The sequence below is a fragment of the Paenibacillus pabuli NBRC 13638 genome, assembly GCF_001514495.1.
GTDB lineage: Bacteria > Bacillota > Bacilli > Paenibacillales > Paenibacillaceae > Paenibacillus > Paenibacillus pabuli.
On the sequence record NZ_BCNM01000007.1, the window covers coordinates 1 to 57,671 of the forward strand.

The following is a 57,671-nucleotide window of genomic DNA, read 5'->3' on the forward strand; positions in this document are numbered from 1 at the left end:
CTTCGAATCTAATGGTGGTTCAGTCGTTCCTGATCAGACAGTCCAGTATGGTGAGTTAGCGGCAGTTCCTGACGTTCCAACCAAAGCAGGACACACTTTCACTGGCTGGTATACTGAGCCTGAATGGAGTACGCCATTTGACCTGAATACTACATCGATTGTCCAGGACACCACATTGTATGCAAAATGGGCACCAAACACGTATAAGGTAACGTTCCATACACTTGGAGGTTCAGCAGTATCCGATGCAGCTGTTGAATACGGAAGGAAACTTTCAGCACCTGCTTCGCCAAGCCGTTCCGGCTATACGTTTGCAGGCTGGTATGCAGACCCCGAGTTGAAGACTCTATTCAACTTTGCTCAAACAGAGATTACAGCCGATCTGACCTTATATGCCAAATGGAGTGTTTCTTCCACGCCACCATCAGGTGGTAATGATGGTAACAGCAGCGGCGGCGGCTCTGGTAACCAGAATAACAACGGGTCGAGCAGTACCCCTTCGCCACCTAATACCACACCCCATTCGTCCACGAATGGACATTTAACACTTGCAGCAGGGCAGGCCGGGCAATTAAGTTTGGGTAATGACATTTTGGTATCCATTCCTGCCGGCGCCATGAACCAGGAACTCAAGGTTACCATTGAACAGATTGCAGATCCCTCTGCCTCGCTGACCCACCAGGTCCAACTGCTAAGCCCGGTATATGAACTGCTTAAGAACGCTCCTCAAAACTTCACTGTGCCCGTAACCATATCCCTGACATTTGATCCATCAAAGTTGCAGAGCAATCAGCGGGCTGAACTCTTTTACTTTGATGAACAAGATAAGGTTTGGCTATCCGCTGGTGAACCTACTGTGGAAGGCAAGCACATTCGGGTGGACGTTAATCATTTTACCAAGTTCGCCGTGTTGGCGGTTGATCCGCCCAAAGAGCCAGCAGACATTTCGTTTCATGATGTCGAAGGTCACTGGGCGAAAGAAGTCATCCAGCAAGCTGCTCTTCAAGGCATCGTGAAAGGGTATAGCGATGGAACCTTCAAACCGGATGCATCCATTACACGTGCAGAGTTTACGGTGATGCTGATGAATACGCTGCACACAGAGTACACGGAAGCGACATTATCTTTTACCGATCGTTCGAAAATAGGAGACTGGGCACAGTCTGCTGTGGCACACGCTGTACATGCGGGATTCATTCAAGGGGATAACAATGGGGCTTTTCGCCCGAATGAAGCTATAACCCGTGCAGAGATGGCTGTTATGATCGCCAACGCTATGCAATTAAAGGCAGACTCCGGCACGGGATCATCCTTTGTAGATGATGAACAGATTCCGTCGTGGGCCAAAACAGCTGTTGCTGGCTTGCAAAAGTCCGGGCTATTGAACGGCAAAGGTCTGAACACCTTTGCTCCTAGAGACAACACTACACGTGCAGAAGCGGTTAAATTATTGCTGAGCATGCCAAAATAAAATAACAAGCAAAGATAAAAGCCTGCGTTCTGGCAGTACCCTCTCGAAGTTTAAGAGGGGCTACCACAGAACACAGGCTCTTTGTTTTTTTAAGAATACTGAATGGCATTGGCAATAAGCATAAATACAATACCCATAGCGATCCACATGACCATCAGCGGCCAGAAAAATCTAACCCACTTCTGATACGGAATGCCGGACACCGCGAGACTGCCCATCAAGGCAGAGGACGTTGGCAGAATCATGTTGGTGAAGCCGTCTCCGAACTGGAAGGCCAGAACAGCGGTCTGACGGGTAACCCCAAGCAGATCCGATAATGGAACCATGATTGGCATGGTTGTCACGGCCATACCTGTACCGGAGGTAATGAACACGTTCATGATATTTTGGAAGAAATACATACCTAATACCTGCACAGAGGACGGCAATTCACCAACCAGTGTAGACATCCCGTAAACGACGGAATCAATCACGTTACCCTGATCGAGGACAACCATGATGCCTCTTGCCAGACCGATGATAAAGGCACCATAGGCAATACTGCTTGCGCCTTTGACGAATTCACTGGCAATTCGGCTAGGACCGAACCCGGACACGAGACCAGAGATCACGCCCATGCTCAGGAAGAGAGCCGCCAGTTCCTCCATCCACCAGCCTTCTTTGGATACACCCCAGATTAACAGGGCAAAGCCAGCTACAATCGTAATGATGGTCAGAATATGTGTGATGCGAATCGTTGGCAGTTTGTTCAGGTCCACCGCAGGTGTATCTGCTGCCTGCTCCTGTTCCAGCTCATGCACCAAACCACGAGTTGGATCAGACTTCACTCTGGACGCGTACCGCATAATATAGATACTTGTCACGGAGATGAGACACACCAGGATAATCGCGCGCAGCCACATACCTGAGAAGATCGGTACTTCTGCAATGGCCTGAGCCAGTCCCACATTGAACGGATTGAGCAGTCCCGCGGTAAAACCACACGAGGCCCCCAGTGAGATCATCGCCGTACCCGTTAGAGCGTCATACCCCAGCGCACGCGCGATGGCAATTCCGATCGGTACAAAGACCATAACCTCCGTGGACATGCCCATCGTAAACCCACCAACTGAGAACAAGGTGATGAATACCGGGATGACCCATAATCCTTTATTAGCGAAAGAACGGGCTACCCTACCTGTAAGAGCTTCAATCGTTCCCGTGCTCGTAATGATCTGAAATGCTCCACCGATGATGAAAATAAAGAATACAACGTCCGCGGAATCAACCAGTCCGCGAACGATGGACTTGGGAATATCCCACAATCCCGTTGGATCGGCCTCTACATGATGGTATGAACCCGGAACGAGCAAGGATTTGCCTGTTGCTTCATCCTTGACCCGATCAAATTCCCCTGCGGGAATAATATAGGTTAGGACAGTAGCTACCAGCACCAAAATGAACAAGATGACGAAGGTGTGAGGCATTTTGAACCATTTACGCCGTTGTTGTGGTTGTTTAGTTATGTTCTCCAATTCATCATCCCTCGTCCTTCTGATGTTTCCATGCTTCAAATTCATCACGTACCTGCTGCAATGCTGCCTTGTCTGCGTACAAATCGAATGCCGTAAGTGCAAGTGCCTTCGCTGCACGATTCAGTTCGACCATACCTTCCTCTGCTCCGGCAAGCCGGGCAAATTCAGGTGTATGTGTTGTCGCGTCGCCTAACCGAATATACGGATGGATCGCGGCAGTGATTTGGCTTACGTTACCAATATCCGATGATCCGACGCCGCCTGTTTGCGGTGGATCATGCACCTCAATGCCCATATCCTCCAGGTTCTGCCGGAACAGACCCGCCAGAGTCTTGTTGTTATTCCGCTCGGCATAGATCAGGCCTTCCGTAATATCTACCGTAGCCCCAACGCCTTCCGCAGCATGGCGCACAACGCGATACACTTTATCCATGACGATCTTCAGCTCTTCGACTGTCTTGGCCCGAATGATATATACGGCTTCAGCCAGTTCAGGCACCACGTTGGGCGCATCTCCACCTTTGGTGATGATTCCGTTCACCCGAACGTCATCCTTCAAATAGGGACGCAGCGAGTTAATCCCCGCGTACGCGTTAACCAAGGCATCCAGTGCACTAATGCCTTTCTCAGGAGACGAGGCTGCATGTGCCTGTTTGCCGTGGAACGTAAAGGTTGCGTCCACACAGGCCAGCGCACCTCTCAGTACCATCGTTTTTTGCTGCGGGTGGCACATCATGACAGCATCAATCTCATTGAATACGCCATCGTTCACCATAATAATTTTGCCGCCGCCCTCTTCTTCAGCCGGAGTCCCAAGAACGATGATCCGTCCTGGAAGATCAGGGCAAGCTTCCTTGAGCGCCAGTGCTGCACCAACAGCAGCGGTTCCGATCAGATTGTGTCCGCAGGCGTGTCCGATGCGGGGCAGCGCATCATATTCAGCGAGCAGTGCAATCGTGGGTCCACCTGGCTGGCCTTCCCATACAGCACGGAACGAGGTGTCGAGGCCTGAAATGCCTTTTTCCACCTGAAATCCGGCTGCTTCCAGCGGTTCGGTTAACCATTGTTGTGCTTGAACTTCCTGAAAGCTAAGTTCAGGGTTAGCGTGAATGCGCAGGGATAATTTCCGCAAGTCGGGGTCCAGCCGATCTACGGTTTCTTTGATTTTTTGCTTCATATGAGCAGGGTCAGGATACATATTATTTTGCCGCCTTTCTCCAAATACAGCATTTCTATATTCAATTTAATCGAATAAATATACAATCAGATTGGATATATTGTATGTGTGACCAAGCCATAAGTAAATTCAAAAAAATTAAGGAATAGCCCATAAAAAATTTTATGGACTCGCTTGATAATAACATAGGGATATCACTAGATGTCAGTACAGTACGGGTACATTTACATATAAGCCAAGACGGATTCGGTAAACATTTTAATCTTGTGTACATCCTTTGAATGGATACTCCCAATGAAAATGACACTGCTGAATCCTTTTTTTGATAATAAAACACCGGATAATTATGCATCTACTCCACTACGTCTGTATCTAGCTTCCATCCACAACATGCTGTGTTCCTGCCGTTCTCATCAAGTCAACAAAGCGACCTACCGTTGCCTGCTGCAGCACACTTTCCTTATACACCAACCACGTATTACGCCGCACTCCCTGCCCATTCTGCCGAATCAGTTCCTGCTGATGGAGACCATCCGAAGCAGATACGAAAATCCCTGGAATAATGGCATAACCGAGCCCATAACGCACCATTTCCTTGCATGTCTCATAACTGTCCACACGCATCGCGACCGTTGGTGAACATTCATAGCGCTCATACCACCATGCCGCTACACCCTCTCGAAATGGGCTCGCGGGAGAGCCACCCGCCTTCGTTAGAGGCTCCTGAAATGCAATTTGTGGAAGCTCCGGCAGTTGATCCAGTTCAATGGGTTTACGGGATACAACGCAGACCGGTTCATCGTGCAGCAGATGTTTCCCCTCATACCACGGATGCTCTCCCCGTATGACACCTACCTGAATTTCATCCCGCATCAACAGCTCCATAACCTCCACGCTCAGAGCACAGGTCACTGCAAACTGCACCTCAGGGTACAGCTCCTTGAACTGCTTTAACAACGGAGGAAGCTTGTACAACGAATAATGATTGGCAATCCCGAGACGCAACGTTCCCTTAACCTCATTACGAATGTTTGACAGCTGTTCCTTGACCTGATTAAGCTCATTGAGCATTTTACGGGCATACATTGCAAGATGCTCTCCCTCAGGAGTGAATCTGGCACCCTTTAACGTTTTATCGATCAGCGGTACGCCAAATTCCTTCTCCAATTGCTGCAAACGATATGTCAAAGCCGGCTGGGTCATAAACATGCGCTCCGCAGCCTTGGTGAGACTGCTTTCTTCGGAAACGCTCAGCAGCAAACGGCAGTCCTTTTCATCCATGACCATGTCCCCTTTCACTTCTCGTCTCTTCAGTATAACCTCTGTAGTCCTGCAGAAGTGCCTCTCCTTGACACAAACGGATACGAGATTTAAAATATGGAAAATCAGAAAAATAAAATGATTTATTTATTTTCCCATGAACTTCGGGATAGGAGGACATTTTAATATGGTTAAAGAACGAATCCTTGATGCTGTCCGTACAGAAGTGATACGCAGCGGCTTTCGATTCAGTATGAATGACTTGTCCACACAGCTTGGAATGAGCACCAAAACCATATATGAACTCTTCTCCTCCAAAGAAGACTTGCTCACTGCCCTGCTTGACACTTCACTCGCTGAGATCGTGGAGAAGGAGCAGCAGCTACTGAGGGATCCTTCGCTCTCCAATCGGTCCAAGTTAAGACAATCCCTTGTCATGCTGCCAACTGATCTGGTTATGTTCGATCTCAGGCGTTTGTCAGAATTGCAACGATATTATCCAGTCGTCTGGAGCAAGTTGGATCTCTTTATAACGGGGCACTGGGATGAGATTAGACAACTGATTCAGACAGGGAAAGCATCCGGCGAACTGCGTGCATTCGATACCGAAATTTTTGTACAGGTATACATTGGTGGGTTGTACAGGTTGATGGAACAATCAGCAAGCGGATCATTCAACGGAGGCACATTGACTGCAGCACTGCGGGAGATGGTAGACATGCTGCTGGAAGGTGTGCTACCAAAGGAGGAGCAATAATAATGGCATGGGTTTGGCTCTCTATAGCCGTTTTATTCGAAGTTGCCGGGACAATCTCCATGAAATTGTCGGAAGGACTCAGCAAACCAGGGCTTGCTGTACTTATGGGGGCTTTTTATCTTATCAGTTTTGGTGTCATGAGTCTGGCACTGAAAGAAATCCCTGTTAGTATCGCTTATGCCATATGGTCCGGAGCTGGCATCACCATCCTGGCCGTAGTTGGACTGTTCGCGTTTCAGGAACCGATGACCTGGTTGAAAGCAGGATCGCTGCTACTCATTATTCTCGGTGTGGCTGGATTGCGGATAAGCAGCCCGGAAGCGAAGGTATCCAACGACTCTACCCACTCGATAATCGTGTACTCGTCTTCTGCAGCACCAATGGAAGTTCCGTTCCATACATTTGCTGAATCGGCTTCTATCAAGGAGGAATCACGTTGAGCCGCTCGTTAAAAACTCTGTTTCTCCTCACGGATATTGGTTTTCTTTTATACTGGATTGTGACTTGGGGAGCGTGGATTCCAAAAGAATACTTGTATCAGGATTATAACAATCCCCTGCTGGTATCGTGGAACCTGTCTTTTCTGCCGCTTGATCTACTCATCTCAGCGACAGGGCTTTACAGTCTGTTCCTGCTGCGCCGTTCCGATCAACGCTGGCGGTTAGTCGCCTTGATCTCCCTCGTTCTGACCTTTTGTTCCGGGCTTCAGGCCATTGCCTTCTGGTCGTTCCGTGCAGACTTCGACTGGAGCTGGTGGGTTCCGAACCTTTACTTGATGATCTATCCGTTATTCTATATACGGGCGATTTTCAGCAGTAACGACCCTGCTACCTTACAACAGACTTCCACTACGCCAAAGTCTGGTTCCAGTACTTCTGTTACCTGATACAATGAATCACAATTGTTATGGTTTTATTTATAAAAAAGGCCTGTGCCCTCGTGGGTACAGGCTCATCATGATTACTGCGAAATCGTAATGACCGAGGTGACGAAGTGGTACGATTCATTTTCCTGCACTGCCTGTGACAGCAAAATCCGGTTGCCCTCCGGGCTCCAGGCGAGCGGATCGGAGGCGTTATCCATATCGGCAGAGATCTGGAACTGCTCTGCGGATTCCGTATTGGAGACGAACAGCCCTTTTTCATCATCACTTTCCGAATTAATGGTATAGGCGATTTTGGAATCGTCACCCGACCAGCTTGTTCCGAAGATTTGCGTGCCTCTGGCAAGTGTGGCTTTTTCATTCCCTTCCAGATCGGTCAGCACCAGCGCCCGTTTGGTATCGGCTGTTTTTTTCACAATCGCCAGTTTTGAACCATCATTGGACGGAATGACCCACTCTACACTTTTCAGCACCTGCTTCACTTCAGTGGTCTTCGTATCGTAGGCATTCAACTGTCCGTCCGTGCCTGTGATGTAGTAGATCACATCCCCCGAAACGCTGACGCTGCTTATATTAAAGTTCCCCGTCTTCACCAGCACTTTGGTCGTTCCATCCACACTCGCTGATACGATATCTCCATTCATGTTTGGAAAAACGACATGCTCCCTATCCAGCCATGCGCCTTCAAAAACAAATCCATCGTCCTTGCCCGCAGGTACCACTTCCCCGTTGTGCAGGTTCAGAATAAAGCCTTTGCCTGTTGATTCCTCTGGTTCTCTGTAGAAAATATACTGACTATCCGGCGACACGAGTGGAGAGCCCAGACTCACTTCACTTTCCTTCACTGGTGTATCTGTACCCTTCGTTAGATCATACATGTATAAGTTATGCGGATATCGCTTCACACCCTCAACCGTGACAGGCTTCAAGGACATGTTCTCTTTATCCGACAAAATCCAGTCATTGCTCAACCACGCTACCCCGCGCATATTCGGCAGTTTATCGATTTTCTCCAGCTTAAAGCTCTGGTACACCGACGTATTGGTGTTATCCTTTACCGTAATATCCGTACCGGTTTTTCCGTTCTGTGTATCGCCCCCTGGTTCCGTTGTTCCCCCGCATGCTGTTGCCGATAATAGGACGATTGCCCCGAGCGTGCCCAAAGCCGCCTGTTTCCAATTCATCATGGTCCCTCCTGATTGCTTTCTATAGACCAAGCATACCCATCGCATACTTCCAAAGTTATTCAGACTTGTTTCCAACTTGTAAACTCGAAACGGCCAGAGGAAAAATTAACCGGAACGTTGTTCCTTCCTCATCCTTCGAATCGCTCTGCAACAGTGTGATCATACCGCCCTGCTTCTCCACAAATTGCTTGACGAGTGATAGTCCCAGTCCGGTTCCTCCGGTTTTTCTGGCCCTGTCCTTATTGACAGTGTAAAAGGGTTCAAAAATCTTCTCCTGTGCCTCTGCCGGAATCGGAGTACCCGAGTTAAAGATATGGATAACCGCTTGACGCTCCTGCATTCGTAACTCGTTGCTTACCCGGATAACGCCACCCGGCACGTTATATTTAATGGCATTATCCAGCATATTGATGAAAATATGCATCAGACTTTCCCGATCACTGCGGATGACCGCAGGCTGCAGATTCAGTTCCATTTTTAGTGCAAATTTCTCAGCCTTTCCGCGCATCCGGCCACAGGCATCCTCCAGCAAAGCACGTACCTCCACATCCTCCGCCTGATTTTCGAAATCATATTTCTCCAGAGCAGATAAATGCAGCACCTTCTCTACCATCTCGTATAATCGCTCGGTTTCCTTGCCAATATTATTCGTGGCATCATCGAGCAGCTGCGGATCATCCTTATACATGTCCAGCAGCTCCACATATGCCTTAATGGACGTAAGCGGCGTCTTAAACTCATGGCTGATGTTACCGATATACTGTTTCTGCTGCTGCTCCAGTGCTTGAAGTTTCTCGATCGCGAGCTGGAGCTTCTGCTGTTCTTCATGCATGGCTGCAATATTCTGTTGAATGGATGTGCTCATATAATAAATGCCTTGTCCCAACTCGCCTAATTCATCCTTGCGCCGCACTGGCGATTCGGCAATATAATGGCCCTCCCGGATGGAATCGGCAGACTTCTTCAAGCGGGTTATCGCAACGGCAAAACGATTGTAGAAGAGATACCCCAGAATGAAGCTCAGCCCAACAACCGCAATCCCCGCCCACATAAACAACTGCAGGATACGGGCATAGAATTCATGATAGCTCTGAACCGGATACTGCATGCGCACAGCGCCCATCTGTCCATCTGGTCCATCCAGCGGTGCCATATATAACAGCGTATCCCCTTGCTCGTGGTAAGCAATTTTATTTTGCAATGCATAGTTTAGCGTAGCAGTAATATCTGCACTTTCCTCAGACATGATTGAGGAACCAACCTGCTGTCCCTTCATATCATAAAGTGCAATGGGCAGACCTGTGGAGCTCGCAAGCTCCTGAGCCAGCCTGCGGCCATTCTGCTGTAAAAAAACCTCCTGTTCCAGACGCACGGACTCGGTATAATAAGACTGCCGCACATTCAGATTCACCAGACGGGTCTGTTGGGACAAAACAGTCTCGATCTGCGTCTGCTGATTGCGCTCAATACCTCGCAATACCAGAGAGCTCAGTACAACGACGGTCAGGATCAGCAATGCGGCCAGAAAAACGCTGAACTTCAGCTTGATGCTGACTCTCATGCCGAGCCGCCCGGTTCAGGGGCTGCTGCCTTGTAGCCAATGCCGTATACCGTCTGCAATTTTTGCTGATCGGTATCGCCGATTTTTTTGCGCAGCCGCTGAATATGAATATCCACCGTCCGTGTGCCCCCGGCATATTCCATCCCCCACACCCGGTCCAATAGATCATCCCGCGTATATACACGCTCCGGGTTGGACATCAGAATGGTCAGCAAGTCGAACTCTTTTGGCGTCAAATCCAGCTTCTCCTCATTCACCATCACGGTGCGGTGAGCGATATGGATGCGTAATGTTCCATTGACGATAGCCTGATTCTTGGAATCATCAGATGGTGGACTGCTTTTCTCCACGCGACGCATCAGTGCTTTTACCCGGGCGAGCAATTCGCGGATTTCAAACGGTTTGGTCATGTAATCATCCGCGCCCATTTCCAGGCCGACGATCTTGTCCACGATGTCATTTTTGACGGTCAGCAAAATAATACCGATATCCTCCCGGTCCTCCAGCCTGCGGCATACGCCGTATCCATCCAGCTTGGGCATCATGACGTCCAGAATCATGACCTGGGGATGGAATGAGGCCACCTTGACCAATGCTTCTTCACCGTCATTCGCTGTCTCTACTTCATATCCTTCGCGCCGCAGCGCGTAGGCAATGGCACTGACGATACTGGACTCGTCATCCACGACCAGCACTTTTTTATTCATCAAAATCATCCTCTATATGTGTCATGAGTTATATCCATGGATCAATAAAGTTAAACCAACAAAATTTACAATAGACCACTCCAATTGCAGCACCATCTTCCGATCGCTGTTATCCCCTGATTTTTTGATTCCCTTTTCCTAAGGGGAAAATCCGGTGATAAAGGCGAGCGCTCCGCTTCTTCAGATAGGTTCTGCACTCTTCGTTTTCGTGTATATGTTTAGTTCATCTTATCTATGTTATCAAGGTATGACCTGATTAGCCATGGAGGACTTTACGGTTTGCAAGAAAAGCCTGTATTCTCTAAGCTTGGACTGTGCTCCACTTTTTTAATACCCCAAATACAACAAAAAGAGCCAATCCGTATTTGGATCAGCTCTGGATTCGTGTTGATTTAGTTTCAGTTACTGCTTGGGCAGCAGCTTTTTGATTTCCTCTTCAGAGAGTCCAGAGGCCTTCACCACAGCAGACATGTCTACGCCAAGTGCAAGCAGCTCACGCGCCATTTCCAATTTACCCTCTACTCTGCCTTCTACTCTGCCTTCTACTCTACCTTCTACTTTCCCTTTGGCTTCACCCTCAGCACGTGCACCTTCTATCATCGACTTCTCATCGCTTAGTGCTTTCATCCGTGCATCATAAGCCATTCTCGTAGCTGCATCCTGACTCAGGAATTCTAGCGTGTCCATCGCCTTTTTCAGCATCGGTTCATTCATCGCCAGCACCTCCCAGTTTGATGGATCAATCCCTTTTAAGAATAAAAGCCAGTTTACCAGTCCGCCCTTGTCCATAGGGACAGGGTGTTGATCCAGTTTGGTCAATTCCATCACATGAATTTCTATATCATCTGTCAAACCAATACCTGTATGATCTTCGCGTAAATGAAAAACATTGTGATATCGTTCATTATCCAGACATGAGTAATTTAAAATATTGATTGTCACGCATTTTTTCAAAAGATTATAGTTTTCGCCCTTCTTGATCTGGTGAGAGTACATTTCGCTCCAGTAGAACAGCGTCCTTTTTTCCATATTATACGGATTAAACAGCTGCATCTCAATGTTGATTAACTTGCCCTCCACCGTACGTGCTTTGATATCCAAAATAGATTGTTTATCTTCCGGACTATCTTTGTCCGTAAACGTGTTAATAAGTGTAATCTCTGTAAGAGGCGACTCACCGGTTTCAATAAATGTGCTGTTAAGGAAAGCCAACAAAACATCTTTACTTTGCTCACTTCCAAAAATACGTTTGAATACAAAATCCACTCGTGGATCGAGCAAATCCGTCATCCAGCATCAGCTCCATTCTTCACCAGTATTATATCATAATTCCCATACTTCCTCAGCTTAACGTTAAACCTGCATTCACATCTAGTCACTCTTCAAAGGACAGATTCATTGGCTCGTCCGACATCTCGTACTCTGTCTCCATATGTGTCAGCGGTGTGTTCAGATCAACTTCCTCGAAGCGGAAGCTGTCGACCCACACTTTTCCTTTACCGTTCAAAATAACCCCGAACGAAATGACCGCGCTCCCCTCCGGCACATCAAGCACAATACTATACTGATTCCATGGCTGCGTACCCGTAATGGGCCGATCGTGCATGTTATCAAATTGAAGTACATCATGGACGTTATTATCCACACGCATCCATAATCCGCAGAACACATCCACGCGATCTGTCTTCACAAAACCGGATAGTCTCATCCGTTTGCCTACATACCTGTCCGCTTTGAACTGCTGCATCATTGTTGCGAATTCGTTGCTCTCCATCGGTGTAACAGCTTTCAGATAGCCCGATGACTTGCCCTGATGCACTTCGGCAGGATCAATACCCATCTCATAATTTTGCGGATGACTTCCGGTTAACATCCAACCTGTAATCGTTGACGTCTGATTCATCTGTAATTCTCCTCCTCTGGTTCTTCCTTCGAATAATTTCAGATCGAACAATTTGCGAAAATGTCCTGGTGGCATGCCATATAATTTGCGGAATGCGCGGGTGAAGGCTTCCTGACTCTCAAATCCACAAGCCAGGGAGATGTCCAGAATGCCTGCATCCGTCGATCGCAGGGCCGTGGACGCCAGACTCATCCGACGGTTTCGGATATAATCCACCACGGTCATGCCAACCTCATTACGGAAAACCCGGTGGTAGTGATACGGCGACAACAACGCCTCGGACGCCACTTCCTCCAGCCCGATCTCCTCATGCAGATGGGTTTCAATATAGAACAAACTTTGCTGAATCATTGCACGGTAACGGCTCAACTGAGGTAAAGCCCCCTTCCATATCCTTACTATACGTGAATGATGTCATCGCCGTTTTGATCATTTTTGCTATCCTCACTTCTGCTGATCTCTACCGGAAATGCAAAGAGAGCCAATCACGGATTGAATCCTTTCCGTAATTGACTCTCCTGGGAAACTGTTGCTCAGTGGCTCCTGTAGAGGCACTCCATTGATCTACAACAGGTTCATTTATCTATTCACACAACATTCTTCGTCAGACAGCCGGTACCGGCTGTGCACCAACCTCTTCGTCATCATGCTCCACGAGATCATGTTTCTCCCAAGCCCGGCTCTTCCAGCGGAAATACATAATGACAGCTCGGGTCCACTCGTCTGCGGCAATCGCAAGCCAGACGCCGGCGAGCCCCATATGAAGCTTGAACACCAGCAAATAGCCCAGCGGCAGACTCATGCAGACCATTGAGATCAGCCCCATGTATACCGGGAACTTCGCATCACCTGCGGCACGAAGGGAACCAATAATCACAATATTGCAGGTTCGCCCGGTCTCCAGCAGAAGACTGAGCAGGATAACCTGTGCCCCCAGCTTGATAATTTCCGGATTATCCGTAAATATACTCATCAGTGGTACACGGAACAGAATAATAATCACATCGATGACAACCGTGGCGAGCAGTGCCCACTTCACACTGTCGAATACACGTTTGTAAGCATCGTTCTTGCGCCGCGCACCAACCAGCCGGCCAACAATAATGGACGTCCCCATGCCGATCGCCATGCTGAATAGATAGATGTAGCTTGAGATGTTACCCGCATATTGCCGGGTTGCCATCGCTTCAGCACCCAGATAGGTCACGTACAGGGTGAAGACGAGCTGGCAGGACTGATATACAACGGATTCCAGTGCAGAGGGAATACCGATTCGCAAGATTTTGCTAATAAATTTCTTCGAAAGATTGATATAATAGCCAAACTCCACCCTTACATCCATAACCCGATAGAGCAGCCAGAAGAAAATAATCAAACAGATCAGACGGCTTCCAACCGTAGAGATCGCTGCACCTTCCACACCAAGCTTCGGCATGCCGAAATGGCCAAAAATAAGGGCATAGTTACCAATAACGTGAATCACGTTCATCAGAACGGAAACATACATCGTCTCTTTGGTGTAACCATGCGTACGGATCGTCGCAGCCAGAGCGTTAATCAGTGCCTGAAGGAAGATCCCGCCTCCGACAATACTTATATAAGAACGGGCAAAATCATATATTTCACCTTGAATATGAAGCAGTGTAAGCAGATGTCCTCCGAACAGAAGGAAGCTTCCGCTGAGGATCAATCCGACGATCAGATTCAGTGTAATCGCATTACCTGTGACTTGTGCCGCCTCACTCAACTTCTTCGAACCAATATATTGTGCCACAACAATCGCAGCGCCATGTCCAATGACTTCCAGTACAAGAATAGCAATGGAAATAATCTGGTTGGCTGCTCCGACCCCGGATACTGCATTATCGGACACCGAACTGAGCATGAATGTATCCACGCTCCCCATCAACATAAACAAGAAGAGTTCCAGGAAAATAGGCCATGTTAGCCGAATCAGATTCAGATCCTTGGCATCCGAACGCAGGGACTCTTGGGTTGAGGATATTGCTGTCATTTTCTCACCTTTCCCGTGTGGGCTTTAATTCTTAGGGTATGTTAGCACAGGTAGTTTGAAAATGCAGTAGTTTTGCAAAAAAAACTGAAAGTTTTTTGAAATGCCATAAAAAGGAGCTTTCATCTTTTCATTTAGAGGGTTTACATCGTCTCCACATACCCGCTTTTTGCATGGTTTGGTTCAATGCATGGGATAGTCCACACATACTCCCATTGCAATGGAATCAGCTCGTGACAAAGGCCCCATCCACTGCCCCTTTGTATGGGGAGGTGAATGGGGCCAGAATCAACTTTTTCAATAATACCAATGTGCCTGCATGCTTCATATGAATTTTATCTTTTACCCTTTGACCGATCCGGCAGCAATACCCTCTACGATTCGATTGCTCAAAACGAGGAACGCGATCAGGATCGGAAGAATGCTGATCATCAGTGTCGCACCAATGGCTCCCCAATCCGTTGTGTACTGTCCAATAAAGTTCTGCACTCCAACGGTCAGCGTCTTGTAAGCGTCTGTGCTGATGAATGTATTCACGAAGATAAATTCATTCCAATCATAGATCATGTTAATAATTGCCGTCGTAGCGATTACCGAGGAGGTCATCGGCAGCACGATGCGGAAGAAAATCCGATGAACGGAGCAGCCATCCATTACCGCTGCCTCCTCCACTTCCCGCGGAAGGGCGTAGTAGAAACCCAGCAGGATCATAATCGTGATCGGCATATTAAACGCGATGTATGACAGAATCACCGACAATGGATGATCCGTAAGATGAAGCTTCAGGAACAGGCTGAACAGCGGAATCAGCGTAGAATGCACAGGGATCATCATACCCACCATGAACAATCCGAGCACCAGAGAACGCCCTTTCCAGCGCATGCGGGTTATGGCGAAGGTGACCAGACTCGCGAACAGCACGGTGAACACAACAGAAACAACTGTGATCCAGACACTATTGAAGAAGTATAAACTGATGTTGCCTTCCGTCCACACCTTCACATAGTTCTCCCAGCGCGGAGTCGCAGGAAGGGCAAATGGTGCCATATCGAATACTTCCTGATTATTTTTGAGCGAGAACAGCAGCAGCCAGATCAAGGGCAGAATCTGCAGCAGCGCCACCAGAATTAGCAGGATGTAGAGCAGGACATACCCGAGCCTTCTTAGCACGGTCGGTCCCGTGCCTGTTCCCGGATAGGCTGGCAACCGAACCGCAGTATCGGTCTTCACAGGGATGGACCTCCTTTCATTTCACTTACTTCACTTCACTCAAGAATACTGAATGGTGTCCTTGGACGCCGTAGCCTTTCGAAGCAGCCAGGTGACGACCAGACATATCACGAGCAGGAAGAAGCCGACGGCACTCCCGTAACCAAAGTCAAATCCTCGAAAAGCCTGATGATACATATAAGAAGCCATCACTTCACTGGAGCCATTCGGTCCACCGTCTGTCATCACATAAATTAGGTCAAAGTACTTCAGCGAGCCAACGACAGCCAGCACGATAGTCACTTTGATCACTTCCGTGATCAGGGGCAGCTTGATTCGGAAAGCAATCTGCCAAGGGCTCGCTCCATCAATTCGTGCTGCTTCTACCAGCGACTCCGGGATATTCTTGAGCGCTGCGTAGTAGATCAGGATGTAAAATCCGGCGTACTGCCACAGTATAGGTACGAACAGTGCATACAGCACCAGGGATGGCTCCGCCAGCCAGGCTGGCGGATTGGCAATTCCGATTCCTTCCAGAAAGGAGTTAAGCACACCATTGCTGGGATGATAAATCTTTAGCCATAACTGGGCAATGGCTACGGAGGACAACAACATCGGAATCAGATATATTTTCCGAAAGAGGTTGGCTCCCTTAATTTTGCCTGACAGTACAAGTGCAATCATCAGATAACCGATCAGGCTCAGTGCAGAGAACAAGGCTAGCAGAAAGGTATGATATGCACTCTGCCAGAACGTTGCGTCATGAAGCAATCTTGCATAATTTTCGAAACCGATAAAGGTCATTGCGCCGATCCCGTCCCACTGCATCAATCCGTAATATCCGGTCAGCACGATCGGGATATAGATTAGTACCAATAACAGCAGCAGTGCGGGAAGCACGTACAACGCAGCGACTAAACGGTTGGACATGACTTTATCCATCACAATATCCTCCCTATAAGCGTTGTACGGTTAGTTGCCTTTATCAATGGCTGCCTGATGATTCTTCACAAAATCCTCAGGAGTGACCGCTTTTCCGAACAGCGCCTGAATCATGTCCAGATGAACCTGAGCCGCCGTCGGTTTCATCTGCACGTCAGCGAATAAGGTCAGGCTGCTGGCCTGATTCAATTCGTTCAGCAGGTCCGTGTAGAGCTGCGGCAGTTGTACCTCGGCTGTGTCCACTTTGGTTGCCGGAATGACACCTGCTTCGGTTACAGAGCTTTCGCCCCATTTCTCTACAAAATATTGAACGAATTTCTGAGCTTCATCCTTCACTTTGGAGTTCTGTGCAACGAACAGACCTACACCCGGACCGCCGACCCAACTGTTAATATCGCTTTTGCCGCCATCCATCGTCGGGAATTTGAAAAATCCGATTTTATCCTTGAATTCCTGCGGTATATCCGGGTTTGTCGTATAATTCGGCAGTTCCCAGGTGCCCATGAGATACATGGCTGCTTTTACATTCATGAATTCCGATTTGCCTTCATCATTGGACAGGCCATTATAGCCTTTATTGAAGGCGTTCATATCCACCAGCTTCTGTACTTCCGTTGCTGCTTGAATCAGGGCAGGATCGTCAAACTTGCCTGTTCCATTGATGGCCTTCTCCAACGCATCACCGCCCAGACGATTGGCCAAGTACATGTACCAAAGGGATCCGGTCCAGCGGTCCTTATTACCGAGAGCGATGGGAACCACGCCATTGTCTGTCAGCGTTTGTATAACATTCAGAAATTCATCATATGTGGCCGGGGGTTGCAGATTATACTTGGCAAAAATATCTTTGTTGTAATAGATCGGAGATATATTCAACTCAATGGGAAGCGCATAGGTTTTGCCGTCAACCGCATATGCTTCCGTCGTTCCGGCAATGAACTTCCCATCCAGTGAACCACTCAGAAGGTCGTCCACCGGGGCAAACAGATTGCCCTTCACATAAGGCTCCAGGAAACCGGCAGCCCAGGTGACACCAACATCAGGGAGTTCATTGGAAGCGGACAGGATTTTCAGTTTGTTCTTATACTGTTCATTCTCCAGGACTTCCTGTTTGATGGTCACATTCGGATGATCGGTCTGGTACTGCTTGATGATCTCATTAACCAGCTTATTCTGCTGTGCAGAGCTGCCTGCTGGCCAGAGATGCATAAACTTAAGGGTTACTTTTCCGTCAGAGCCACTACCGCTCGTTTCACCCTCTCCGTCCGAACCTGAATTGCTGCATCCGGATAAAAACACGGCGAGGATAAGTGTCAATGTCAGCAGCATTGCTATTGGCTTTTTTCTCATATTCCCAACCCCCTGTTAATGGTTATTCGGTTGATGTAACCGCTTTAATAAAATTGTAGCATGGGTACATCTCCCTCATAAGACCAGGATGATTTGGAAAAACTCCACTATTTTGTGGTTATTTATTCCTCTTTTTGAGCTGTAATCGAATGTCTGTATTTGCTAGGACTGAGCCCTTCCAGGCTTTTGAATACCTTAATAAAATATTTATCGGTCTGATAGCCTACCTGTTCGGCGATCTCCGAGATTGGCAAATGCGTCTGAACGAGCATTTCTTTGGCCCGCTGAATACGTGTACGCGTCAGATATTCACTAAAATTGATTCCGGTCTGATCCTTGAACAGAACGCTAAAATAACTTGAGTTCACGTGCAGCATAGCTGCGATTTCCCGCAGGGTGACATGCTCGCTCAGATGCGATTCCACATAAGCAACTGCTTCGCTGATCTGGGGACTAAGCCTCTGGTCTCCCCGTTCCTTGGCATCCAGAAGCTTGGGATCGACCAGCTTCTGCATGGTTTGAATACGCCGCTGCTCATCACCGAGTTGCAGCGCTTTTTCTACCGTCTGTATCAGCTGTTCCTTCTCAATCGGTTTAAGTAAATAATCCACTACGCCGAGTTTGATGGCCTGCTGTGCATACTGAAAATCGGCATGCCCTGACATAATCAACACGACAGGCTTGCTCGGAAAGTGCTGTACGGCTTCAACAAGGGACAGACCGGAGAATTCAGGCATGCGAACATCTGTAATCAAAAGGTCTGCCGTCCGGCCCTGGAGCCATGCCACCGCCTCGACTCCACTTGCAGCTGTCCGGATCTCATTCCGACCAGTGGACCAACCTTCCAGCGTCTTGCGAATCCCTTCTCGTGTACGTGGCTCATCATCAACGATAAGAATGGTTCTACCCTGAATCATATACACCCTCCGTATCCTTCGGAATCTCAAAGCAAATGACAGTCCCTTTACCGACCTCGCTCGTAATGGAAAGCCTGCACATTTCCCCAAGCTGACTGCCAAAATAGAGCTTCAGCCGGAGATGGACGTTGATCAAGCCCACCCCCGTTCCCTTGTTGGAAACAGCAGGTCCACCGTTCAATGCGCAAACAACAGATTGAAGTCGAGCATCATCCATGCCAGGTCCATTATCTTGTACCTCGATGCGAACCAGCCCCTCCGTCGTGGAAGAATCAACAAGAACACTTACCTTTCCAGGTCCAATTTTGCTCTCTATCCCATGAAGAATGGCATTCTCCACCAATGGCTGTATGAGCAGTTTGGGAATTCTGACCCTACGCATCGCATCGCTTAGCTTAATCTCCCATTGCAGTCTTTCTCCCAGCCTCATTTCCATGATTCGAAGATAACGTTCCGCGTGTTCCAGTTCATCCGCAATCGTAACCCATTCATCCTGATTGGGACTGGAGATAATGTAGCGAAATAATCGGGACATTGCCACAACCATACGCGCCATCTCCTCGTCTCCTTTGTCCTCAAGCGACCAGTAGAACGCCTCCAGCGTGTTAAACAGGAAATGGGGATTGATCTGCGACTGCAGCGCCTTCAATTCCGTTCGTGACTGCATGATTTCCTTTTCGTACACCTCTTGGGTCAATTCGTTCAATCGGTAGACCATCTGATTGTATACTTCATTGAGCCTGTGTATCTCCATCGTTGAGCTCACCATAACATTGGGCTTCATGGCTCCCGGACGTGCACTGCGCATGGCCCTCATTAGTCGGGTGATGGGACGTGTAATCATTGTAGACAGGAGGAAGGACATAATAAGGAACAACACAACCCCAAACAAACCGGAAATAAGCAATGCCGTACGAAGAATGGACACCCCCTCCGTCGTCTCGCTCACAGGCGTAAGGACGGCGATAGTCCATCCCGTCATTTCGGAATGCTGTTTGACAACGATATAAGGCTCATCCCGGGTCTCGACTACTGAGCTGTCACTGCTCAGCAATGCCTCCACATCCAGACTTGTATCCAGATTGGAGGTAACTACACTTCCGGTCGCATCCACTAGCAGAATAGAGTCCTGTACATCGTCCTCCGCATCCAGATCATTCAATTGAAAAAAGCTGCGCTGCATCCGCACCACAATATACCCTCCATGATCGAAGGCCCGGTCCATCAGGTTGATTCGCCGAATCGCCATGATGACTCCCGGATCTTCCGGATCGGGACCCGTCCAGACCAACCGACCTTTCTCCTCATCTGCGTCTGCAATCCAGTGTTGTCCAAGCCTTTTGTCCAAAGAACGGTCATCCATGGGAAATATTCTGCTGTAATTTGTCGTGTAGATCTCCAAGCTCTGCACACCGCTCATAAAGGACTGGTAGCTGCTTACAATCTGCAAGAGCGCTTGACGTTGATTAAACCTGGCCGGTTCTGCGCCTTTCTCATTGCTCAGCAGACGCTGAACGTAAGGATCATCGGCGACTTGGGCTGTCAGCGAATTAACCTGTGTAATTAAGGCATCCAGTCTGCCATTAGCCTGAACAGCAGTCTGATGGATATGCTTCTCTGCATTAGTCTTCAGCAAACTGGATACTCGATCGTAGGCGACAATTCCCGCAATAAACAACACCACCAGCATGACCAATACAAATCCAACAAAAATCTGATTGCGCAACGAGTTCCATCTGCCCAAATTCCCTCGCAAACCCCATTCTCCTCCCCGCATGTAAAAGAAATCGCCACCCGTTTCTCATGTTGGGTGGCGATTGAGTACAAGTATGCCGGAATCCATCATCGCCAATGGTTGAAGCGTTTACATTATTGGCTTGTCGATCTCCTTCACCATTCTTTGTTTAGCGATTAAACTAACGACTAAAAAATAGCACAGATTTCCATCTTAATCAATCATTTAAATACAGGGCTGCATCATAAACCTGAAACTTATAAACAAAAAAAAGGGCCGACTCATTGAGTCCGCCCTTTTCTTCACTATTTGACCGAACCTTGTGTCACGCCGTTGATGATCCACTTCTGTGCAAACAGATAAATGATGATCATCGGCAGCAACGCCAGCAGGTACGAAGCAAATGCCAGGTTAAAGTCGGTATTGAATTGACCCTGGAACACATACTGTACCAGCGGTAATGTGTATTGTGCCGGATCACTGATAATAATGAGCGGTAGCAGGAAGTCATTGTACGTGGACAGACAGGTCAGAATACCAACCGTGGCACTGATCGGAGCCATTAATGGGAAAATGATTTTCCAGAACGTGCCCCAGGTTGTTGCTCCATCCACAAAAGCAGCTTCTTCCAGCGCTACCGGAATGGACCGAATGTAACCTACATACACAAATACGTTAAAAGCGAGACCATACACCGTGTGCAGCAGGATAAGACCAAGCAGATTGGTCATTTCCAGTGAAGCGGTCAGCTTAACAATCGGCAGCATGATAATTGGAAACGGAATGAACATCGCGCTGACGAAGTAGTAGTAGAGCCCTTTGAAAAACTTCCGTTTCTCCATATTTCGAGCAATGGCATATGCGACCATGGAGTTACTGAGCAAGGTCAGGATAACTGTCGATGCAGTAACAATGGCACTGTTACGGAAGGATTGGAAGAAGTTTGTCATGTCTATGGCACTTGCAAAGTTCTCCCAGTGAAGCGTTGTTGGAATGGCAAATACCGATTGGGCCATTTGCTCCGGATTTTTCAATGCAATCGTAACCGTCATATATAAAGGGAACAGAATGAACAAAGTACCCAGAACAATCAACAGCATGACGAGCCAGTTGGTACGTAAACGGCTTCTCATTACAGATCCATCTCCCTTCTTTGCAGGAACCGGATTTGTAGAATCGAAATCACCGCGATAACGATGAAATAAATTACCGAGTTCGCAGATTGATACGCATATTCGCCGCCTTCAAATCCACCCGTGTAGATCAGATGGGAGATGGACTGCGTGGCCCGTCCCGGTCCACCATTAGTCAAGGCGACGATTTGATCGAAGACCATCAGGGAATTTTTCATCGCCAGCACCATATTAATGGTGAAGAACGGGGCAATGAGTGGAAACGTAATGCTCCAGAATTCACGCCATTTGCCGGCACCATCCAGATTCGAAGCTTCATACAATGTCGTGGGGATCGTTTGCAATCCCGCCAAATACAGAATCGTATTCAACGCGACCGATTGCCATACAGCCACAATCACGATCCCGATCCATGCCAGGCTTTCGCTGCCCAGAATGTTGGTGGATAGAGCGTTAATCCCCAGGTTTTGCCCCCAGATCGGGAACACATTGGAGAACAGGTAGTTAAATATGTAACCTACGATCAATACACTCAGAATATTCGGCAGGAAGTAGATGCCACGGAAAAAGTTACGGAACTTGATCTTGGCATTCAGCCCGAGTGCAATGAGCAGACTCAGAATATTCGTCAGGATCGTTACAACGATTGCAAACTTGAAGGTGAACCAGTAGGCGTGGCCTACATTGTTATCCTGAAACAAATTGAAATAGTTTTTGAATCCAACAAAGTCATAGCCTTTTCCGAAACCGTTGTAATTCGTAAATGAATAATAGATCCCCTGGAGGGCCGGCAGCGTCATAAATACGAAGAACAGGATTACCGCCGGAACCGTCATCCAGTAATAAGGCGCGATGCGCTTGTTCATACTCCATCCTCCTTCGGACAAGGTGTTATCGCCGATTCGCTACCTTGTCCCATTCTTTGTCGAGTGTATCCAGATAGTTGTCGATGTTCTTGTTTTGCAAAAAGGACTGTACGATGGAATTCAGCTGCACCGCAGCCGGAATGTAGTGATCGGCGAAGTCGATAACCTTGCCCTGCTCAATATAAGGGGTCAGTTCCTGTACAGCAGGATCGTCTTGTTTTACACCCTCCACCGCAGAGAACAGCGTCTGTTCCTTAATGTACTTGCCTATATTTTCAGGCTCCACCAGAAACGCCAAGAACTGCTCGGCCTGCTCTTTATGCGGTGTATCGGCTGAGATCGTAAACAGGGAATCGATTCCGTTCACCAGCTTGATCTGGCTCGGATCATTGCCTGTCGGGAATGGGAAGAAACCAATGTCCACATTCGGGTTCGCTTTGCGAATTTCGGAGATCGCCCAGGTCCCCTGGATGTACATATATGCTTCGCCATTGGCAAAGGCACGGTTACCATCCGAATATGCTTTACCGAAGTTGTCACTGTGACCGTAATTCATCAGCTCCAACTGCTTCTCCGCGACCTCGCGATATTTCTCCTTGAAGGTCACCTTGTTCTCGCGGCGCTCCAGGTAGAAATCGATACCGACCAAGTTAGGTCCGAGTGCATTAAACGGCAGATTCGTCTGCCAGTCATCCTTGTATGTGAAGTAAAATGGAATTTTACCCGCATCCTTAATTTTTTGGGCTGTAGCAATCAGCTCGTCCCAGGTCTTGGGTACATCCAGACCCATTTCCTTAAACAATGTTTTGTTGTACATGATGCCGTTTGCATTTGTTGCGTAAGGTACACCCGTCACTTCATCCATACCCGTGACATCCTTCAGCATCTGTATGTAGTTGGGATCGATTGTTTTCAATAGTGGGCTGTCTGTCAGATCAGCGAAAATATCACTCTGTGCAAGAATGGAATAGGTATCCGTTGCCCCCATCGCCATAATGTCTGGCACGTCGTTCTTTACCACACGTGTCTTCAGCACCGTCTCTGCGTCTGGCGGATTCACCTGAGTGACTTGAATATCAGCGTGTTCGGCGTTGAATATTTTGATTAACTCGTCAAAGGTTCCTTTGGCTTCGGGCTTGTTCTGAAAAAATTCTATCTGTACTTTGCCGTTGGCGCTTTTCCCGCTTGTACAGGAAGATAGAAGCACAGCCGTTATTCCGCAAAGCAGCATAATCCCGAGTGCCTTGGTAAGCGATGTTCTCATGTTGTACCTCCCTCAGCTTATATACGTAAAGATTTACCCATTAAATTAGTGGATTAACCATATGGTTAATCCTTCCACAGACTCATACTATGAGCGTTGACTATAATGCACTCTATTATTCCTAAAACGATTTCGACCAAATTGAATCAAGCCTCCTGACCCTGCATCCGGTTATCCGCATAACAAAAAAGGACATCGGAATAAGTCCAATGCCCCTTAACTATTTATTGACGATTACTCCCAGCAAAGCTGTTGTTATCTCATGATGAACGCCCGATTTTCGGCAAAGAATTGCGTAAACGCTTGGCCCGATAACTCTGAAATGCGCGAATCAGCATGCCAATCACCAACAGCACAACGCCAACATTTATCGCAACATCCGCCAGATTGAGTATCCCACGTCCTGACGGAAATACGAGAAAATCCGTTACGCGTGCGTATATAAAACGGTCAATCGCATTCCCCAAGGCACCCCCGACCATGTAGCCGGCACCCGCTTGCATCCAGAATCCGCGAATTTCACCTTTTCTCCGATAATACATGATGCCCGCCACAAAAATAACGGCAACTACGCCGAACAGACGTGCATTTCCTTGAAACAGACTGCCGGCCATCCCGCTGTTTTCATAATGCTGGAGCTGCATCCCCGAGTCACCGAGTCTCATTGTATCGCCTACGTCCATATACATTCTCACTGCCATTTTGGTTCCCTGATCCACCAAGGTAACCAGCAGTGCTATAAAATAAAACAGCATATCGCCTCTCCTCCTGCCTGACTGCACCATCATAACCTATGTAAACCTCGAAGGGTTTTGGGTGAAACGTTCCTTTCACTTTAACACACCCAAAGCAATGTCTCCAAATGAGCAAACGTATACAACGGTTAAAAATCAATCTGGCCGTCTAGTCTGCCTACAGCAGGTACTTCATGCTGCACGTCGAATGTAGACTTGAACGACACATGTAAAGGAGCTGCCTGTAATTTGAATTCAACAATAAGAGAGAAATTAAAGGAAATGCAGCAGGAAGAACAAGACCTCGTATTTCAGACATTCGATGCTGAGATGGCACTCAAGCTCGGACTGCATTTGGTAAATGAAGCGAAACTTCGTTCCAAGGCGGTTACACTGGATATCACCGTCAAGGGACATCGTCTTTTTTTGTATGCGATGGAAGGTACTCATCCTGACAATGAGGACTGGATTCGACGCAAGAACAACGTCGTGAATCATTTCTCCTCCAGCTCTTGGCATACGGCGCTGAGACTGAAAAGCGAGGAACAGACGCTTGAGCATGATTTTGATTTACCTTCCTCTGACTATGTTTTGGCTGGCGGCGCTTTTCCACTGATGGTGGAGGGAAAGGGTCAGGTCGGCACCATTACCGTATCGGGGCTGCCAGATGAGGAAGACCATGAACTGGTCACCTCCGGCATTCGCTCTTTTTTGTTGCAGCAAGGCTAGACCAGGCAAGCGGAAAAGACTCCCCTGCTCACTTATGGATACTACGACATGTGAAGTCGTTAATCTTAAAATAACCCCAAAAATCCGTACCTGGCATAGGCACGGATTTTTGGGGTTATATCCACTATTTTTATTGAATCGCGGAAAGCACATCCAGCAGCATGGATTTGAATTTTGGACGGTCAATGGCCTCGCAGACGCGTACGTTCGCTTCTCTGCCGAAACGTCCATTGATATCCACAACGCTATAACCACGCGTTAACTCTCCTGCTGCTTCCACATCCACATAATACTGACCGGATTTGGCCATGAGCGACTCATCTGCGGCAACAGCCATCAGCAACGTATCCGGGTGAGTGGTGCCATTCAGTTTATGTACCGATTTGTTGAACTGCATAACCACCTTGTTGATGGCCGTGAAGAAATCCGCACCCGATGTACCCAGTGCTGCAATTTCAGCGTGATCATCATCATCCATGACAGAGTATTGGGTACACATCTCCCAGCCAACCATGGTGATCGGAATGCCGGCATGCAGTACAATTTTGGCTGCTTCCGGGTCCACATAGAAGTTATACTCTGCGGCTGGCGTAATATTGCCCAGTGCATTATTCGTTCCGCCCATGATGTAGAGGTGAGCAATCTCCGGAATAATGGTTGGGTCCTTCTGAATGGCCATTGCAATGTTGGTCAGGGGTGCAATCGCAAGAAGGGAGATCTCGCCAGGCTGTGCATGTACCTTTTCAATGATAAAATCAACCGCATGCCCGGCCTCTGGACGCTGGTCTGCCTTCGGGAAATGGGCTCCGCCCATGCCATCATCGCCATGTACGTCTTCTACCGTGCGGTGCTGGGCCTTACCATAGGCCATCAATGGGCGTTCGCACCCTTTATATACAGGCACCTTGCCGCCATGTCCAGCAACCTGTACGGTGTACAGGGCGTTTTCAACCTCCTGGTCAAACTGTACGTTTCCACCTGTGATGGTAATGCCCTCCACCTGGAAATGGTGCAGTGCCGTCAGAATCGCAATCGTATCGTCTCCAGCTGTATCTGTATCGATGATGACTTTTCTCATGATGCCGCGCTCCTTCTTCGTTGGATTGAGATTCATTCCAAATAAACACTAGGGTTTATTTTACATCAAAAACGTACCAATGACGATGGAAACGCCGATGATAATCGAACGTAGCAGCTGTGCTACCGCCATATTGCCTCGAGCGATTTCTTCACATACCCGCATTTTTGGCGTCAGGAAGTCAAATATAATATAGACCAGGCACAAAATAATGATTCCCAGAGCTGACCACAGCAGCATATCCAGCCACGAATGCGTGGAGAAGGACACCATGCCCACAATGATACACAGTCCCAACAATTTACTGCCCATGTACATGCCCGCTGCCTCGTTGCCTTTCGCAATTTCCTCACTATCGTTATACCGGGTCAACTGGCTAAATGCAAAATACCCACACACCAATACAACGAGCAGAATGCCGATTCCTACCGCTACATTCAGCAGATTCAATCCCAAATTATCCATTATTTCTCCTCCTCATCTTCCATCCGTTCATTCACCACAGCCGCACAATAATAGGCCATATCTCCGGTGACCTTCTCCCCGATCCGGGGCAGCACTCCGGCAAAGCGTCCACCAATGACAAACACCCCTGTAAGCAAATAACCGCTGTACTCGCCATCCTCTGTCTGAATCATAGCTTGCTCCATCGGAACCAGCTGCTGATAAATTTTAGGCTGGTTATTATAATAGGCTGCAATTTCTTCATCTTCCTGCATTTCAGCTGCTGTAATGGAGCTCGTGCGGGCATCCAGCTGAGGAGAGGTATCCGTTTGGCCCGCACGATGAACCGATCCCTCACCCAGCAGCGAGGTGCCCCGACCTTCGCGGCCCCAATAACTTTTGGCGACATAAGGCATGGCGCTCCATTCGAAAGGCCCGGCTTCGAAATAAGTAGGCAGCAGATACCGTGAGATTGCAGCCAACTCCGCATCATTAAACAGTCGAAACCCGCAATATTCCGGGGTTTGTTCATTGCGTTCATAGAGCGACCAGATCGCAGCCATGAAGCCCTTGCTCTGCATCAGCACATGCTGTGCAGGATTCATCAGGCCCAAGCGCCCATCCTGAACCAGTTCAAGCAGCGCTGCGCCGATGTCCACCCCCGTCGTTTCGTCACGATCATCGATTAGATATTCCAGGGGGTAGAGACGGTATAACAGATTAATCTCGCGTCCTTGATGATAGAGTGCCTCGCCCGAAATAATCTCCAGCTCCTCCAGTGGGGCGTAGAACGTTTCATATCCCGCCTCCTGACACCGTTTCATCAGGTATTCCGTATTGGTCCGATCCTCGACATGTTCACCAAATGACGTAAATGTCACCGGTCCCTTTAATCCCTGTTGAGCATAGGCGTCCAACCAGCTGTGAAAGCATTCCCGGAGACACTCATCCATCTCGGCGGATGGCGCAGTGAATGCTGCCTCCTCCGCCATGCCCACAAGTATGCCTTCGAGCGCAGCTGCTTCCGGGATTCCCGTTGGGGTATCCGTATTATTTTCTATACATTTAATCCCGGCTTCCCCAATAATCCAGTCCTGCCGGGTGATTCCGCCTGTCACCATCTCCATACGCGCCGCTGGTATAAGGCCTGGATGAATGCCCAACTGCTGCTCCAGAAAAGAATCTGGCATATATCGCTGGATAAAACGCATCACCTTGCCATAGATCGCGTCTACTGCCTCAACTGCGGTACGCAATTCCTGCATCTCCGCAGGAGTATAGACCGTCAACGCAGGCACACCATATTGCTTGCCATACATCCGGTGATAGGGAACCTGTTGCCCTGCTTCGCCCCTAAAAACTTCTTCATGACTGAACGGCAGCTGGTATATATGCCTCATCCGATTCTAACCTCCCGAACTGCGGAAGAAGCTGCCAAAGCCGCTCGACTTCGAACTGGATTTGCTGTAGGAACTGTTACTGTCCTTGTTGCTTCGGTAGGACGATCCGCCACCATAGTAATAGTGTCCACTACTGGAATCATACTCGCATCCGGTATCATAGTCCGGGTCACATTCATCGCTATTGCTGCTGCAACCGGATAACACAGCTGGAACCGCCAGCATTAGCGAGAAGGCAACCAGCTTGGCGCGTGATCCGGGTTTGGGATTTTCAGGTTTTTCTGCCATTACAGATCTACCTCCTTCATAAAGAACAACACTTTCTTGCGATCCGCATCCAGCACGGAATATACAAATTCATAGGTCGTACCGCCCCAGACCATGTAATGGTCCAGCAGCTGCTCGGCAAGTTCCATCGTGTACGAAGAGGATTCTGCCAAGTCCAATTCCTGAAATGTACTCCTATTCCACAGCATATATTCTGCGCTGTACATGGAGGACATTTTGCACATCGCCAGTGCAGCGTCCGCAATCGCTGTACCGTATTCCGCTGGCATTTGGCTGTCATACTCGGTTACGTAGACTGCATGCTCCCGACGATCCTCGCATTCATTGGACAGATGCGCCCAGAGCTTGTTTTTCATCAGGGTAGCATCGACCAGCTTGCGCACGAACAACTCATCACGAGTAACCGATACCTGCTCCAGTACCCCCATCTCCACCTGCCGGTCATCCGACCAGTTCCGATAAGTCAATGAATAATAAATAATGATAACCTGCCTTTCTGTGAGCTCTAAGAGGAGCCGTTTCCATACACACAAACGTATTTAACGCATGAGAAGGAAAAAAGTTACACTATTTCCGAAGACATATAAAAAAGTATATTTCATAAATTCCACAGAGCGCCTAGTAAAGAACAGGGTGGCGACACATCTTTTCCATTAGAATAATGGCGATATCATCACCTGATAATGCCAACTTTGACAATTCAAGAAGGGACGGTCTCTTGAAAAGACTTTCCATTTTCCGCAAGGTGCTAACGAACCTGACCAACCTTAAACAGCGGATTCCCAATGGATGCACATTTTAACGAACTTCAGTGACGCTATTTCGGTGCAAAAACGGCTTCAGCGCCCCAAAAGCGATGTATCGATGAAATAACGTCTCTGGGATTCGTTACATCTCAGAACGGTGCACATGCAAGCAAATAATGTGTGCCAGGTTCGTTAGCCCAAAATAACGCAAACAAGGGGCTTCCACCGTTATTCTCACAACGTATGGGACAGCCCCTTCTTCCTATTTTTCAGATCTGCTTTAGATCAGCTCCATGATCTGACCTGTCTCACAACGCTACCCACTGGGCCAATACTTCATTGTATTCACCAGAAAGCCGCTCACGTTCATTCCACAGTTGTTCCAGCTCCGCTGGATTATCCTGCACGGATTCAAGCTGGCGATCCATCTCCTGAATTCGCCCTTCAAGGCGAGCCAATCTCTCCTCCAATTGTTCAGCGGACAGCTTTGGGGATGGAGACGTTGTACCGGACTTCTCCTGTTTTGGTTTTGCACTCCCCCGTGATGGAGTCACTACAGCCGCTGTATGCTGACTTGCCACCGCTGCACGGGCTTGCAGATCAAGCTTCTTCTCGCGGTAAGCTTCATAGTCTCCCAGATAAGCGGTCATCTGCCCGTCCTCCAGTTCCCACACACGGGAAGCGAGTCGATTGACGAAGTAGCGGTCATGCGAGATGGCAAGCACCGTTCCTTCAAAATCAACCAGCGACTCTTCGAGTGCTTCCCTTGAAGCGATATCCAGATGGTTGGTCGGTTCATCGAGCAGCAGTACATTCGGCTTCCGCTGAACCAACAGTGCCAGTCTTAGCCGCGTCCATTCCCCACCGGATAATTGTCCGACCGAGCGAAATACATCGGCTCCATAGAACAGATATCGGGCCAAAATGCCGCGCGCCTCTCCTTCCTCCACACCCGCTTCCAGCCGGAAGTATTCCAGCACGTTCAGCTTCGGATTAGAAGGCTCCTCCTGCTGGGCCAGATAGCCAACGTCCACCCGTGCACCCCACTCCAGGTTACCTGCACTCGGCTGCTCCTCGCCCAGCAGCAGCTTGAACAACGTTGTTTTGCCTGAACCATTACGTCCAATAAGGGCAATTTTGTCGCCATATTCAAGCAATCCCGAGACACCTCGCAGAATGGGGCGTTCCCCATAAGCCTTTTCGACCTGTTCCATAACGGCCACCCGTTTTCCCGTACGGTCTGTAGGACGTACATCAAAGTCAGCGCTGCGCCGCTCCAGCACAGGCCGCTTCACCTGCTCCATCCGCTCTAATGCCTTACGCATCGAAGCTGCACGCCGGAAGAACTTTTCATTGCCTCCGACTCTGCCCCATTCTTCCAGTTGGCGGATCGTTTCTTTCATTTTCTTGATCACCTTCTGCTGCTCCTTGAACTCCTCGAATTGCTGCAGCAGTCGTTGTTCCTTCACTTTCATATATTCCGAATAACCGCCAGCAGACGTTTGTGCTTCTCCATCCTCCAGCTCTAACGTCCGGGATGCTACACGGTCCAAAAAGTAGCGATCATGTGAGATCAGGATCATCGTACCTGTGTACTCGCGCAGAAATCCTTCCAGCCATTCCACACGCTCCAGATCAAGATGGTTGGTCGGCTCATCCAGCAATAACAGATCAGGCCTTACGATCAGCTGTGAAGCCAGCACTACCCGGGTCTGCTCACCGCCCGACAGGGAACCAAAGCGCCATCCGTAATGCTCCTTGGCAATATCCAGACCGTCCGCCACCTGATCAATCCGGGCATCCATCTCATATCCACCCTCACGCTCAAATTGGTCTTGTAACGTCGCGTACCGCTTCAGCAGGCGTTCCAATTGGTTCGGATCGGCTGCACAGTCCGGATTGGACATCTGCTGTTCCATTTCCTTCATCTGATTCCGACAGTCCATAAGCTCCCTGAATCCAAGGCTAAGCACATCCAGTACCGTGTAGTCATCCATTCCCTCCGGCACCTGAGCTACATAACCAATACGTGTATCCTTCTTGATCATCAGTTGTCCTTCATCCGGCTGGTTCAGCCGTGCCATCAGACGCATCAATGTCGTTTTACCGCTTCCGTTGCGGCCGATCAGGGCGACCTTGTCACCTTCCATAATTTCAAATGTAATACCGTCCAGCACCAGTTGTGCTCCGTGGTATTGAGTCAGTTGTTGTGCGCTAATGATCATCATAATAAGGTTCCTCCTATGGGTTGGAAGATCCTGACCACAACACAAAAAGAGCCGCAGGAGGTTAGCTCCGCGGCCCTTCAGAATTCAAGCAAAATCGCTTATCGTCCGAATGAGGTCAAGGCAGGCATCTTCTCGCAAATGTTAACTTCCGTATAATCGAAATTGGACAGACTTCTCCAGTTGATTGGAAAAGTATGAACAATGCCAGCCATAGCAATCGGCAGCTGGCTAATACGGTTGTTAAGCATCTCGTGATTCACCTGTCTTCACCTCCCTTGTCATAATTAATGTCAATATATCACAGACGAATGCATTCCTGCAACCGTCCGATTGCCCAATTCTCTTAGTAGAGTAAACCCCATTCGTTCTATTCGTTCCTTCTGCGTCGCCGGATGACCACATCCACAACAATGGTCGTAATCAGCGTGAGCAAGCCGGAAGTTGCAATCGATACCCCCAGCAGAGCATAGCCGATTCCGTTCCAGCCGCCAATATCGACGCTGATCATGATAACGATGGCTCCACCCAGCAAGGCCACACAAGGCAAAATATATTGAGCCCTTGTCCTCTGCCGACCTTGCAATCGATAGATGAGCCATTCAATAAGCAGCAATGCGAGCCAAATAAGGAGTATCAATATAATAAGACCTTTCACTTATACGCCCCCTTCTCCTCCATACATTCCTCCGAATGACCACTGACACTCAGCATTCTGGATACGTGTAGAGTTTATCACATAATGAAGCCTCCATTCACGATAAATCGAATTCGTGAATGAGGGCTTCAAGGAGGTTTCATGATATCAAATTGGCATACTTCTTATGATGCCTTGTTCCTGCCAGCAGGCTCAGTAAAGGCTTACACTTTCAGCCTGGCGTTGTTCATAACGCAGTCCCTTGTATAAATCCGCTTTACCGATCGAATTGAACAGATTCATTTTATAGCGAATGACGCTTTGGGCCTCGGCAATGCATTCCGGATAAATGGCATTAGGGTCCCATAACTCCGTTGCACTTAAAATTTCACGAGCTTTTTTGAAGTATGAATATTTCATATCGCTGGAAATATTGATTTTACAAATGCCCAGCTGAACCGAGTCGGAAACCTCCTGATCCGGGTTAGCGGACCCCCCGTGAAGAACGAGAGGGATGTCTACCAATTGATTGATTTCTCTCAGGATATCCATTTGCAGCTCCGGTTTAATATGCTTGGGATAGATGCCATGGGCTGTACCGATGGCTACTGCTAACGTGTCGATCCCCGTACGTGCCACAAAATCTTCCGCCTGAGCCGGGTCCGTGTAAGTTACCACCGATACGCCGCCTTCGATAGAGTTACCGGTCTGCCCAATCGTCCCCAATTCCCCTTCAACAGAGACGCCGACGGCGTGTGCAATTTCCACCGCCTGTTTTGTAATAGCCACATTGTCTTCATAAGGGAGCAGGGAACCGTCAATCATGACGGAGGTGAATCCACACTTGATCGCCCGGATGATATCAGCAATGGACCCGCCATGATCAAGATGGATCACCAGTGGAACATGGCTGGCATGTGCACGCTGGCGGGCATATGCGAAAAACTCATCCGTCAAAAATTCAAGTTCCGTGGGGTGGATAGCGATGATAGCCGGTGAATTGGAATGTTCGGCCTCCTCAATCACCGCTCTCAAAAATGTACTATCTGCCACGTTAAAAGCCCCTACCGCGAATTTGTGTTCCTTGGCTACCTGTAGCAATTCCTTCATCGTAATCAACATAAGTTCACATCTCCTTTGGACTAGTGTATAGATTTAGTGGTAAGCGTTCTCATCTTGGTGGGCCTTACTCCACTTTGAACACAATGTCATCGAAGCTTACGCTTTCATCTTCCGTGTCGTCGAATTCTTCATCTATAGCCGTTACTGGCTTCTTTAATAGGGACAAGGTTATTCCACAGATTCCGGTACCAATGAGAAGAGACAGCATAAACAGCCACGGATGCGTAAAAAGGGGGACAACGAACAATCCGCCGTGCGGCACCGGAGCCTCAACACCCCAGATCATAATCAGACCACCTGCTATCGCTGAGCCGATGACACAGGAAGTCACCACCCGGACCAGATCCCTTGCTGCAATGGGAATCACCCCCTCCGTAACCATACAGATCCCCATCGGAAATGCGGCCTTTAACGATTCCTTTTCCGCTGCTGTGTATTTGTTTCTCGTCAGGAAGTACGATAGGGTGATCCCCAGTGGTGGAATAATCGAGCCGACAAACTTGACAGCCTCAGGCCCATAGATACCTTGGACCAGCATTCCATCGGCAAACAGCGACATCGTTTTGTTAACAGGTCCTCCAAAGTCAAAGGTAGCCATCAAGCCCAGAATGGCCCCGAGCGCAAATTTGGAACCCCCCTGCATCGATTCAAGCACATGGGTGAGGCTGTCCTGCAGCCAGACAATCGGCTGACCAATAACAAGGAAGATACACAAACCGGAAATCAATGTGGCCAGAAACGGAATAACGAGGACGGGCATTAATCCCTGCATGGACTTTGGCAGCTTTACATATTTTCGGATGCCAATAACGACATAACCCACGAGAAATCCTCCCAACATCCCACCGATGAACCCCGCCTGAATTTGACTGCATATAAAACCAACAATTAATCCTGGAGCAATTCCGGGACGGTCGGAGATCGAATAAGCAATCGCTGCGCAAATTAAAGGTACAACCAGCCCCATTCCCCAACCGCCGATCTGGTTAATCATATACGGAATGGTTCCTTCCGCCTTGCCCACATCGGCTCCTCCTAATATTTGACCCAGCGCGATACACAGCCCTGAAGCAACGATCAAAGGAATCATATAGGAAATTCCGGTTAACAAATGGCCTTTGATCACTGAACCTGCGTTATTGGATTTAGCGCTCATCGTCTCGCCTCCCTTTTTATGAGGATACCCCTAAAGACTGCTCCACCTTTTCAATGAATTTAATCGGCGCTTTAATAACCGTTTCGGTTTTCACCCGAATGATCCGCTTGCCTTTGAACCGTTCTTCTCCGCCGATCTTGATATCTGCGGCCACAATGACAACATCAGCATCTCTGATCTCTTCCCTGGAAAGCTCGTTTTCAGTTCCTATGGTGCCTTGAGTCTCCACTTTAATCTCATGTCCACGTGCTTTCGCGCCTTTGATCAATTTTTCCTTGGCAATATACGTGTGGGCAATACCAGCAGTGCATGCGGCTACGGCTACAATGTTCATCAGTATCCCTCCAAATGATGTAGGTGTGCTCCATTTAATTAAAATCCAGAAAGTTCCTTATTCTAAGATACGCTCTCCCTGCTTGCAAACAGCTCCATAATCCGGGCCGGATCAGGCTCATGCATCAAACGTTCCAATACCTCTTCATCAGCAAGCATACTGGCAACCTGGACCAACAGTTTCATGTGGGTTGTATTCCGGTCCACAAGTCGTACGGCAAACAAAATAACGACATGGACAGGTTTGCCGTCCAGGGTTTCCCATTCAAGTGGGTGCTCTGTCCGCCCTATGGTGAGCGAGGTTTTGAGAACAGCAGCCGACTTGCCATGAGGAATGGCAACATGATTCTCCAGACCAGTCTGACCTTCTTCCTCTCTTACATAGACGTCCTTGATAAACTCCTCTTTGGAGGACAGAGCACCATCCTTCTCCAGCAAATCTGCCAGTTCCTCAATGGCTTCATCCTTGGTTCGAGCTTGTAGATCCAGCTTAATCAACCGTTCGTTGATAATCTTGGTTATATCCATCATGGTCCTCCTCCTGATCGTGCTTCGACTGTAATATCCCGACAAGCTCCATAGGTGTAGTCACTCTCATGATCTGTTCATACATGCGCCTGCACATCAACAGACTCTGTATTTCGATCAGCAATTCAGTTATTGGTTCACCTTTCGAGAAAGCGATTACAATTTCCAGTTTGCTAGTTGCCGCTTCACCTCGAACAACATTAAAACCGACGACTGGATTAATGTTCATATCACTGCGGGTTAGAAAAACCGACAAATGATTATTCAGCTTGGCCTCGGCAAACGTCCGATTCTCCATGTTAGCGCCTACATGTTTGAGTATGGATGTCAACAACTTCAGACGGGACGCTGTCCCTTCTGTAAACGTTGCCTTCGTATTCGTTTCAATCTGCAAACAAGATGGGTGAACGTACGCCCCGAGCAGCGGAAATGAAAACACCTTGTTTTGATGCTGATTCAACTTCTCCTCGTTAAACTTGGCCTTGATTAGGCTGACATCCGTATCATTTAAGAGTGCCGAGACATACACAACCGGCAGATCCTGATGCTCCAGTTTAACGGTAGATATGATCAGATCAATTCCCGTCCAATCCTCCGTGCGCTTGAACCAGCTTACCGAAATGACATCAACGACTTCCCATTCGGGAAATGAACGGTTGATCCGATTTTTCAGCAAATGAGAGGTGCCTATTCCAGTAGAGCAGACCAGAATAACTCTTTTCTTTTTACTGCTTTTCTCAATGGATGCCTGAAAATAAAGTACCAGGTAACTTATCTCGTCATCACTAAACGTATTCAACCCACAGGCTTGGGCAATGGGCAGCATTCCCAAACGGACCAGGGAGAAGATCTCGGCATACTCCTTGCTTATCTCCTCCAATAGAGGATTTTTAATGGAAATGTTGTATTTTAGACGGTTCAGCATCGGTTTAAAATGAATAATCAGTCCCTTGTACAACTGTTCGTCTTTTGTAAGGTCACGCCGGATCATACCAGATACGGTCTGAATCAATTCCTTGACCATCGCTTTGGACTCCGGGCAAGCTTTGTCCATCAGACCTGACAACTCATGGTTAAGGGACGGGACACTCATTCCCGACGAAATCAGATATTGATAGATGAAGTAGATCTCTTCACTTGGCAATTCCAATCCGTATTGTTCCCTGATCCTGTTGGCCATGTCTTTCGCGATAGAATGCACAGCTGGGTCGGTTACTGGATGTTCAGAAAATCCGTCAGCCAGGCGAATGACTTTGCCACTCTTCAGTCTGCGGATACAAATCAGCAGGTGAGTCAGCATGTTGATGTAATATGGGTCACCTATGGTATATCCTAATCGCTGCTCGGTTTCTTCCAGGATGCGTTGAATTCCTTTTACCGGATCGGAGCCAAAATGTTCAATCAATTCACCCAGTGTGTTGCCATCAATCCGGGACTGATGCTCTTGTTCTTCCTTCCGTTCTTCACTCACAAGTTCATGAATGAGAGAAGCCATGGCTTTGCGAATGTCAATCTCCGAACCAATCAGACGGGTGCCGAGTTGGCTTTTTTCCAGTCGCAGATGAAAGGGTTCAATTCGTTCTTCAATGGCCTTGAGATCATTCACAATCGATGCCTTGCCAATAAAGTATTCTTCTGACAGTTTGTTAATCGAGGTTTCCTCAGGAGAATCATATAATAAATTCGTCAATATTTTGATTCTCCTCGCCTCAACGGAAAGGGTCGTCACCACCTTTTTTCCCGGAATCCATTGCGTCCTCCTCAGTTCCATCGTCTGTTCCTGAGTTAAAGCCAGCGCAATACCAGTTCCTGGCTTCCGTTCAAGGCGAATTCCGCGAGTATCCAAATTGTGCTCCAGGGCGTTTAGTTCCCTGTAAATGGTTTTTTCGGACCAGTTCATGTGACTGGCTATTTCTTTGACCGGAACGAAATCCCTACGCTCCAATAGAAAATGCAAAATCTGATATTCTCTCGCAGACAGCGCCTTCATTTGGGAATCACTCCTTCCTTACGCTCACAGCATAACACCCCTATTTTTTTTGATAAATACTAAAATATGTCCATTTCATTCGGGTCAAATTAATATACCTCCTGTTCAGCGCTAGCGGAACACCCGTTGATTCAGGCACAAAGAAAAGGCTCCTGATCGGATTCCCTACCCGATTAGAAGCCTTTTGCACTCCGTTTTCGATCTACCGACTGGATGCTATGGCTGCGCGTCCTGCCGTTATTGCTCAGATTAATCCATCGGAACCTCACACCGTTTATACCTGCATCTATATGGGTCACTTCAACCAGTTGGCGAAAAACTCCCGGTATCCCTCTTTCATAATCGTGCGCGAGAAAGCACCAAAGGCATACTCACGGTTGTCTTCGGACACATTACGGGGCGCGGCAGCCGCCATGTTCACCAGTTCAAACCAGTTATCCTCATTGCCTGCAAAGGCATGCGTGGAACGAATGTGGCCGTAGCAGGCATGCTCCGGCTTCACCACCATTTTGCCCATCGCCATCGCTTCGGTCAGCGGCATCGCAAACGTATCAAACGCCGAACAGCTCCAATATACCTTGGACGAGTTCATCAGGGTGAATACCTCATCCTGTGTTAGCGCGAACTTCAACTTCACGTTGTCCGGGATATCGTACTTTTTCATGCTCTCTTCGTACCGCCTGCCGCCAAAAACCATATACACTTCCTTGTCCGAGTTCTGCCGGGCATATTCCAGCACGAGGTCCGGGCGGCGGTTCGCCTCATCCCGACCGATCCAGAGCACGCGATTATGGACGACCTGACTCGGGTCGTAGTGGCGATGCGCCAGCTCTTCGTTGAAGCCGATCGGGATGACGTTCACGTCATGTACACCGAAATTACGGCCCAGTTCTGTTTTCAGAAACTCCGTCTGCACAATCGCTTTATCCACCATCGTATAAAATGGCTTCATCATCTCATACCCCGTCAGCGCCGGGTCGGGAAAACTGTGCGGGAACAACACACTCTTCGGCAAAAACATCTTCAAAAACGTAAACCCGGATACGGTGTAGATGACATGCTCTATATTTTGGCTATATATCTGGTCTAATACGATATCATAGTTCACCAAGTCACCTTTCTCATGCTCATAACCTGGCAACCAGTCATACCCGCTGACATGGCGCTCCGGCGAGATGAACACAATCTCCACGCCCAGCTCCAGCCCGATCTGCTTCAACCGATCCGCAAATACGCGCGGGCCCTGTGCCTCCGTGAATTGAATTTTACGCATGACGAGTCCTACTTTACGCATGTTCTGCCCCCTCATTTCTATTCCCTGCAACACTGCTTCATGCACTGTTTCAGCGTCATTGCCGTCTCGTGCCACTGGTTCCGCAGCTGTTCCTCCGGCCATACACAATCTGCACTTCTCAGATCGCCATCAATCAGACGCAGCATCCAGAGCGAGAAAACAATGGCATATGCACAGTACCACCTTTTAAAAGAAACCCGTTCAACCTGAACGCTATGGCGCTCCAGCCCGTCCAGATAAACATCAATCATCCGCTCCCGCAGCTCAGGCGTAACGGTTCTCGGGAACAGCGGATGCGATAGATCCACCAGATGATACACGTCCCAAAGAGCCGTATTCAGATGCGCATGCTCCCAATCGATAATCACCAGCCTGCCATTCACATCCGCCATGTTGCCGGGATGGAGATCTCCGTGACACAAAACACGAGGCAACTCCTCATCTGCCGTATGGATTAGCGCGGCGATGTTGTGCCAATCCGATGGTGACAGCGTAATCTCCAGCTTGGACAACAAATCAGCAGTGAATTCCTTTTGCCCAAGCAGATCATCCAGTATGTCCCGAATTGGCGGTTTCTGGCCTACCCGGGGCAGCTCACCCCAATCAGCAACAGATAATGAGTGCCACTCTGCCATATGTACAGCAGCAGCCAGCAACGTCTCTTCCCGCGAATCATGCACCAGTTCGCCCAAATCCTCATAGATGATCCAGCTCTGTTCCGCGTTAATTTCACAGTCCGATGCAGCAATTAGCGCTGGATATATAGGCGGCAATACAGACAGCACATACCTCGACATCCATTGCTCGCGCCCATATTGTGCAGGATTGGTCAGTGGTTTGAAAATATAACTTTCCCCGGTATGAACAGTGAAACGCTCCACATATTTACCATTCATGCCTTTGTAGAGCCGTTCCCTGCTTGTTATATATTGTTCATTCAACGTCCCTGCGGGAGTCACCCAGCGATGCGCCTGCACGTCTTCATTCACGCCATTCACCTTCCATTTCGTTCCCCAGGCTTGGAGCTGGTGCGATTCATGTTTGCCTTTGCAGCCCTACTTCTGCACACGCTCCGTGCCGCCTATCCGTTATTATTTCTATCCATCATACGTTGCCGTTCACAAGCCTGCAAGCTTTGAGCGAAAGCACTTTTTGTAGCGTTGAATAAGAAATTTTAAAATGTTAGTTGCAATTTAGTTAGTAATCACTTACTATACAATCATGAAGAACAAACCTCATGTAGACAGCAAAAAGAAAGACATCCTGCAAGCGGCGATGCGCTTGTTTGCAACCAAAGGCGTTGACGGCATTTCCGTCAAAGAGATCGGTGACGCCGCCGGAGTAACGGATGCGGCGATCTACAAACATTTTAAAAACAAAGATGCCGTTGCCCTTGAGGCCTTCACCCAATATTGCGCGGACTATACCGCCTTGATTGACGGGTATGTTCGCCAGGAAGGTCCGGTGCTGGAACGTTTCAGGCAACTGATTACCGAAGTTCTCTACCTGCATGATGAAGATCCCTACGGGTTGCTTTTGATTTCACAAAATCACGAGATTTTCATTGAAGCTGGAAGCAGTGAGGATTACCGCCAGCCGCTGGATGCGTTGATTGATCTAATCGATCAGGGGATTATGCGAGGTGAACTGCCCGCTCAGGATTCACGGCTCACGGCCGTTCTGGTCATTGGTGCCATTACGCGCCTTGCCGTATCCAGTATGCAAGGTGAACTGCCGGAGCTGCTTGTTCCATACACCGGGGAAACCGTTCACCGACTTGCGTTGATGTTGGGCCAAGTAACAGATGAGTTGGGGTAACACCCGACGGATTGCATCTCTAATTCGTTCCGATCAGATCAGGCAATAATCATTGGTAATTGGTATAAGTTTTCGCCTATATACAAAACCAGCTTCATCCGACTTCAGGATATTCCTGAACGTTTACCAGGTCATTCGTGACCTTTTCTTTTTGCACATGAGGTTAGTGTTCATTAACTAAAATAGTCAGGACGTGTCTTTTTTATGAAAAAAATATTAATCATTCAAGGTAACCCCGTCTCTCCAAGTTACAATGGCGCAATCGCCGAAGCTTATCGTAAAGGGGCTATACAAGCAGGTGCCGAGGTTCGGATGATCACCCTAAACGAGTTGGAATTCAACATGAATCTAGCCGGTGGCTACCGAAATAAACTTCCACTTGAACCCGACTTGCTGGAAGCCCAAGAGGCGATTAAATGGGCAGAGCATCTCGTATGGGTATTTCCGATTTGGTGGGGAGGCCCCCCTGCCCTGTTAAAAGGGTTCATTGACCGGATTTTTATGCCAGGCTATGCCTTCAAATATCACAAAGGGAAACCTTTCCCGGATCAACTGCTCAAAGGTCGCACCGCCCGCATGATCACCACTATGGACGGTCCGAGCTGGTACTTCAAATGGTTCCAGGGTGAGCCCGCACACAAAATGATGAAGATCTCCACCTTTGCGCTGACAGGCATCAAACCTGTGCGCATAACACCTGTAGATCTGGTGGGAAAACAGTCCGAGGAACAGAGAAAGAAATGGCTGGAGAAGATCGAGCAGCTTGGACGAAAGATGAATTAAGTAGTTATTCCTAAAACTCTATCAGAATGTACATCCTCCATCGCTTAGATAATAACCAATTGTATCCTTCCATAATATGGGGAGTGCACTTAAAATAAGACGTTGTGACAGTGTTGCCATAAAAGGAGGTATCCATAGCGTTAATGGCCGTCTCATAACATCATAAAAGCATGGAGGATCACGAAAATGAGAAAGATATGGTTCGTACTATTGGCTTTGTTCGTAGCTTTTCCAGCTTCGAGCACATCTACCTACGCAGATTCTGTTAAGGTAAAAGCCGAAGCTAGTGTTACCAAAAGCAATGTTACTGTAAATGGAAAAACAATACGATTATCCGGTTTCAATATTGCAGGAAGCAACTATTACAGTCTAAGAGATATTTCCAAACATTTATCAGGAACAACAAGTGAATTTGATGTGAAGTGGAATATGGGAACTAACGCAATCGAGATCATGAAGGAGCAACCTTATACTCCTGATAATTCGATTAAACAAACGTCCTACTCTTCAAACAAGAGCTATACAGCTATTTTGTCCAATGCCAAAGTAATCGTTAATGGAGCTCTTCAACAACTTAAAGCATACAATATAGATGGATCGAATTATTTCCAACTTAGAGATTTAGCTGCACAAATACCTTTTGAAGTTGAATTCGATGAGACCTCCAATCAGATTAATATTTTTTCCAAAGCCGTTGAGAATACATATCGTGCAAATGTTACATCCATAATCAATGACAATGTCGTATCATCTGAATTCTCAAGATGGAAGAGCCCGACCCTCTCCTACCTCATTAATAACGGAGATCAAACGGTTAGTGTGGTCGAGGCCAACCAGGGAGTGACCATTGAGACTTACAATACCGATTTTGAACTAATCGAGAATCATACGGTTGATTTGGAGCTTCCGTTGTTTGGAGGGTTCTATAGCGGTAAAACCTACAACTATATTGCCTTTGGACAGGAAAATAAAGAAGAAAACGATGATAAGGAAGTTATTCGTATCGTTCGATATGACAAAAATTTCAAGCGAGTGGATAGTCTGTCGATCAAAGGTGGAGAAAGCTACACTATAGAACCGTTCGCTCACGGATCGGGGAGAATGGCGGAACATGAGAATACACTCATCTTCCACACCGCACGCAAACGTTATACTACATCCGACGGACTTAACCATCAGTCTCAGTTAACGATTCAAGTGAATACTTCAACAATGACTGTCGCAAATGACCTGGGTCAGTTCCAAAAGAATCATGTGAGCCATTCCTTTGATCAATATGTACAGTTCGATGGGAGCACACCTGTCCTTGTGGATCATGGAGACGCCTACCCTCGCTCTATTGTTATTCATCGGGGTGAAGGATCGAATTATACCGAGGCAGACTTGTTCAAAATTCCAGGCAGAATTGGTGCAAACGCTACGGGAGTGTCTCTCGGAGGCTTTGAACTGTCCAATGACTATTACATGGCTGCCATGAACTCCATAGATCACTCTTCTGTAACAGAATACACTTCCTACGAGATGGTTGGATTGCCCAGAGACCAGCGGGATATCATTCTTAGTCTTGTGCCCAAAGCCAATTTCAATAGTGCAGCTGCAAAACAAGTTACCTTGAGTAAGTATGTTGGAAGCGACCATATTGCTTCTATACCTAAATTGGTCAAACGTTCTGACAACGACTTGATCGTTCTTTGGCAAGAATTCGATATGAATAACCATCTCCAGGATGTCAAGTATGTTGAGATTGACGGACAAGGCAATACCTTAGGGGAAATCCAAAGCTTACCTCACTATGTATTATCTGAAACGGATCCCATTGTAGTTGATAACCGCATTATCTGGTATACGAACGTGGATGGAAAACGTACGTTTTACACCATTCCCCTTCAATAATTCTGAAGATTTAGTACCACAATAAAACCCGAGTGTTCGATTACACACTTCTTATCTTATCGAAGATGTTACTTGAAGAACCTACCCATGATGAATGAGTAGGTTCTTTTTTTGGTTTCCATTCAAATTGGCTCTTTCTCATCAATTGCTCTTGTTTTGGGTCTAGCCCGTCTACCATGCATGCAGGCACCGCCTACACACCCATGCTTCCCACTCCAATCTGCTATAAATGCATAAATTGAAGAGACGCATATGAGAATATCTCCTGGATTCATCATCACATGCGCCTCCTGACTTATCGTTTAAACCTACATTTTAGTGCCTTCATAGAACCGGCGAATGACCTTCTCGGCTGGCTTGCCATACACTCCGTATCCATCATCGTTCAGGGTATCCTGCTCCTGATACAGATGTGCGCTCCAGTCCCACAGACCGAATCCGCGTACCCACTCCCGCTGGCTGGCATGACGGAACATGGCTTCATAGAACTGTTCCTGTTCCTCTGAACTGACCGCACCTTCTAACCCCCAGTCATTCGGCACTTGCGCCGATCCAATGCGGCTGGGACAGCCCGCTTCTGCGAAGAAAAAAGGTTTGCCATATGGCGCGATCTCTTGCTCAATGCGATCCAGCTGCGCCTCCCAATCCCCGATTGGATAGTACCCGCTCGACGAGATGACGTCCACGGCATCCCACCATTTTACATGGCCTTCCTGATACTTGTCGGTATTATAGGATACTAGCCCGGAATACACTTCACGCACTCCCGCGATGACCTCGCGCCATTCCTGATCCCGGCGCTCGGACTGCACCATCTCACAGCCTACAATAAACATCTCGCATTTCTCGCGCTCGGCAATGGCTGCATAGTGCTTCTGATACGCAGTATAGCTGCGAAACCAATCTTTCCATTTCGGCTCACACGGCACATCGATATCAAAAAAGTTAATATGTGCACGCCATGTTCCATCGGTGCAATTGACGGTTGGTTTCAGAATGACCCGCAGTCCGAGCGTACGGGCGTAACGCATCATATCCACCAGTTCGTCATCTTCCACCATATGTTCACCATCATACTTGACCTCTACAGCCTGCGGATGGTCCTGATGTGCCGCCAGTGCAAAAATAACATGCGAACTGCCTGTGCGTTCAGCCATCAGACGCAAGGATTCTTTTGCTTCCGGCTTGCGGAAGTCTCCCCTGCCACTCATCCAGCCAAATGTAAATCCCTTGATGTACTCCATATGCATTGCGCTGCAAAGCCCCTTTCATCATGTAGTGTAGATGCTACAGCTTACCTTCCTCACGGTCTCCAGCGATGACTTCATCGGTTTCGATCACATAGTTCACGATCTCTTCGATCGTCGTGTAAGCCACACCCACATATGTGTCGGCTGCGCCGTAATAGATGGCGATTCGCCCTGTCTCCGCATCATGCAGCGTAGCGCACGGGAAGATGACATTATCTACAAAACCCTGCTCCTCGTACCATTTTTCCGGTGTCAGTACGAAGTTGGAGGAACGATATTTCACTTTGGATGGCTCATCCAGATCCAGAATGACTGCACCCATGCTATACACAAACCCGTTGCACGTTCCGGTTACGCCGTGATAGAACATCAGCCAGCCCTCGGACGTTTCAATCGGTGCCGGACCGCCGCCAATTTTGACCGATTGCCACCAGCCCTGACCGCCTTTGCTCATGACATGACGGTGTTTGCCCCAGTACACGAGATCCGGGCTTTCGCTCAGGAAAATGTCCCCGAACGGCGTATGTCCGCTGTCGCTTGGTCTGGATAACATGACGTAGTTGTCATTGATTTTGCGCGGGAACAACACGCCATTGCGGTTGAAGGGCAGCATTGGATTTTCGAGACGGATAAACGTTTTGAAATCCTCCGTCTTTGCCAGACCGAGTGCAGCACCGTAGAAATCGGTACACCAGATGATGTAATACGTATCTTCCACTTTGACCAGACGCGGGTCATACGCATAGTTGGGCATAAAGGGATCGCCATTCTCATCTACAAAGGCAATGCGTTCCTCTTCGATATTCCACGATAGTCCATCTTCACTGGAACCCATATGCAGGTGCGGACGTCCATTGATCGTTTCGGCACGGAAGACCCCGATGAACTTCCCTTCATAAGGAACGACTGCACTGTTGAAAATACGGGCAACTCCCTTAACCGGGTTACGCGGAACCACCGGATTGGCTGAATGTCTCCATATCGGTCCTTCTGTTCCCTCCGGCTTATCCTCCCAAGGCATATTCGGCAATGCATCTCCAACCATGTGTACATTTTTCGTATCGACAGCTGTCATCGTTTCATTTCTCCCTTCGTTTTTTATTTAACAGAGCCTTGTGCGAAGCCATTGTAGATGTACTTTTGTAACAGCAGGAAGATGATCATCGTTGGAATGATGGCAATCATGATACCTGCGCTGATGACCTCCCACTGTGATCCGAACGGCCCCTTGAATTTGAACAAAGCCGTGGATATGACCTGCAAGTCTGTCTTGGGCATGTACAGGAATGGCGTGTAAAAGTCGTTGTAGATGTTGACACCCTTCACGATAATGACCGTTACAATCGCCGGTTTCAGAAGTGGCAAAATGATTCTCCAATAAATCGTAAAGTACGAGGCACCGTCCAGCATGGCGGATTCATCCAGTGCATTGGAGATGGAACCCAGGAATTGAAGGAAAATATATACTGCAATGATATCTGTACCGAGATACATGACGATGGCCGCCCATCTTGTGTTGAACAGATCGAGCGCGTTGATGATCTGGAAGGTGGCAACCTGCGTTGTCACACTCGGAATCAGGGTAGCGAGCAGGAATGCTGCGACCATGATCTTTTTGCCTTTGAATTTGAAACGATCCAGCACATACGCGATCATGGAGCCTGTCAAAGTGGCACCCACGATGGAGATAATCAGGATGATAATTGTATTTTTGAAACCGACCAGCATGTTCCCGTCCACAAAAGCCTTCGTGTAGTTCGCAAAATTAAACCAGTTTTCAGGCGGAGCAAGCGGACTGCTTGTCGCGTATTCGGCATTGGTTTTGAGTGATGCAAACAGCACAACAACGATGGGTACAAGCGCAATGAACGCCGCGAGAATGAGTGAAGCATATTTGAATATGCTCGCAAGGGTGTATTTGAATGGTTGCATGTTCATTCCTCCCCCTTCATGGTGACACGTTGAACCAGCGTAACAAGAATAACAATAAACAGCAGCACAACGGCCATCGCTGACGCCAAGCCCAGCTTGCCGTACTTGAATGCCAAGTGAACAGTCTGGATGACAAACGTTTCACTGCCGTTGGAACCATCTGTCATAATATATGGAATATCGAACGCACTGATTGCGCCGCTAATCGCCAAAATCAGGTTGAGTTGCAGGATGCGCGTAATGCTTGGCAGGATGATATGGCGGAACTGCTGCCAGCGATTGGCCCCGTCAATATCCGACGCTTCATAGACATCCTTTTGAATGGAAGAGATTGCACCCAGGAAGATGATGAAGTTGAAGCCCATGTACCTCCATACCGATGCGCCTGCGAGCGACACGTTAATGATGTTCGGATTCCCAAGCCAGAGCTGCGTGTATTGTCCAAGCCCTACGGCCTGCATGAGTGTATCGAGCGTACCGTCCGGTTTGAAGAAAAAGAGGAAGATAAATCCGATGGCTACGCCATTCAGCAGATAAGGAAAAAATAATATGCCTTTGAAAAAGTTTTTGCCGCGAATTTTGAAGCTTAGAATCGTTGCAAAGTAAAGGGCCAGGCCCATTTGTACGAAAGTGGCAACGAAATAGTACAGACTGACAATAAACACTTTAAAATATTCAGGGTCACTGAATATCCGGGTGTAGTTTTCAAACCCAACATAGTCGAATCTTTTGCTGTATCCGTTCCAATCGGTGAAGCTGTATTTGAACATGTTAATGACAGGTAAATAAGCAAACGTGAACAGCAGTGCCAGTGGAATGATCGAGAAGGCACAGATGATAAATATGCGTTGCGCTGAGTAACCCCAATTCGAAATCTTCAAGTATTTCATGCTCTCCACACCTCCAAGCGGTTCTACCGCTTTTATATCGAAAGACTCCCGTCCAATGAACCAATGCCACTCGAAAATCAACACCGAAGACGGCATTTTGCATCCGAAATGCTGCTGCATTCAGATACAAAATGCCTTATGAAAAGGGAACATTTTTTCCCTGCAGCCAGTACGTTACCTTGCTGCATGTCAACGGTGGTCAGACATACGTATTTCCTTGACAGAACGATGTACCCACTGCAATCTGCCTATTTTGTGAGTTCTGCCCGCGCTTTCACCCATTTGTCATTGAGGTCCTTCATGATGTCGTCATACGATTCGCTGCGGTTACCGATTCCGGCTTCAATGATGCGTTTCTTGAAGTCAGGCTGCCAGAGGCCGATCTCGCCTTCGTTGTCGATCTTGTCAACCAGACCTTCCTGGCCTTCTTTGGCAGGAGTCAGTGTGGAGAATGCAACGTCTTTGTATTGATCCAAAATCGGCGGCAGCTCCGCGTTCTTGTCTGCGCTCATGCCTCCGCCCTGCTCAACGGCATAGTTCGATTTCGCCAGGAACCAATCGATCCACGCTTTCGCAGCAGGTTTGTTCTCACTGTTTACGTTCATGCCGATGTTATAGTCTGCTCCGAGCGGAACGACTACATCACTTGCATTCGTAGGAAACGGTAAGAATCCGATATTATCTGGTGTATTCGTCAAGCCTTGAATTTGGGTAATCGCCCATGATCCGAGCGCCATGGTTGCAATTTTCCCGTTCGCAAGGTCCGCTTTGGAGCTTTCCCAGTCCGTTGTGGTCGGGTCTTTCTCGATCAGGCCATTTTTGGCAGCGTCATAAAGCACTTTGTACAATTCATAATGCGGCTTGCCAGCCACAAAGTTATCATCCGTGTTCGGTTGGTCAATGTTAACGTAGTCTACACTGCCTGCAACCGTTGGCAGATCCGATTCCCACTGTGTCAAAGCCCAGCCAGAGGCATAGTTGGTGTACAGTGGAATCGCGTCCGTATTGTCTTTTACGAGTTGGAGTGCGGCCTGGAATTGTTCAGGCGTTTTGGGCACTTCTGTAATGCCAGCGTCCTTGAATACCTGTTTGTTATAAATGATTCCTGAGAACGTGATAACGGTTGGAATACCATATATCTGGCCGTCCACCATGCGCTCTTCAATCCCCGTGTACTTGTCTTTCAATTCATCATACGTACCCAGCGGTTCAAAAAAGTCTGGAATGTCGGCAATCGGTACACTGGTCGGGATCATCAGTACATCTCCGTAATCTTTGGTACTCATCCGAATTTTCACTTGTCCTTCATAATCTGCCAGTGCCTGAAAGTTTACTTTGACATCCGGGTATTCCTTATTGAACTCCGCGGCATAGTCTTTGAATACGGTATCCACAATATCTGTACGTTGTGTAAGGACAGTAATCTCACCCTTGATATCCGCAGGATCTGTGCTGATTTCCTCTCCTGCCTGTGAAGATCCACCTCCTGATGAACATGCAGCAAGCAGTGAAGTGATGAGCAGCATGGTAAGCAGAAACTTCCAGCCTTTGTTTTTCCTCAAATGATTCGACCCCTTTTCTAAGTTAATTAAAGTTATCGTTAAGGTTACAAATGAATTTTATTATGGTAACGCTTACCTGTCAATCAAATTATTTATTACTCTATATAAGGTTATTCTCAACCAACACATTGACAACACTTTTGTCCGACACTAATATTGTTAAATAAAGTTATCGTTAACTTAATTATTATTGAATCTCGTACTTTGAAGGAGCGCTCACTTATGATTCACACCCATGACATCAAAACGGAAATAAAAGAACATTGGGAAGGACACATTCTGCCATTCTGGTCCTCCCTCAAAGATCGTACCCACGGTGGATTCTACGGTTGGGTCGGCCATGATCTTCAGGTCGATCCACTCGCTCCCAAAGGCGGAATCGCCACGGCACGGCAATTATGGTCTTTTGCTGCGGCCTATCGGGTTACCGGAAATGAAGTCTGGCGCGAGCACGCTGAACACGCTTACCGTTTCCTTGTAGATCATGTGATGGACATGGAATATGGCGGAATGTACTGGATGGTGGATGCCAAAGGGGAACCACTGGACACGAGTAAACATGTGTATACCCAATCCTTTGGGGTGTATTCACTGAGCGAGTACTATCGTGCCACCGGGGATGTATCTGCGTTAGAACTTGCGAAATCGCTTTTTGCTCTAATTGAGAATCAAGGCCTGAATACGGCATTGCCTGCGTACAAGGAACAGTTTGACCGATTCTGGAATGAACAGCCCAATGAAATGCTGAGCGAAAATGGTGTGATCGCGGATTATACGATGAATACGCATATTCATGTGCTGGAAGCATACACCACGCTCTATCGCGTGTGGCCGGATCAGCAGGTGAAGACGGCACTGGAACGCCTGCTCGGCATCTTATATGAACGCGTGTATGACAAGGATACGAAGTTTCTTGGGGTATTTTTCAACCAGGATTGGGAACCCATTATCGATCTGCGCTCATTCGGGCATGACATTGAAGCCAGCTGGCTGATTGACGAAACATTGAAAGTGCTGGGGCTGGAGCAGCATCCGGAGTATTCCGCATTGGTTACGGATATTGCCTATAACATTTCCAATGTGGCTGTACAGGCCGATGGCTCTCTGATGAACGAACAAGAGGGTGACCATGTGGATGAGAAACGGATATGGTGGGTGCAGGCCGAGGCAATGGTCGGCTTCTATAATGCCTATCAGCGTACAGGTGATCCTTTGTTTTTGGAAAGAGTGGAACGCTTGTGGACATATACGAAGAAACATGTTGTCGATCATCGCGCTGGCGGGGAATGGTACTGGTCGGTAGACGGGAACGGTACACCGGACCAAAATGAGATCGCCGGACCGTGGAAATGTCCGTATCACAACAGCAGGTTTTGCATTGAACTAATCGAGAGGATGGGATAACGATGATACACCCCAAATACAATGAATTATTGGAGCAGCAGGAGAAGCTGCTCACGCGTCAAAATGAAATCGATCCTTCATTCTACAACGGCGTATATGATCGGTACCGTTATCCCGTGATCACCCGTCATCATGTGCCGCTGCACTGGAGATTTGATCTGGATGAAACAACGAATCCGCATTTTATGGAGCGTCTGGGCATTAACGCTACGCTTAACCCAGGAGCCATCTATTTCAATGGGAAATATGTGATGGTCATCCGAACCGAGGGATTGGACCGCAAATCCATCTTTGCTCTGGCTGAGAGTGATAACGGCATCGACGGATTCCGCTTCACAGGCAAACCATTAGTGTGGGAAGATATCGATGCAGAAGAGACCAACCAGTATGATATGAGACTTGTTCAGCATGAAGATGGCTGGATCTATGGCATTTACTGCTCGGAGCGCAAAGATCCGGAAGCTCCGGCATTTGATACATCCAGCGCGGTGGCACAAGCAGGACTTGTGCGGACACGAGATCTGGTCAGTTGGGAGCGTCTGCCCAACATCACAACGAGCTCCCCTCAACAACGAAATGTGGTACTGCATCCAGAGTTCGTTGATGGTAAATATGCGTTCTATACACGTCCGCAGGACGGATTCATCTCCACAGGCAGCGGCGGCGGAATTGCCTTCGGTCTGTGCGATGACATTCTGAATCCGGTAATTGATAAAGAGACCATTATCGATGAACGCAAATACCATACGGTATACGAAGTGAAAAATGGCCAGGGCCCTGCTCCGCTTAAAACGGATCGCGGCTGGATTCACATTGCCCACGGGGTGCGCAATACGGCGGCGGGTCTTCGCTATGTGCTATACACGTTCGCCACGGATCTGAATGATCCGGCACGCATCATCGCCAAGCCAGGCGGGCACTTCATTGCTCCTTATGACGACGAGCGTGTAGGCGATGTGTCCAATGTTATTTTCTGCAACGGTGCGGTGGTCAACGATAAGGGTGAGGTTTTTATTTATTATGCATCCAGTGATACCCGCTGTCATGTGGCCGCAACGACGCTTGATCAACTGGTCGATTACACCTTCAATACCCCGGCTGATCCGTACCGTTCCCTGGATTGCGCCAGCCAGCGCGGTGACTTGATTGAGCGGAACGAGAAGCTTCTCCAAAAGGCAATGGCTTAAATTCGAAGAACAGCCTTCAGACGGAAAATGCAGCATGTTGAAAAATTAGCGCAATGCCAATTAGAATTTCTTTATTCCATGTGGGTAACGATGTATACTAATATGGATTGTTGTTATGTTTGAAGGAAGCGCTAACCATAATGACAGCACATTGTACGTAAACCGGCTTGAAGGAGGCGACCAAAGCTGAAGAACAATATCACCATGCGGGATATCGCCGACAAGCTCGGAGTTAGCAGTGTGACGGTCTCGAAAGCATTAAATGATAAAGATGGCGTCAGTGGCGAATTAAAGGAAAAGATCAAAGTTCTTGCCGTTCAGATGGGCTACCGGTATAACGCCGCGGCCCGTTCGATGAAGGAAGGCTTGACTCATAATATTGGTGTTATTATCCCGGAACGTTTCACCGGTCCTACCCAATCGTTCTATGTACGTGTATTCCAGCGCATCACCAAACATCTGGAGGATCAGGGGTATTACGGCATTCTGCACATTCTGAATGTCCAGGACGAAGAGGAATTAACGCTGCCCAAGCTCTATAGTGACAACAAAGTGGACGGATTCATTGTACTTGGTCAAGTCAGCAAAGAATATATTGAGCTCGTCCAGTCCATGGACGTTCCCAAAATGTTTCTCGATTTCTACGATGAGCATTCTGATATTGATTCGGTCGTTACCGATAACTTTTACGCTGCGTATGAGCTGACGAACTACCTGGTTCAACAAGGACATCGCCGCATCGCCTATGTGGGGAATCTCTATTCTACAAGCAGCATTCAGGACCGATTCCTCGGTTATTACAAATCATTGCTGGAGCATCGATTACCGATGAATCCGGATCTTGTTCTTAATGACCGCGATGATCGAGGTACGTTTATTGAAATTGATCTGCCGGAGCAGCTGCCTACCGCTTTTGTATGCAACTGTGATCAGGTTGCTCATCTGCTTGTTCAGAAACTGACTTCACTGGGTATTCAAGTGCCCGCACAATGCTCTGTGGTGGGATTCGATAATGATATCTATGCCACACTGTCCGATCCCAAGCTGACAACGGTCGAGGTAGATGTGGAACAGATGGCGCGGACTGCGGTTCACTCCATGCTCAAAAAGATTGATAACCCGAGTCGCAGCTTCGGCCGCGTACACGTGAAGGGCAATATCATTTATCGTGATTCAGTGAGTGCAGCACCTGCCCTTTCGGAAGACGCGTCTAACTAAAAAAAGGAACAAAGACTCCCTGTCCCACAAAAAGAGTGCTCCCGGCCATTACGGCTGCTGGAGCACTCTTTGTCTATGAAAAAACGAGGAAGTGGTCAGCAACCGCTGTAGATCACGGCCCCTCTCCAATCGATTCAAAATACTTGAATCCGGTTGCAATCTAGTAACTCGTCTTCAGCCAATTGTCTTTGGACCAGGTTAATTTGCCCGCACCTGCTCCGCTTGAACTGGTGAGGCGTGTGTTCAGCGTCGTTGGATCATCCGTAGTGTAACTGTAAGGAAGTGACGAGAATCCGTTCCAGGAGAAAACTTTCACTGCAGCCGGAACCGGGCTAAGCGGACTGCCGGACGTATCACTGTTCCCACGGAATGAGCTTCCATCCAGAGAATACATCGTGTCGTTCACCTGAATTTTACCGGTATACGTTGCATCAGCCGGGTCTGTCTGGTTATTGCGAACCGGGAACAGTACGTCTTTGATCACCGATTTTTCGACCAGCACTGCGCCGCTTTCGGTGGAGATCGCTCCGTTACCGATGATATCAAAATGATATCCTTTGGACGAAATCGCCGTTGCCATCGCCGAAGTGATTCTGGATTTGGCCGCACGTGCCCCTGTCGCATCCATCACGATATTGTAGGCATGCGCATTCCCTCCACGCAGGCGTGGCATCCTGTCCTGAATATCCCTGTACAGGTTATGGTGCAGCGTCATGGACAGATTGACATTAGCCGATTCCAGACTGGTGGAACCGACCAGATGCCCTTTTTTCTGCGGTCCCGAAATGGCGATAATGTCCGCTTTGCTGAGGCCTACAGCACTGCTGCGCAGGTAGTTATACATCGGATAGGAAGCTTTGTTCGCTTCCAATTCGTTGATTTGCTGAGTGACCCAGCTATTCGAGCTGCCATCATCCCCTTTGAAAAGAGACCAGGAGATGGTCACGCCGCTGGTTCCTTTTTTCGAATCAACAAGCCCGTCATAGGCTTTATTAAAGGTACAGTGATCAATCCATACGTTGTTGTTCTCTTCAAGGGTGATGTAATCCCAGTCGTTTTTGTCGTAGTCGCCTTTGGTTGCTTCATCCCATTCCCATAACTCATCGAATTCGAGATTGCGGATGATGACGTTGGAACTGCGTTTGACGCTGATGGCTGCGTGTTTGATCTTGGCCCCGTTGGCTGAGAAAATGGTCAGGCCATTAAAGCTGTCGATCGTCAGCTTGCTGACACCCGTTTGTTTCAGTACCGGATGAGTCAGAGCATCATTATGCTTGGCAAAAGGCGATGTCTGTGCAGCGCTCGAAATTTCGTTCCACCCCAAATTCAGGTCGTTCATAATCTCGACGACTTTGACCCCGGAGTTCTTTTTCAGCGCCGCAGCCAGATCCGTTGCATTGTATACCTTCTTATACTTGGACGTATCCGATTCGCTGATGGTACCCCCGCCCGTGTTCCCTTGGGAGAAACCTGTCAGATTGTAATCTGCATTGCCAGCCGCGCGTACACTTGTCGGTCCAGACAGTAGGGTAAAGCCCAACGTCAGAGCCAGCGCGGCACTGCACCATGTTCGAATTTTGCTTTTCATAAATCCATTCCTCCCTAATTATAATGATAACGCCCTCCATCTCTGCCACTGCATGTCACGAAGGTCTTGTCCTCAATGTAAATGCTGGAAGCGATTACAACAATAATCCTTATCTCAGATTCTATGTATATGTGATCTCATCTTCAGGGATTGTACCGTATGCAACCTGGCATCGTTCGCACTTAACTTGGGGTGAGGGACCCTACAGTGGATTAGGGGTGTCATGTTTATTGATGTTTTGCTTGTACTTAAGATGTTAATAAAGAGTGTGAAATGATATATAGCTCAAGTTATGCTGCAGCCTATTTATAAAAATGAACATATTTTTATAAATAGGTCTATAGATTGATTCTTTTTTAACTAAAAAGCAGGCCTGCACCTGCTGCAGACCTGCCATAATTTATCTTTTGATGGAACGTGTCCAGAACCCACCATGGAACTGTTTGGGTTCGACGGTAATGACAAATGCTTTGGGATCCAGATTCAGAATCGTCTGATACAGCAGCTTCTGGTTTTTGCGTTTCGCCAAAATTTCCATAACCAGCCGATCTCCATCACGCCCACTGCCAACCCAGGCGGTAACGCCGTATCCTTTATCCCGCAAAGCGTTCGCTACATCTCCGCCCATCTGGTTACAAATAACCTTAACGGTAACGTAACCGAGCGCAATCTTCTCCTCGATCCAGGCACCCAGCAAAACCCCTAGACCGTAACCAACAGCATATACGATTAACGCAGAAGGTTGCTTTAGATAATTGAGTACCAGATTCAGGCCGAGTACATAGATTACAATTTCGCCCATACTGATGAGCGCAGCAATATATTTCTGTCCTTTGAGCGTCAGAATCATCCGAAGTGTATATGCGGATACATACACAATCTGGATCAAAAAGATAAATATCAATATTTTAAACAATCGCAATCCCTCTTTCCTGACTTTCACAACGGAATGGGCCGTTTGTTGCGCGCCTTCTTTCCGCTTCCTCTGCATGTCATTTACGCTTCTGCGTGTTTACTCTATCTCCATCATTGGACGTTATGCGGTCATTTTAAACGGTTGAACGTAAATTGGACTGCATTTTCTATTCTTTGCCCACTGGCAAGCCGGAACTGCCATTATAGAGCCCTTTCTGCGCATTATCAACCCGACGTGAGACCCAGGGGCGAAAATCGGCGTGACTGAATATGCTGAACCAACAGCAATTGGATTGAGGCGTACAGGCAAACAGGTTCGGGAAACGACGGCTACCAATCCGCTAGGGAAAAGGAATGGAAGATTTGAAGTTTCCTCCAAAAAAAAATTTAACTACTGATACACGCTTGGACTCTATCGGCGCCCCAGTATATTGATCGTATACTCTAAGTTATGAACAAGAATTCAGGATACTAATGTACACAAGAGATTGCGATTTTGTAAAAGAAATAGGAAAAATAAAAAGACACTCGTCTGAGCGTCTTTATGCTGGTATAATTTAATTTGTACAGCCAATTTGTGGTGGGTAATGATCATCTCCTAAGAAAGGAGGTGATCGTATGAACTTCACTTTCAACGACGTACTCGTGTTCGCAATGTTCATTCTTGCATTGTTAACTTACATTGATCGTAGAAAGAAGTGACCCGCCACAGGTTGAGAGCCAAAGTGCGGGTCATTTCAGTCGTCTATGCACCACTCTGAGGTGATCACACCGCAAATACTGTGCAGGAGTAGCCATTGGCGTGGCTACTCTTATTTTTGTCTTACTTCCATTTTATTAAACATTATCGGAAGTTACAACCTTTAAAATGCTTTAAAATACTTTTAAAGTGCTCTGCCGTCAGGTGTTTCTACATTTTTTCTTCTTTTTCAGTCCCATCGAAACCGGATTGGCTTTAAGCAACTTTTCTTCACATATACATCTTCTACACTTCACATTCAACCTCAACCTGCTACCGCCCGCCTTAACCTTCAACCGTTACAGATGCTCGTTTCACCCGATGCAGCATCGTCCAGAACAGCGCATTGATCACGACCAGAAGCGCCACATAGATCCAGATGCCTGCCGGTATGGTGCGGATGAATACATGTAATCCCCATAACAGAGCGATGAGCGGAAAGAAAGCAAAGATGAGCCAGCCGTCACTCTGCCCGGCCACACTGAAGGATTGGGAGAACGGCGGTTTTCGCATTAACCACTTTCCAGACAGCGGGATAAGTGCAGTTGCCACCAAAAATATAACGACCAGATCCGGAAGAATTCTTAACCCAAAGGTCCACACAAATACGATCGCGTTCAATATAAATACGGGCAGAAACATATTGCATAAGAAAGCTTTCAGCGCACCACTATATAACACATTCTCGTTGGTCAAAGGGGCTGCCCGGAAGGTCCAAAATGCCTTGTATTGCCCGGAATACTTCAGCATGGTCACAACTGTCACAATCAGCAGGAGCACAATATAGAGCGTGTAAAAGAAAGAGCTTTCCCTGAAATCTGCCCACGAGGAGCTCTGCAATTGGGTGAGCCAGAATACATAGGGCAATACAAAAGATAAACCAACCGAAGGGTATACCTTCAGTTTAAACTCCCTTTCACTCCGCATCATACTGGCAGACAAACGAAAGCACGCCTGCTCCTCTCTCGAACGGGAGAACACCTTCGCCATGATGCGATCCCATCCCCCACGTCTTCGTCCAGAGGCCTGACCTGCGTGTGCCATTTTCTCCAGATACAATTCGAAGGAAGGCATCAGCTTCACGTACACCAACAGACTGACCATTGGAACGATAAGTGCAAGCGCCGAGAACGTATACAGCCAGGCACCTCCGCCACCGCCGATCAGCAGCTCAAATGCCGCTGCATACCATACCGGAGGCAGCAGTAACTGCCACCAGGCAGGTGTGAATACCATATTAAAATCGATGATGCTGAACGAACGTATGACCAGCTGATATCCTGCGGCGATTCCGACCGAGAGCAGAATCTGCACCATATTAATCATGTCCTTCAGCCTCTCGCCATCCAGAAACTTCATCATGAATAGATAGGTCAGGGACGTGGTCACCAGAATCAACATATTAATCAGAATCAGTTCCACCAGAAAAAGCAGGAAAAAGCCGATCCCGTAAGTAATCAACCCCGCTACCAGCGGCGCAGCCGTCAGAGAACCTGTCAGGAGCAGCAGATAGACACCTGCGTGGATGGCACGAGCCATCCCAACAGTGCGTCCGTTTACCGGCTTGGTCATGATGATATTACGATCCCGAATATCGAGCAGTACCGAAGAAAAGTCCGAAATCATGGAGGTCATGATCATAAACATCAGCATGGCGGTCACTAGGCCCATCTGGAGCATAAAATGCCCCGTATCCCAGATAATCAACGGAACCAGTATCAGCCCCATCAGTGCATATAACCCGAGGGAACGCAGATACAGATTGCCTTCTTTCTGCTCCTTATTGCCATTGCGTGCTGACAATACCGTGGGTACTCTCCGCTGATCCATCTGGAACTTCACCCGTAGAATCAAACGCAGTTCATCATAATCCGCCCCTGTTTTCGCGATGACAGACCGAAAACGGTCCAGAATCTTCAGCGTGCGAAAGTCGGAGGATTC

General features: G+C 48.0%; 52 protein-coding genes (1 of these 52 running past the window's edge). 11 read left to right on the top strand and 41 right to left on the bottom strand.

Annotation, left to right across the window (positions count from 1 at the left end; genetic code table 11):
* Positions 1 to 1,471, top strand: a 1,471-nt coding sequence (locus PPA03S_RS11165; RefSeq protein WP_174532130.1) for an S-layer homology domain-containing protein, incomplete at its 5' end; no start/stop codon positions are given.
* Positions 1,472 to 1,560: 89 nt separating this feature from the next.
* On the opposite strand, the gene PPA03S_RS11170 is transcribed toward PPA03S_RS11165, so the two are convergent.
* The 3 genes from PPA03S_RS11170 to PPA03S_RS11180 form a co-directional block, all read right to left on the bottom strand.
* Positions 1,561 to 2,985 (bottom strand): YfcC family protein, encoded by a 1,425-nt coding sequence (locus PPA03S_RS11170; protein ID WP_245683576.1) that lies wholly within the window; start codon positions 2,983 to 2,985, stop codon positions 1,561 to 1,563.
* Positions 2,986 to 2,989: 4 nt separating this feature from the next.
* Positions 2,990 to 4,162 (bottom strand): M20 family metallopeptidase, encoded by a 1,173-nt coding sequence (locus PPA03S_RS11175; RefSeq protein WP_245683577.1) that lies wholly within the window; start codon positions 4,160 to 4,162, stop codon positions 2,990 to 2,992.
* Positions 4,163 to 4,534: 372 nt separating this feature from the next.
* The gene (locus PPA03S_RS11180) at positions 4,535 to 5,443 is read right to left on the bottom strand and encodes a LysR family transcriptional regulator (protein ID WP_062322803.1); all 909 of its coding nucleotides are present in this window, start codon (positions 5,441 to 5,443) and stop codon (positions 4,535 to 4,537) included.
* A 166-nt stretch (positions 5,444 to 5,609) separates the two neighbouring features.
* Here PPA03S_RS11180 and PPA03S_RS11185 point away from each other — a divergent pair, with 166 nt between their 5' ends.
* Genes PPA03S_RS11185 through PPA03S_RS11195 form a run of 3 tightly spaced genes read left to right on the top strand, consistent with a single transcriptional unit; the run spans position 5,610 to position 7,065 of the window.
* On the top strand, positions 5,610 to 6,179 hold the full coding sequence (locus tag PPA03S_RS11185; RefSeq protein WP_062322805.1) for a TetR/AcrR family transcriptional regulator: 570 nt from the start codon (positions 5,610 to 5,612) through the stop codon (positions 6,177 to 6,179).
* A gap of 2 nt (positions 6,180 to 6,181) precedes the next feature.
* Positions 6,182 to 6,619 (top strand): DMT family transporter, encoded by a 438-nt coding sequence (locus PPA03S_RS11190; protein WP_068964070.1) that lies wholly within the window; start codon positions 6,182 to 6,184, stop codon positions 6,617 to 6,619.
* The gene (locus tag PPA03S_RS11195; RefSeq protein WP_068964072.1) at positions 6,616 to 7,065 is read left to right on the top strand and encodes a YvaD family protein; all 450 of its coding nucleotides are present in this window, start codon (positions 6,616 to 6,618) and stop codon (positions 7,063 to 7,065) included. The genes PPA03S_RS11190 and PPA03S_RS11195 overlap by 4 nt, the downstream gene beginning before the upstream one ends.
* 74 nt (positions 7,066 to 7,139) lie before the next feature.
* On the opposite strand, the gene PPA03S_RS11200 is transcribed toward PPA03S_RS11195, so the two are convergent.
* The 15 genes from PPA03S_RS11200 to lspA all read right to left on the bottom strand — a co-directional run bounded on the left by PPA03S_RS11200 (position 7,140) and on the right by lspA (position 24,602).
* Positions 7,140 to 8,249, bottom strand: coding sequence for a DUF5050 domain-containing protein (locus PPA03S_RS11200; RefSeq protein WP_167666014.1), 1,110 nt, complete (start codon positions 8,247 to 8,249; stop codon positions 7,140 to 7,142).
* Between the two features lie 55 nt (positions 8,250 to 8,304).
* Entirely contained in the window at positions 8,305 to 9,810 is a 1,506-nt protein-coding gene (locus tag PPA03S_RS11205) for a sensor histidine kinase (RefSeq protein WP_062322808.1), read from the bottom strand.
* Complete coding sequence (locus PPA03S_RS11210) at positions 9,807 to 10,517, bottom strand: response regulator transcription factor (protein WP_062322811.1); 711 nt, start codon at positions 10,515 to 10,517, stop codon at positions 9,807 to 9,809. Before PPA03S_RS11210 ends, PPA03S_RS11205 begins: the two co-directional genes overlap by 4 nt.
* 402 nt (positions 10,518 to 10,919) lie before the next feature.
* Positions 10,920 to 11,807 carry an Rpn family recombination-promoting nuclease/putative transposase gene (locus PPA03S_RS11215; RefSeq protein WP_062322813.1) on the bottom strand — a complete coding sequence of 296 codons (888 nt, stop codon included), beginning with the start codon at positions 11,805 to 11,807 and terminating at the stop codon, positions 10,920 to 10,922.
* Positions 11,808 to 11,892: 85 nt separating this feature from the next.
* A complete protein-coding gene (locus PPA03S_RS11220) occupies positions 11,893 to 12,789 on the bottom strand; it encodes a helix-turn-helix transcriptional regulator (RefSeq protein ID WP_082704101.1) in 897 nt (298 codons plus the stop codon).
* A gap of 235 nt (positions 12,790 to 13,024) precedes the next feature.
* Positions 13,025 to 14,434 carry an MATE family efflux transporter gene (locus tag PPA03S_RS11225; protein ID WP_062322815.1) on the bottom strand — a complete coding sequence of 470 codons (1,410 nt, stop codon included), beginning with the start codon at positions 14,432 to 14,434 and terminating at the stop codon, positions 13,025 to 13,027.
* 339 nt (positions 14,435 to 14,773) lie between these two features.
* On the bottom strand, positions 14,774 to 15,661 hold the full coding sequence (locus tag PPA03S_RS11230; protein ID WP_379383797.1) for a carbohydrate ABC transporter permease: 888 nt from the start codon (positions 15,659 to 15,661) through the stop codon (positions 14,774 to 14,776).
* Positions 15,662 to 15,700: 39 nt separating this feature from the next.
* A complete protein-coding gene (locus PPA03S_RS11235; protein WP_062322817.1) occupies positions 15,701 to 16,582 on the bottom strand; it encodes a carbohydrate ABC transporter permease in 882 nt (293 codons plus the stop codon).
* Between the two features lie 30 nt (positions 16,583 to 16,612).
* Entirely contained in the window at positions 16,613 to 17,932 is a 1,320-nt protein-coding gene (locus tag PPA03S_RS11240) for an extracellular solute-binding protein (protein WP_062322819.1), read from the bottom strand.
* Positions 17,933 to 18,054: 122 nt separating this feature from the next.
* Complete coding sequence (locus PPA03S_RS11245) at positions 18,055 to 18,849, bottom strand: response regulator transcription factor (RefSeq protein WP_062322820.1); 795 nt, start codon at positions 18,847 to 18,849, stop codon at positions 18,055 to 18,057.
* Positions 18,836 to 20,605, bottom strand: a complete 1,770-nt coding sequence (locus PPA03S_RS11250; RefSeq protein ID WP_082704102.1) for a cache domain-containing sensor histidine kinase — start codon at positions 20,603 to 20,605, stop codon at positions 18,836 to 18,838. Before PPA03S_RS11250 ends, PPA03S_RS11245 begins: the two co-directional genes overlap by 14 nt.
* Before the next feature lie 284 nt (positions 20,606 to 20,889).
* Positions 20,890 to 21,717, bottom strand: a complete 828-nt coding sequence (locus PPA03S_RS11255; protein ID WP_062322824.1) for a carbohydrate ABC transporter permease — start codon at positions 21,715 to 21,717, stop codon at positions 20,890 to 20,892.
* On the bottom strand, positions 21,717 to 22,583 hold the full coding sequence (locus PPA03S_RS11260) for a carbohydrate ABC transporter permease (protein ID WP_062322826.1): 867 nt from the start codon (positions 22,581 to 22,583) through the stop codon (positions 21,717 to 21,719). The genes PPA03S_RS11255 and PPA03S_RS11260 overlap by 1 nt, the downstream gene beginning before the upstream one ends.
* Positions 22,584 to 22,608: 25 nt before the next feature.
* Positions 22,609 to 23,847, bottom strand: coding sequence for an ABC transporter substrate-binding protein (locus PPA03S_RS11265; RefSeq protein WP_062322828.1), 1,239 nt, complete (start codon positions 23,845 to 23,847; stop codon positions 22,609 to 22,611).
* 260 nt (positions 23,848 to 24,107) lie between these two features.
* Positions 24,108 to 24,602, bottom strand: a complete 495-nt coding sequence (lspA, locus tag PPA03S_RS11270; RefSeq protein ID WP_062322830.1) for a signal peptidase II — start codon at positions 24,600 to 24,602, stop codon at positions 24,108 to 24,110.
* Positions 24,603 to 24,830: 228 nt separating this feature from the next.
* Here lspA and PPA03S_RS11275 point away from each other — a divergent pair, with 228 nt between their 5' ends.
* Entirely contained in the window at positions 24,831 to 25,310 is a 480-nt protein-coding gene (locus tag PPA03S_RS11275) for a heme-degrading domain-containing protein (RefSeq protein WP_082704103.1), read from the top strand.
* A 130-nt stretch (positions 25,311 to 25,440) separates the two neighbouring features.
* Here PPA03S_RS11275 and PPA03S_RS11280 read toward each other — a convergent pair whose 3' ends face one another.
* From PPA03S_RS11280 to PPA03S_RS11345, 15 genes are all read right to left on the bottom strand, one after another.
* Positions 25,441 to 26,388 carry a nucleoside hydrolase gene (locus PPA03S_RS11280; RefSeq protein ID WP_062322832.1) on the bottom strand — a complete coding sequence of 316 codons (948 nt, stop codon included), beginning with the start codon at positions 26,386 to 26,388 and terminating at the stop codon, positions 25,441 to 25,443.
* Between the two features lie 60 nt (positions 26,389 to 26,448).
* Positions 26,449 to 26,853, bottom strand: coding sequence for a DUF350 domain-containing protein (locus PPA03S_RS11285; protein WP_062322834.1), 405 nt, complete (start codon positions 26,851 to 26,853; stop codon positions 26,449 to 26,451).
* On the bottom strand, positions 26,853 to 28,232 hold the full coding sequence (locus tag PPA03S_RS11290) for a glutathionylspermidine synthase family protein (RefSeq protein WP_062322836.1): 1,380 nt from the start codon (positions 28,230 to 28,232) through the stop codon (positions 26,853 to 26,855). The genes PPA03S_RS11285 and PPA03S_RS11290 overlap by 1 nt, the downstream gene beginning before the upstream one ends.
* 6 nt (positions 28,233 to 28,238) lie before the next feature.
* Positions 28,239 to 28,520, bottom strand: a complete 282-nt coding sequence (locus tag PPA03S_RS11295) for a hypothetical protein (RefSeq protein WP_062322838.1) — start codon at positions 28,518 to 28,520, stop codon at positions 28,239 to 28,241.
* Positions 28,520 to 28,987 (bottom strand): hypothetical protein, encoded by a 468-nt coding sequence (locus PPA03S_RS33565; protein ID WP_082704122.1) that lies wholly within the window; start codon positions 28,985 to 28,987, stop codon positions 28,520 to 28,522. The genes PPA03S_RS11295 and PPA03S_RS33565 overlap by 1 nt, the downstream gene beginning before the upstream one ends.
* A 587-nt stretch (positions 28,988 to 29,574) precedes the next feature.
* Positions 29,575 to 31,494, bottom strand: a complete 1,920-nt coding sequence (gene abc-f, locus PPA03S_RS11305; protein ID WP_062322840.1) for a ribosomal protection-like ABC-F family protein — start codon at positions 31,492 to 31,494, stop codon at positions 29,575 to 29,577.
* 98 nt (positions 31,495 to 31,592) lie between these two features.
* Complete coding sequence (locus PPA03S_RS33270; RefSeq protein WP_167666015.1) at positions 31,593 to 31,754, bottom strand: hypothetical protein; 162 nt, start codon at positions 31,752 to 31,754, stop codon at positions 31,593 to 31,595.
* Between the two features lie 107 nt (positions 31,755 to 31,861).
* Positions 31,862 to 32,149: a YesK family protein gene (locus PPA03S_RS11310; RefSeq protein ID WP_062322842.1), complete on the bottom strand. Its 288-nt coding sequence runs from the start codon at positions 32,147 to 32,149 to the stop codon at positions 31,862 to 31,864.
* A 192-nt stretch (positions 32,150 to 32,341) separates the two neighbouring features.
* On the bottom strand, positions 32,342 to 33,250 hold the full coding sequence (locus tag PPA03S_RS11315) for a ketose-bisphosphate aldolase (protein ID WP_062322844.1): 909 nt from the start codon (positions 33,248 to 33,250) through the stop codon (positions 32,342 to 32,344).
* A gap of 64 nt (positions 33,251 to 33,314) precedes the next feature.
* Positions 33,315 to 34,406, bottom strand: a complete 1,092-nt coding sequence (locus PPA03S_RS11320) for a PTS fructose transporter subunit IIC (RefSeq protein WP_062322846.1) — start codon at positions 34,404 to 34,406, stop codon at positions 33,315 to 33,317.
* A gap of 16 nt (positions 34,407 to 34,422) precedes the next feature.
* The gene (locus PPA03S_RS11325) at positions 34,423 to 34,740 is read right to left on the bottom strand and encodes a PTS fructose transporter subunit IIB (protein ID WP_062322848.1); all 318 of its coding nucleotides are present in this window, start codon (positions 34,738 to 34,740) and stop codon (positions 34,423 to 34,425) included.
* A 62-nt stretch (positions 34,741 to 34,802) separates the two neighbouring features.
* The gene (locus tag PPA03S_RS11330) at positions 34,803 to 35,270 is read right to left on the bottom strand and encodes a PTS sugar transporter subunit IIA (protein WP_217998933.1); all 468 of its coding nucleotides are present in this window, start codon (positions 35,268 to 35,270) and stop codon (positions 34,803 to 34,805) included.
* Positions 35,230 to 37,257 (bottom strand): BglG family transcription antiterminator, encoded by a 2,028-nt coding sequence (locus tag PPA03S_RS11335; protein WP_062322852.1) that lies wholly within the window; start codon positions 37,255 to 37,257, stop codon positions 35,230 to 35,232. The genes PPA03S_RS11330 and PPA03S_RS11335 overlap by 41 nt, the downstream gene beginning before the upstream one ends.
* A gap of 295 nt (positions 37,258 to 37,552) precedes the next feature.
* Positions 37,553 to 38,551 (bottom strand): glycosyltransferase, encoded by a 999-nt coding sequence (locus tag PPA03S_RS11340; protein ID WP_062322854.1) that lies wholly within the window; start codon positions 38,549 to 38,551, stop codon positions 37,553 to 37,555.
* Positions 38,552 to 38,568: 17 nt separating this feature from the next.
* The gene (locus PPA03S_RS11345) at positions 38,569 to 39,540 is read right to left on the bottom strand and encodes a phosphotransferase family protein (protein ID WP_062322856.1); all 972 of its coding nucleotides are present in this window, start codon (positions 39,538 to 39,540) and stop codon (positions 38,569 to 38,571) included.
* Positions 39,541 to 39,772: 232 nt separating this feature from the next.
* Here PPA03S_RS11345 and PPA03S_RS11350 point away from each other — a divergent pair, with 232 nt between their 5' ends.
* The 3 genes from PPA03S_RS11350 (at position 39,773) to PPA03S_RS11360 (ending at position 43,045) form a co-directional block, all read left to right on the top strand.
* Complete coding sequence (locus PPA03S_RS11350; RefSeq protein WP_062322858.1) at positions 39,773 to 40,369, top strand: TetR/AcrR family transcriptional regulator; 597 nt, start codon at positions 39,773 to 39,775, stop codon at positions 40,367 to 40,369.
* A 204-nt stretch (positions 40,370 to 40,573) separates the two neighbouring features.
* The gene (locus PPA03S_RS11355) at positions 40,574 to 41,152 is read left to right on the top strand and encodes an NAD(P)H-dependent oxidoreductase (RefSeq protein WP_062322860.1); all 579 of its coding nucleotides are present in this window, start codon (positions 40,574 to 40,576) and stop codon (positions 41,150 to 41,152) included.
* 186 nt (positions 41,153 to 41,338) lie between these two features.
* Positions 41,339 to 43,045 (top strand): hypothetical protein, encoded by a 1,707-nt coding sequence (locus PPA03S_RS11360; protein ID WP_062322862.1) that lies wholly within the window; start codon positions 41,339 to 41,341, stop codon positions 43,043 to 43,045.
* A gap of 308 nt (positions 43,046 to 43,353) precedes the next feature.
* Here PPA03S_RS11360 and PPA03S_RS11365 read toward each other — a convergent pair whose 3' ends face one another.
* The 5 genes from PPA03S_RS11365 to PPA03S_RS11385 form a co-directional block, all read right to left on the bottom strand.
* A complete protein-coding gene (locus PPA03S_RS11365) occupies positions 43,354 to 44,289 on the bottom strand; it encodes a glycoside hydrolase family 113 (protein ID WP_062323194.1) in 936 nt (311 codons plus the stop codon).
* 43 nt (positions 44,290 to 44,332) lie between these two features.
* Positions 44,333 to 45,370: a glycoside hydrolase family 130 protein gene (locus PPA03S_RS11370; protein ID WP_062322864.1), complete on the bottom strand. Its 1,038-nt coding sequence runs from the start codon at positions 45,368 to 45,370 to the stop codon at positions 44,333 to 44,335.
* A gap of 23 nt (positions 45,371 to 45,393) precedes the next feature.
* Positions 45,394 to 46,227 carry a carbohydrate ABC transporter permease gene (locus PPA03S_RS11375; RefSeq protein ID WP_062322866.1) on the bottom strand — a complete coding sequence of 278 codons (834 nt, stop codon included), beginning with the start codon at positions 46,225 to 46,227 and terminating at the stop codon, positions 45,394 to 45,396.
* A gap of 2 nt (positions 46,228 to 46,229) precedes the next feature.
* The gene (locus PPA03S_RS11380) at positions 46,230 to 47,117 is read right to left on the bottom strand and encodes a carbohydrate ABC transporter permease (RefSeq protein WP_062323195.1); all 888 of its coding nucleotides are present in this window, start codon (positions 47,115 to 47,117) and stop codon (positions 46,230 to 46,232) included.
* A gap of 248 nt (positions 47,118 to 47,365) precedes the next feature.
* Entirely contained in the window at positions 47,366 to 48,679 is a 1,314-nt protein-coding gene (locus PPA03S_RS11385) for an ABC transporter substrate-binding protein (RefSeq protein ID WP_062322868.1), read from the bottom strand.
* Positions 48,680 to 48,901: 222 nt separating this feature from the next.
* On the opposite strand from PPA03S_RS11385, the gene PPA03S_RS11390 reads away from it, so the two are divergent.
* From PPA03S_RS11390 to PPA03S_RS11400, 3 genes are all read left to right on the top strand, one after another.
* Entirely contained in the window at positions 48,902 to 50,083 is a 1,182-nt protein-coding gene (locus PPA03S_RS11390) for an AGE family epimerase/isomerase (protein ID WP_062322870.1), read from the top strand.
* Positions 50,084 to 50,085: 2 nt separating this feature from the next.
* Positions 50,086 to 51,270 carry a glycoside hydrolase family 130 protein gene (locus PPA03S_RS11395; RefSeq protein ID WP_062322872.1) on the top strand — a complete coding sequence of 395 codons (1,185 nt, stop codon included), beginning with the start codon at positions 50,086 to 50,088 and terminating at the stop codon, positions 51,268 to 51,270.
* 204 nt (positions 51,271 to 51,474) lie between these two features.
* Positions 51,475 to 52,488, top strand: a complete 1,014-nt coding sequence (locus PPA03S_RS11400) for a substrate-binding domain-containing protein (protein ID WP_062322875.1) — start codon at positions 51,475 to 51,477, stop codon at positions 52,486 to 52,488.
* Between the two features lie 160 nt (positions 52,489 to 52,648).
* Here PPA03S_RS11400 and PPA03S_RS11405 read toward each other — a convergent pair whose 3' ends face one another.
* The 3 genes from PPA03S_RS11405 to PPA03S_RS11415 form a co-directional block, all read right to left on the bottom strand.
* On the bottom strand, positions 52,649 to 54,076 hold the full coding sequence (locus PPA03S_RS11405) for a pectate lyase family protein (protein WP_062322877.1): 1,428 nt from the start codon (positions 54,074 to 54,076) through the stop codon (positions 52,649 to 52,651).
* Between the two features lie 400 nt (positions 54,077 to 54,476).
* Positions 54,477 to 54,992: a DUF2179 domain-containing protein gene (locus tag PPA03S_RS11410; RefSeq protein ID WP_062323197.1), complete on the bottom strand. Its 516-nt coding sequence runs from the start codon at positions 54,990 to 54,992 to the stop codon at positions 54,477 to 54,479.
* 1,023 nt (positions 54,993 to 56,015) lie between these two features.
* On the bottom strand, positions 56,016 to 57,671 hold the 3' portion of the coding sequence (locus PPA03S_RS11415) for a hypothetical protein (RefSeq protein ID WP_062322879.1). The gene runs 6 nt beyond the window's last position; the window shows 1,656 of its 1,662 coding nt (coding positions 7-1,662); its start codon lies beyond the right edge, outside the window; it ends in the stop codon at positions 56,016 to 56,018.

What these genes read in the sequence shown, in the direction of transcription:
- PPA03S_RS11175 (WP_245683577.1), bottom strand. Translation starts at nt 4,162, where the DNA reads ATGAAGCAAAAAATCAAAGAAACCGTAGATCGGCTGGACCCCGACTTG.
- PPA03S_RS11180 (WP_062322803.1), bottom strand. Translation starts at nt 5,443, where the DNA reads ATGGATGAAAAGGACTGCCGTTTGCTGCTGAGCGTTTCCGAAGAAAGC.
- PPA03S_RS11185 (WP_062322805.1), top strand. Translation starts at nt 5,610, where the DNA reads ATGGTTAAAGAACGAATCCTTGATGCTGTCCGTACAGAAGTGATACGC.
- PPA03S_RS11190 (WP_068964070.1), top strand. Translation starts at nt 6,182, where the DNA reads ATGGCATGGGTTTGGCTCTCTATAGCCGTTTTATTCGAAGTTGCCGGG.
- PPA03S_RS11200 (WP_167666014.1), bottom strand. Translation starts at nt 8,249, where the DNA reads ATGATGAATTGGAAACAGGCGGCTTTGGGCACGCTCGGGGCAATCGTC.
- PPA03S_RS11205 (WP_062322808.1), bottom strand. Translation starts at nt 9,810, where the DNA reads ATGAGAGTCAGCATCAAGCTGAAGTTCAGCGTTTTTCTGGCCGCATTG.
- PPA03S_RS11210 (WP_062322811.1), bottom strand. Translation starts at nt 10,517, where the DNA reads ATGAATAAAAAAGTGCTGGTCGTGGATGACGAGTCCAGTATCGTCAGT.
- PPA03S_RS11215 (WP_062322813.1), bottom strand. Translation starts at nt 11,807, where the DNA reads ATGACGGATTTGCTCGATCCACGAGTGGATTTTGTATTCAAACGTATT.
- PPA03S_RS11225 (WP_062322815.1), bottom strand. Translation starts at nt 14,434, where the DNA reads ATGACAGCAATATCCTCAACCCAAGAGTCCCTGCGTTCGGATGCCAAG.
- PPA03S_RS11235 (WP_062322817.1), bottom strand. Translation starts at nt 16,582, where the DNA reads ATGGATAAAGTCATGTCCAACCGTTTAGTCGCTGCGTTGTACGTGCTT.
- PPA03S_RS11240 (WP_062322819.1), bottom strand. Translation starts at nt 17,932, where the DNA reads ATGAGAAAAAAGCCAATAGCAATGCTGCTGACATTGACACTTATCCTC.
- PPA03S_RS11245 (WP_062322820.1), bottom strand. Translation starts at nt 18,849, where the DNA reads ATGATTCAGGGTAGAACCATTCTTATCGTTGATGATGAGCCACGTACA.
- PPA03S_RS11255 (WP_062322824.1), bottom strand. Translation starts at nt 21,717, where the DNA reads ATGAGAAGCCGTTTACGTACCAACTGGCTCGTCATGCTGTTGATTGTT.
- PPA03S_RS11260 (WP_062322826.1), bottom strand. Translation starts at nt 22,583, where the DNA reads ATGAACAAGCGCATCGCGCCTTATTACTGGATGACGGTTCCGGCGGTA.
- PPA03S_RS11265 (WP_062322828.1), bottom strand. Translation starts at nt 23,847, where the DNA reads ATGAGAACATCGCTTACCAAGGCACTCGGGATTATGCTGCTTTGCGGA.
- lspA (WP_062322830.1), bottom strand. Translation starts at nt 24,602, where the DNA reads ATGCTGTTTTATTTTATAGCACTGCTGGTTACCTTGGTGGATCAGGGA.
- PPA03S_RS11280 (WP_062322832.1), bottom strand. Translation starts at nt 26,388, where the DNA reads ATGAGAAAAGTCATCATCGATACAGATACAGCTGGAGACGATACGATT.
- PPA03S_RS11285 (WP_062322834.1), bottom strand. Translation starts at nt 26,853, where the DNA reads ATGGATAATTTGGGATTGAATCTGCTGAATGTAGCGGTAGGAATCGGC.
- PPA03S_RS11290 (WP_062322836.1), bottom strand. Translation starts at nt 28,232, where the DNA reads ATGAGGCATATATACCAGCTGCCGTTCAGTCATGAAGAAGTTTTTAGG.
- PPA03S_RS11295 (WP_062322838.1), bottom strand. Translation starts at nt 28,520, where the DNA reads ATGGCAGAAAAACCTGAAAATCCCAAACCCGGATCACGCGCCAAGCTG.
- abc-f (WP_062322840.1), bottom strand. Translation starts at nt 31,494, where the DNA reads ATGATGATCATTAGCGCACAACAACTGACTCAATACCACGGAGCACAA.
- PPA03S_RS11315 (WP_062322844.1), bottom strand. Translation starts at nt 33,250, where the DNA reads ATGTTGATTACGATGAAGGAATTGCTACAGGTAGCCAAGGAACACAAA.
- PPA03S_RS11320 (WP_062322846.1), bottom strand. Translation starts at nt 34,406, where the DNA reads ATGAGCGCTAAATCCAATAACGCAGGTTCAGTGATCAAAGGCCATTTG.
- PPA03S_RS11325 (WP_062322848.1), bottom strand. Translation starts at nt 34,740, where the DNA reads ATGAACATTGTAGCCGTAGCCGCATGCACTGCTGGTATTGCCCACACG.
- PPA03S_RS11330 (WP_217998933.1), bottom strand. Translation starts at nt 35,270, where the DNA reads ATGATGGATATAACCAAGATTATCAACGAACGGTTGATTAAGCTGGAT.
- PPA03S_RS11335 (WP_062322852.1), bottom strand. Translation starts at nt 37,257, where the DNA reads ATGAAGGCGCTGTCTGCGAGAGAATATCAGATTTTGCATTTTCTATTG.
- PPA03S_RS11340 (WP_062322854.1), bottom strand. Translation starts at nt 38,551, where the DNA reads ATGCGTAAAGTAGGACTCGTCATGCGTAAAATTCAATTCACGGAGGCA.
- PPA03S_RS11350 (WP_062322858.1), top strand. Translation starts at nt 39,773, where the DNA reads ATGAAGAACAAACCTCATGTAGACAGCAAAAAGAAAGACATCCTGCAA.
- PPA03S_RS11355 (WP_062322860.1), top strand. Translation starts at nt 40,574, where the DNA reads ATGAAAAAAATATTAATCATTCAAGGTAACCCCGTCTCTCCAAGTTAC.
- PPA03S_RS11360 (WP_062322862.1), top strand. Translation starts at nt 41,339, where the DNA reads ATGAGAAAGATATGGTTCGTACTATTGGCTTTGTTCGTAGCTTTTCCA.
- PPA03S_RS11365 (WP_062323194.1), bottom strand. Translation starts at nt 44,289, where the DNA reads ATGGAGTACATCAAGGGATTTACATTTGGCTGGATGAGTGGCAGGGGA.
- PPA03S_RS11370 (WP_062322864.1), bottom strand. Translation starts at nt 45,370, where the DNA reads ATGACAGCTGTCGATACGAAAAATGTACACATGGTTGGAGATGCATTG.
- PPA03S_RS11375 (WP_062322866.1), bottom strand. Translation starts at nt 46,227, where the DNA reads ATGCAACCATTCAAATACACCCTTGCGAGCATATTCAAATATGCTTCA.
- PPA03S_RS11380 (WP_062323195.1), bottom strand. Translation starts at nt 47,117, where the DNA reads ATGAAATACTTGAAGATTTCGAATTGGGGTTACTCAGCGCAACGCATA.
- PPA03S_RS11390 (WP_062322870.1), top strand. Translation starts at nt 48,902, where the DNA reads ATGATTCACACCCATGACATCAAAACGGAAATAAAAGAACATTGGGAA.
- PPA03S_RS11395 (WP_062322872.1), top strand. Translation starts at nt 50,086, where the DNA reads ATGATACACCCCAAATACAATGAATTATTGGAGCAGCAGGAGAAGCTG.
- PPA03S_RS11400 (WP_062322875.1), top strand. Translation starts at nt 51,475, where the DNA reads ATGCGGGATATCGCCGACAAGCTCGGAGTTAGCAGTGTGACGGTCTCG.
- PPA03S_RS11405 (WP_062322877.1), bottom strand. Translation starts at nt 54,076, where the DNA reads ATGAAAAGCAAAATTCGAACATGGTGCAGTGCCGCGCTGGCTCTGACG.